The sequence below is a fragment of the Pseudomonas sp. TE4620 genome (assembly GCF_056279045.1).
The window spans coordinates 169,817-224,450 of sequence record NZ_JBWBQO010000001.1 but is presented as its reverse complement, the minus strand read 5'-3'; the positions used below and the strand labels follow the sequence as shown (position 1 = coordinate 224,450).

Genomic DNA, 54,634 nt, shown 5'->3' with positions numbered 1-54,634 from the left:
AGCAGCTCGGTCGGCACTTTGGTGTCCAGCGACATCATCACGCTCAGGGCAGTGATGGTGAAGATCGAGAACACGAACAGCTTGCGTGCCCACAGGCGGTCATCGACAGCCTTGTAGCCGGTCCAGGCCATGTACAGCCAGTACATGCCCATGGCCGCGGCTACGGCCATGTAGCTCATGCCGGCGTAGCCACCCAGGGTCAGCATCAGGGTCGCTACCAGGAACGCCACGATGTACCAGAGGATGTGCTTCTTGGCCACCAGGATCCCGCGCTTGACCGGCAGCACCGGAATCGATGCGGCCAGGTAGTCGTTGAAGCGGAAAATCGCAATGGCGTAGGAATGCGGCATTTGCCACAGGCTGAACATCACCAGCAGGGTCAGTGCAGCCAGGTCGAAGCTATTGCTTACCGCGCAATAGCCGATCACCGGAGGCATGGCACCGGACAGGCTGCCCACCAGGGTGCCGTGCACCGATTTGCGCTTGAGGTACAGGCTGTAGAACCCGACGTAGATGACAAAGCCGATCAGGCCGAACAACGCTGCCAGAGCATTGGCCTGCACATACAGCAGGCCAAGGCCGGCCACCCCGAGAAGGGTGGCGTAGGCCAGCGCGACTTTCAGCGAGATCTGGCCCTGGACCATCGCCCGGTTCTTGGTGCGCTCCATCTTGATGTCGATGTCACGGTCGATGCAGTTGTTGAACACGCAACCAGACGCCACCACCAACGAAGTGCCAATCACCGTGGCCAGGAACAGCATGAAGTCGACATGCCCTTGCGCGGCAAGGAAGAAACCGCCTGCCACAGAAAGCACGTTACCGAAAATGATCCCCGGTTTGGTGATTTGGATAAAGTGCTTAACGGACATGTCGTCTTACCTCACTTCGCCATCATGCTGGTGTGGATGCTGAACATGATCCACAGCGACAGGCCGACCAACAGTGCAATGACCATCACGGTAAACATGAAGGTCGACACGTTGGAGCGCTGCTCGGCGGAACGGTCCATGTGCAGGAAGTACACCAGGTGAACCACGACCTGGATGACCGCCAGGGCCACCACGACCATGATCGTGATGTCCTTCGGCATGCTCGGGAACATCACCAGGCCGAACGGAATCGCTGTCAGGATGACCGACAGGATGAAACCGATCACATAGGACTTGACGCTACCGTGGTTGCCCTCGGCGTGGCTGTTATGTGCGTTAGCCATTTACAGAACCCCCAGCAGATACACGACGGTGAACACGCAGATCCAGACCACGTCCAGGAAGTGCCAGAACAGGCTCAGGCAGCTCATGCGGGTCTTGGCGGTGCCAGTGATACCGTGCTTGTTGATCTGGTACATCATCACCGCCATCCAGATCAGACCTGCGGTTACGTGCAGACCGTGGGTACCGACCAGCGCGAAGAACGCCGACAGGAAGCCACTGCGCTGCGGGCCGAAGCCCTCGGCGATCAGGTGATGGAACTCATAGACTTCCATCGCGATGAAGCCGGCACCGAACAGGAAGGTGACAGCCAGCCAGCCCAGCACGCCGCCCTTGTTGCCTTTGAACATCTGCAACATGGCGAAGCCGAAGGTGATACTCGAGAACAGCAGCAGTGCGGTTTCGACCGCGACAAAGTCCAGCTGGAAAATGTCGTGACCCGACGGGCCGCCGGCAAAACTGCCGGACAGCACCGCGTAGGTGGCGAAGAGCGACGCAAACAGGATGCAGTCGGTCATCAGGTACAGCCAGAAACCGAATACGGTCATCTGGCCCGAGTCGTGGTGGTGGTCGTCATGCCCATGGTCGTGACCATGAGCATGAGTATCAGCGTTAATTACATGACTGGACATTGATTAAACCCGTTCAAACGATTCGACACGTGCGCCAACCGGGGTACCGGTAGCCAGGCCCAGGGACTTCATGCGCTCACCTTCGATGCGCGCCACTTCCTCGGCTGGAACCATGTAACCCTGGTCGTCACGAGCAGCGTGGGCGACGAAGACCGCGATGGTACCGATCAGGCTTGCGCCGACCAGCCACCAGATGTGCCAGATGAAGGCGAAACCGAACACGGTCAGCAAGGCACCCATGAACACACCGGTAGAGGTGTTGTTCGGCATGTGGATCGCTTCGTACTTGGCTGGAACCTTGTAGGCAACACCGGCTTCCTTGGCTTCGTGCCAGGCATCCAGGCCGACTTTCTCAGGCATGGTGGCGAAGTTGTAGAACGGTGGTGGCGACGAAGTCGACCATTCCAGGGTACGGCCGCCCCATGGGTCGCCGGTCACGTCCATGTTGTCCTTGCGGTCGCGGATCGACACGTACAGCTGGATCAGCTGGCAAGCGATACCGAACAGGATCAGCACGGCGCCGACAACGGCTACGTACAGGTAGGGTTCCCACAGTGGGTTGTCGGAGTGGTTCAGACGACGGGTCATACCCATGAAGCCCAGTGCGTACAGCGGCATGAAGGCCACGTAGAAACCGGAGATCCAGAACCAGAAGGCAGCTTTGCCCCACTTCTCGTTCAGGGTGAAACCGAAGGCTTTCGGGAACCAGAAGGCGAAGCCGGCGATGTAGCCGAATACCGCACCACCGATGATCACGTTGTGGAAGTGAGCGATTACGAACAGGCTGTTGTGCAGAACGAAGTCAGCACCTGGAACAGCCAGCAGTACGCCGGTCATACCACCGATCGAGAAGGTCACCATGAAGCCCAGGGTCCACATGATCGGCGCGGTGAAACGCAGACGGCCCTGGTAGATCGTGAACAGCCAGTTGAACAGCTTCACCCCGGTTGGGATCGAGATCAGCATGGTCGCCAGACCGAAGAAGGTGTTGACGCTGGCGCCCGAACCCATGGTGAAGAAGTGGTGGAGCCATACCGCAAAGCCCAGCACCGCGATCGCGCCCGAAGCGTAGATCATCGACTTGTGGCCGAACAGGCGTTTGCCGGCGAAGGTCGAGGTGACTTCCGAGAACACGCCGAAGGCCGGCAGGATCAGGATGTAAACCTCAGGGTGACCCCAGGCCCAGAACAGGTTGACGTACATCATCGGGTTCCCACCAAGCTCGTTGGTGAAAATGTGGAAGTCCAGATAACGGTCAACGGTCAGCAGAGCCAGTGCAGCGGTCAGGATCGGGAACGAAGCGACGATCAGCACGTTGGCCCAGGTGCAGGTCCAGGTGAAGATCGGCATGTCCATCAGCTTCATGCCAGGCGCGCGCATTTTCAGCACGGTGGCGAGGAAGTTGACACCCGTTAGCGTCGTACCCAGGCCCGATAGCTGTAGCGCCCAGATGTAGTAGTCGACACCCACGCCAGGACTGTACTGGATACCCGCCAACGGTGGATAAGCGACCCAGCCGGTCTTGGCGAACTCACCAACACCCAGCGAGACGTTGACCAGCACGACGCCGGACACCAGCAGCCAGAAGCTCAGGGAGTTGAGGAACGGGAAGGCAACGTCACGCGCACCGATCTGCAGAGGCAGGGCCAGGTTCATCAGGCCGGTGAAGAATGGCATTGCCATGAAGATGATCATGATCACACCGTGAGCGGTGAAGATCTGGTCATAGTGTTCGGGCGGCAGGTAGCCCTCGGATCCGCCGGTGGCCATGGCCAGCTGCGTGCGCATCATGATGGCGTCGGCAAAGCCGCGCAGCAGCATGATCATCGCGACGATGATGTACATCACCCCGATCTTCTTGTGGTCGACCGAAGTCAGCCACTCGGACCACAGGTAGGTCCACTTCTTGAAATAGGTGATAGCACCAACGAGCGCGAGACCGCCGAGCGCGATCATGGCAAGCGTCACCATGACTATCGGCTCGTGATACGGAATCGCATCCAGACTTAGTTTACCGAACATCTCTTACTCCTCTGCCCCAGCAGCTGAATGCATACTCACGTCCATCCCTTCGGTACCGGCCGCTTCTTTGCTCTGCTCTTGTTCGTGGACCGGCCGGCCGCGGTTCATGCCTTCGTACTTGTCGACGATGGACTGGAACTGCTCAGGCGAGGCCACGCTGTACAGCGCGACTGGATTGTTTTCGCTTGTTTTGGCCAATGCTGCGTATTCAGCGGCATCCAGCTTTTTAGGCGATTGCTTGACTTCGTTCACCCATGCTTCGAAATCGGCCTGGGAGGTGGCGGTTGCCTTGAACTTCATACCGGTGAAACCAGCACCGCTGTAGTTGGCGGAGATACCGTCGAACTCACCGTTCTCGTTGGCGATCAGGTGCAGTTTGGTGGTCATGCCAGCCATTGCGTAGATCTGCCCGCCCAGGCCCGGGATGAAGAAGGAGTTCATCACCGAATCCGAGGTCACGCGGAAGTTGACCGGAGTGTTGGCCGGGAAGACGATCTTGTTGACCGTGGCAATGCCTTGTTCCGGGTAGATGAACAGCCATTTCCAGTCCAGGGCGACCACGTCGATCTGCACCGGCTTCACGTCGGAAACCAGCGGACGATACGGGTCCAGCTCATGGGTGGTCTTGTAGGTCACGTAACCCAGGGCAATGATGATCAGCACCGGGATGGTCCAGACCGCCACTTCGATCTTGGTCGAGTGCGACCAGTCCGGGGTGTAGGTGGCTGCCTTGTTGGAAGCGCGGTACTTCCAGGCAAACGCCAGGGTCATGAAAATGACAGGAATCACCACCAGCAACATCAAGCCGGTAGCGATCAGGATAAGGTTCTTTTGCTCAATGCCGACCTGGCCCTTCGGGTCGAGCAGGGTCCAGTTGCACCCACTGAGTAAAAGCATGCCTAAAAAGGGCAGAATGCCAAACAGTCTGGGGTAACGCTTTTTACTCATCTCACGACCTCTAGAGCAGCTTGCTTCAATGCAATTTGTGTTTTGGTCGCCAACACTTCGTCCTGCCAAGCGTCAGCATTTATGGGATCGAATACGGTCATACCTTGAGGCCAGCTGCGGCGGCTCGGCATAAACCGGGTATTGCGGTGTTTATTATTTTGACTTCAGTAGGCAACAGGCCTGTGTTCAGACCAATTCCATTTGGTGCGGGAAATCACGGAGGGGGGTCAGCCCGGCATCGCCGCAGGCGATGCTCGTCAGAGTCAGCGAAAAGAGCCCTGGAGCTCCTTTAATCCTGCGACTCGCAAGCGGTGCCGAACGGAAATTGGGGGCGATTGTAGATAGGTAACCTATCGTTGACTATGACTTATTGAGCAACAGTCCTTTACCAATTGTGTAACAATCGCGCCCGAAAAATCAGTTTCGCGACAGTTTGTCGCACCCCTTTCAATACCCCTGGAACGCCCGTTCTACAAGGGTTAGAACTTGATCAGGATCAAGTTTGGTGCGACAAACTTTGCAAAGTTGATTGCACAACAGGCTTGCGTCAATACATGACTTTTGTCTAAGCCTGACGGCGGTTGCGGTAGATGCCCAGGGGTACCAGAACGGCGGTCAGTATAAAGGCTACCAGTGCCCATTGCGCCAGGGACAGGCCCATGACCGGCGGGTACGGCGTGGAACAGAAGCCATCGACCTGGAACACCAGCGGCAGCACCGAGGCCAGCGGCAGGCCGTCGACGATCGGTTGCAAGGTGTCGATGCCGCAGCTGACCGCCGGATTGGCGAGGATGTACACGTGGTTACCGGCAGCGGCGATGCCACCGATGGCGCTGAGCACCACCAGGCCTTCGAGCAGGGTCAGGCTGCGCTTGCCGGGCATGGCTGCGCCAATGAAGGCAAACACGGCGATCAGCAGCAACGCATAGCGCTGCAGGATGCAAAGCGGGCATGGCGCCTCGCCGAGCACGATCTGCATGTACAGCGCACCGCCGATCAGCGCCAGGCAGATCACCCCCAGCAGTACCAGAAAGCGCCGTTCCCGATTCAGGCGCGATGTTTGCTCGTTCATTGCTGTTCCTTCGTAGACTGGATGGCTCGACTGCCGATGCGCAATTCTACACGCTGAAGCAGACCATAGAGAGCGGCAAAAGTGCCGTCCCAGGCCCTGGTGAAGAATGGGCAACAGCAGAATACTGATTTGCCACTATCTTAGTCCTGTGGATTACCCTATCATTAACACTGTACAAATAAACAGTATCGAATACATCGATTACCAAAGGCATGTGAGGTGATGAATGGCCGTCGAAGTGGTATACCGCAGCAGCCGCGACCTGGAGCGCTTGTTCATGGATAAAGCCGAAGCAGACCGTCACGACAAGATGCTGGAGCTGGCCGAGCTGCTGGCCGAGGTCCTGAAAAAAGCCGTGCCGTCGCTGAGCGAACAGCAGGTCGAGGATGCCGGTATCTATATGGCGAAAAACCGTGACGTGTTCGCCAAGGCCTTCAAGAGCCAGCCCGACGCCCTGTCCGAGCTGCTCGCCGAGGGCGCCGCCGAGTAGGCGCCGTTCAGTTGTAGATCATCTGCTCGGCGAGCATCTGCGCCACTCGCGCCGGCGAGCGTTTTTCCGCCTGGGCGTGGGCGAACACTTCGGTCAGGCGCGAGGGAATGCGCGCCAGGTGCGCGGTAATGGTGCCCAGGTCCTCGCCACGGTGCTTGAGCGCCACATAGATCAACCCGCCGGCGTTGATCACGTAATCGGGCGCATACAAAATGCCGCGGCTTTCCAGCTGGTCGGCCACCTGCAGGGTGGTCAGCTGATTGTTCGCCGCCCCCGCCACCGCCGCACAGCGCAACTGCATCACGCTCTGGCCGGTGAGTATCGGCCCTACCCCGCACGGGGCAAAAATGTCGCAGGGCGTGCTGATCAACATTTCATTGGCCACCGGCCGGGCATTGAACTGCTCGATCGCCAGTTGCACCCGGCCCGGGTCATGGTCACTGACCAATAGCTCGGCGCCCGCGGCATGCAGCTGCTCGGCCAGGGCGTAGCCGACATTGCCCAAGCCCTGCACGGCGATGCGCAAGCCTTCGAGGTTGTCACTGCCCAGGCGCGCCATCGAGGTGGCGCGAATGCCGGCGAACACGCCCATGGCCGCATGGGGTGACGGATCACCGGCAGCGGTGGTGCTGGTGACGTGTTGGGTGGTCTGGGCGATGCAGTCCATGTCCAGGGTCGAGGTGCCGCTGTCCACGGCCGTGATGAAGCGCCCCTGCAGGGTTTCGACGAAGCGCCCGAACGCCTCGAACAAGGCCGCGCGGTTTTCCACATGGGGGTTGCGAATGATCACCGCCTTGCCGCCACCCAACGGCAACCCGGCCAGGGCGGCCTTGTAGCTCATGCCCTGGGCCAGGCGAATGGCGTCGACCATGGCGCTGTCGTCGTCCGGGTAAGCCAGGTAGCGACAGCCTCCCATGGCCGGGCCCAGGTGTTCGCTATGAATGGCGACCACTGCTTTGAGGCCGGTCGGCGGGTCGATGCACAGGTGCAGCGACTGCGTGCGAGTGCTTTGCATGAGAGCGAACATCGGCAGGCTCCTCGATGAGGTGCTGATCCCAGTATAGGTCGCGCTTTACACCCCGATGACAACACTCGGACCACTGGACGAAAGGCCGCGCCAGCGCTACAACAGAAGCTTGAGCGGAGGTTGTGATGAACCCACGTAGTGCCTGTCTGGCTTGCCTTGAACGTGACCCGGTCGCCTTGCTGGAGGCGGCGCTGTGGATCGCTGCCGAGCACGATGACAGCGTGGTGCCTGCGCGCGTCATGGCCGAGGTTCAGGCCCTGCAGCAGGAAGTCAGCACCGGGCTGCCGATGCTGCCGCTCAGCGAACTGGCCCAGCCGTTGTTACGCCGCCTCAACGCCCTGGGCTTCCAGCAGGACGAATACCACCCGCTGCGGCCCCAGGCGGCGCTGCTCGACAAAGTCATGCAACGCCGCCGCGGCCAGCCCCTGGCCTTGGCCCTGCTGAGCCTGGAACTGGCCCGCGGCCTGTCGATCCCTCTTGAGGGAGTGAACTTCCCCGGGCACTTTCTCTTGCGCGTGCCCGGTGCCGACCATCTGCTCGACCCCTGTGGCGGCCGACGCCTGTACCCGGCCGATTGCCGCGAGCTGCTTGGCCGTCAGTTCGGCCCGCAACTGGCCTTGAGCGCCGACCACCTGCTGACCGCCAGCCCGCTGCAGATGCTCCAGCGCCTGTCACGCAACCTGCGCCAGCTGCACGCCAGCCACGACGATCATCTCGAAGCCCTGAAGGACGCTGAACGGGTGTTGCAGCTAGGCCCTGGCACTGCCGCCGACTACATGGCCCGCGCCACCCTGTATCAGCACCTGGAGTGCCCCCAGGCCGAACGCTTCGACCTGGAGCACGCCTTGCTGCTCAGCGACGATCCAATCCAGCGCTTGCGCCTGACGGAACGCCTGAGCCATCTGCCACCAGCGTCGCAATCGGTGCACTGACATTCTGCTCCGGGCTGAGCAGCATGATTTATGGTGCGTCGGGCTGCCTCGACGGATGAGCCTGGGCAAACGCCGAATGCGCCTCGGCCAGGGCCGCGACCCGGCGAATGCGCGGGAAGCCACTGAGGTCGATATTGAAGCGCTCGGCGGCGTACAACTGCGGAACAAGGTAGACATCGGCCAGCCCCGGCTCGTCGCCAAAGCAGAAGCCCTGGTCACCGATCAACTGCTCGACCGCGGCAAGGCCCTGGCTGATCCAGTGGCCGATCCACTGGTTGACCTGGGCGTCGTCATGACCCAGGCCGCGCAGCTGATTGAGCACGCTGACGTTGTGCAGGGGGTGGATGTCGCAGCCGATCAGCGCCGCCACGCCACGCACCTGGGCCCGGCGCAGCGGGTCCTGGGGCAACAGCGCGGGTTGTGGATAAACTTCTTCCAGGTACTCGATGATCGCCGGCGACTGCACCAGCAGCTCACCGGAGTCGATCTTCAGCGCCGGCACTCGCCCTTGCGGGTTGAGGGCCAGGAACTGTGCTTCGCGCTGTTCGCCCTTGAGCAGGTTGACCGGCACCTGCTGGACCTCCAGCTGCTTGAGCGCCAGGGCAATGCGCACCCGGTAGGATGAGGTCGAGCGGTAGTAACCAAAGAGTTCCATGGCCCTGCCCTCTCAGTGCGCCGGCAGGATCTTGCCGCGGCACTCGCCGAAGCCGATCGAGGCCACGCCGTCGCGCTTGCAACGGGCACGCAGGATGATTTCGTCGCCGTCCTCGAGGAACTTGCGCACCTCGCCCGAGGCCAGTTCGACCGGTTCCTTGCCGCCCTGGGTGATTTCCAGCAGGCTGCCGAACTGGCCAGGCTGGGCACCGGACAGGGTGCCGGAGCCGAACAGGTCGCCCGGCTGCAACTGGCAACCGTTGACGCTGTGGTGGGCAACCATCTGCGCCACGGTCCAGTACATGCTCAAGGTGTTGCTCAGGGTCAGGCGATGGGCTGGCAGGTTCTGCTCGCGCATGCGCTCGGTCAGCAGCAGCACTTCCAGCTCGATATCAAAAGCGCCATTGGCCTGGTCGCGTTTGTCCAGCAGGTACGACAGCGGCTGCGGATCACCTTCCGGGCGCGCCGGCTGGGCGCAGCGGAACGGCTCCAGGGCTTCGGCAGTGACTACCCACGGCGAAACGGTGGAGATGAAGCTCTTGGACAGGAACGGCCCCAGCGGCTGGTATTCCCAGGCCTGGATGTCACGCGCCGACCAGTCGTTGAGCAGGCAGAAACCGGCGATGTGCTCGGCGGCTTCGGCCACCGGAATCGAATCGCCCATGTCGTTGCCCTGGCCGATCCAGATACCCAGTTCCAGCTCGTAGTCCAGACGCGCGCACGGGCCGAAGCTTGGTTCGCTCTGGCCAGCGGGCAGGGTCTGGCCTTTTGGCCGGCGCACGTCGGTGCCCGAGGGGCGAATGGTCGAGGCGCGGCCGTGGTAACCGATCGGCACATATTTATAGTTGGGCAGCAGCGGGTTGTCGGGGCGGAACAGCTTGCCAACGTTCTTGGCGTGCTCGATGCCGACATAGAAGTCGGTGTAGTCGCCGATGCGCGCCGGCAGGTGCAACTGGCATTCGCTGGCCGCATGCAGCAGCGGCTTGAGCGCGGCCTGGTGCTCGCTGTGCTCGCCGAGCAGCTCCAGCAGGCGCTCGCGCAGGGCCACCCGGGCGCCACGACCAAGGGCGAAGAAAGCGTTCAGCGCACCACCACGGGTGGCCTCGACTGCGGCGCGGGCCTGGCCGTCGAACAGGCCGGCGGCCAGCACTGCTTCGAGGTCGAGGATGGCATCACCGATGGCCACGCCACAGCGCGGCGCCTGGTCCTTGCGGCTGAAGATGCCCAGCGGCAGGTTCTGCAGCGGGAAGTCGCCGTGGCCGTTGGCGTGTTCTACCCAACTGCGGGCAAGGGCGGACTGATTCATGGGTTATCTCCGATTCGGGGTAAAGGTGCTCGGCAACGAGGCCCAGCAACTATCGTAGTCGGCCTGCAATTGCGGGCATTCGAGCGCATGACGGCTCGGGCGCAGCACCTGGCTGGTCTCGAACATGAAGGCCATGGTGTTGTCGATCTTGTTCGGTGCCAGCTCTACGGCGATAGCCTTGCTGCAGGTCTCGGCATCCGGGCCGTGGGCGCTCATGCAGCTGTGCAGCGAGGCACCGCCGGGCAGGAAGCCTTCGGCCTTGGCGTCGTACTCGCCCTTGATCAGGCCCATGAACTCGTTCATCAGGTTGCGATGGAACCACGGTGGACGGAAGGTGTTCTCGGCCACCATCCAGCGCGGCGGGAAGATCACGAAGTCGAGGTTGGCCATGCCCGGTACGCTGGTCGGCGAGGTCAGCACGGTGAAGATCGAAGGGTCCGGGTGGTCGAAGCTGACCGTGCCGATGGTGTTGAAGCGGCGCAGGTCATATTTGTACGGCACGTTGTTGCCGTGCCAGGCGACTACGTCCAGGGGCGAATGATTGAGCTGGCAGCCCCACAGTTCGCCGAGGAACTTCTGCACCAGCTGCACCGGGGCGTCGGTTTCTTCGTAATGGGCCACCGGCGCGAGGAAATCGCGCGGGTTGGCCAGGCCATTGCTGCCAATCGGCCCCAGGTCCGGGATGCGCAGCGGCGCACCGTGGTTCTCGGCCAGATAGCCACGGGCCTTGCCGTCGAGCAGTTCGACGCGAAACTTCAGGCCACGGGGCAACACGGCGATCTCCAGCGGCTCGACTTCCAGCACGCCCAGCTCGGTGACGATGCGCAGGCGACCTTGCTCAGGCACCAGCAGCAGTTCGCCATCAGCGTTGAAGAACACCCGCTCCATGGAGCGATTGGCGCAGTAGGTATAGATGCTGATGCCGGCCGGTTTCTCGCCTGCCGAGTTGGCCGCCATGGCCACCCAGCCGTCGATGAAGTCGGTGGCCTCGCTCGGCATCGGTTGCGGGCTCCAGCGCAGGCGGTTGGGCGTCACCGGGCCCAGCGGGCCACCGGCCAGTTGACGCTGCAGGCGCTCGAAGCGCGGGTGCAGGGCCGAAGGGCGAATGCGGTACAGCCAGGTGCGGCGCTGTTCGTTGCGGGCCATGGTGAAGGCAGTGCCGGAAAACAGTTCGGCATACAGGCCATACGGGGCTTTTTGCGGCGAGTTCTGCCCGACCGGCAGCGCGCCAGGCAAGGCTTCGCTGGCGAATTCGTTGCCGAAACCGCTCTGGTAGCCAAGGACGGGGGTGTTATCGAGGTTCATCGAGCCTCCGGGCCCAGTGCAGGCCGGTCAATGGCAGTTGGCTGCGGGCCTTGAAGGAATGGCAGCGCTTCTGCGTTATTTTTATCGTAATTACATTACGCATAACGTAATTTGATTGGTGAAGACCGTCAAGCTATAAAGACGCCCATCTAACTCCCCGGATCGACTCCCCCATGGCCAAAGCCAGCTCCCCCGCCGACAGCTCCGGCAAACAGAAGGTCCGCTCGGCCGAGGTCGGCACCGACATCCTCAAGGCTCTGGCCCAGTTATCGCCGTCCACCTCGCTGTCGCGCCTGGCCGAGCACGTCGACATGCCGGCGAGCAAGGTCCACCGCTACCTGCAGGCCTTGATCGCCAGCGGTTTTGCCGAGCAGAACCCGGCCACCAACCATTACGGCCTCGGTCGCGAAGCCCTGCGCGTGGGCCTGGCCGCGCTTGGCGGGATGGATGTATTGAAAGAGGCGGCGCTGCCGCTGTCGCAACTGCGCGACGAGCTCAACGAAAGCTGCTTCATCGCCGTGTGGGGCAACCAGGGCGCCACCGTGGTCAACATCGAGCCGGCGGTGCGCGCGGTTACCGTGGTCACCCAGATCGGTTCGGTGCTGCCCTTGCTGACGTCCTCCACTGGCCTGGTGTTCGGCGCTTACCTGCCAGAACGTGAAACCATCGAGCTGCGCGAGCAAGAGCTGGCCGCATCAGGTCACAGTGCCGACGAATACCAGGCATTGTTTGCGACCATCCGCCAACGCGGCCTGCATCATGTGCATGGCCTGCTGATGCCCGGTGTCGATGCGCTTTCCGCTCCTGTGTTCAACGCCGTGGGCAAGATTGCCGCAGTGCTGACCGTGGTCGGCCCGACCTCGATTTTCCACGCGGATGAACAGGGCCCCGCTGCGCAACAACTGCTGGCCACCGCCAGGACCATCAGTTGGCGCATGGGGCATGAAGCCTGAGCCAGTCTCGTCAGGCAGGAACCGTTCGCTCCAGGTGTTTGAGGAACAAGGTGAGTTCATCGTCCAACGCCTCACCGACGCTGGAGACTGTTTCCGAACCCGCCTTGCCAAAGTCGGCGACCAGCTTTTTCAGCAGCTCGGTGGTCGGCGAGCCGGGACCCTTGGACAGCTTCGATAACGCTCTGGCGAAGCGCCCTGCCACGCCGGAAATCGACACGACCCCCACAGCCGTGACAACAAACCACTTCAAGGCTGAAGCCCGATCGCCATCCTCGTAGGCCAGCGCACCTTGCACGAACGAGCGCAGGGTCAGCACCACGTTCAGCGCCAGGGTGGCCGGTGGAAAGGGAATCGAAAGAATCGCCGCAACGCCGATGGCGACCTCGAAGAGGATGCCCCAGATTCGTTCGGCCACACTGGTGGTGTCGGCGTCCACATCGGCAATGATCCGCTCGACCATCACGTCGAATTCATAGGCAAGATCGGTCACGCGCTTATAGTCGCTGATCGCCTCGAAGACCATTGCCTGACCATCAGCTGCTCGTTCAACACTGTCGATCAGGCTGCCGATGGCCGGCTGATCATCGATGCTCACGCGCAGGTAGAAATAGTCCTGCAGCGCTTCCCATTGAAGCGCCAACGCTTGCGGCGTACGGAAGATCAGGTCATCCGGCGCATCGGGGGTGTAGACAAGATCTTCGACAACGCTTTGCGATACGTTCCTGAACAGGTACACACCCTCGACCCTTCGGCCCCTCAGGGCCAGCTGGAACAGACCGTTCTTGCCAGAGGTCCGCTCACCGCCAACGACCGCGGGCTCCAGATCAACCAGCTTGTCGACAGCAATGCCCAGCCACCCGCTCTGCTCGGACGTCAGGCGCCCCGCCATGCTTTCACTCAGCCAGGCGCGGCGGACCTGCAAACGCAGCAGCTCGCGGTGAAGCAGGCGACGGCGCTTGTACTGTGGCTCAACGGGGTCGAGCAGGCGCCGGCGAATCATCTGGATGTAGCGCTCACCCAGCCTGGCAGATCGAATGTAGCCATCGACAGAGGGACGATCGAGTCGCGACAGGTCCTGGCCGATGGTGGAGGTGATTCTGGCAAAGTCGGCGAAGTTGAAACTGCTGTCGTAACCTTCAATGACCGTGCGGGTGAGCGTCTTTATGCCACCGTCCTCAAGCTCCACCAGTAGGGTATCAGGGTCTATATCAGACGCAGGTAGAAGCTTCTTGATCCAGTCCTGCACCTGGCGATGGGCGTATTTGGCAAAGGGCTCGATGGTGTTGAGCTGTTGGTAGGCGTCCTGGATCGCACCCAGTTGAGCATCAACATGGCTCAGTTGCTGGCGTTGAACTCGGGATGCATCGATGAACCACTGAGGCGTGGCCAATTGCTGTTGGTCAAGTAACGCCGAGACCTTCCTGAAAGCAACTTGCGACAACACCCTCGGCCAGCTCGCATCGGGCCAGCGCTCCAGTGCCACTGTTTGTCGGGACCAGGTGCCCGGCAATTTTTGCGTCTGCTTGAGAAACCGACTGAAGCTCATCCTGGCGTTGACTGGCACTTGGCCAAGCAGATAGGTTTGCCCCTGGTCGGTCAGGGCCCACCGGGCAATTTCCAGGCTGAGCTGCCCAACATTGCTGAACACCCGCAGATCCGCTTCCGGCGCGCCAGGGGCATAGAGCAGGAAACGATGATCGTCCTGCGAGCCAAAACTAAGGTAGAGCATATCCTTGAACGCCAACTGCAAGGGCTCAAGGATCACCGCACCCGCGTCGATCCCAAGCGCAGCCAGGGCGCCGGTATGGTTGCGAGCAGCTTCCAGAGCGTCGCAAGCCTCCCGGTCGAACCCTTGGTAGCGCGCGGCCAGGGCGCTCAAGGCCAACCGTGCATTGACCACGTCGCTCATCAGTTGAGGGCCAGAGCCTTCAAGGTAGGAAGACTGCAGCGCTTGCGGATAACTCTGGCGCACCTCAAGTTCATCAATCATTCGTTGAATGACATCCGGTGTCAGCCGCGCCGCCAACGTGTCATCGATGACGTGGGCCTGAAACTCACTGCCGGGGTAACCACCGGACAACACCCACTGCACCAGCGTCATCTCGCGCTCACCCTGTATCGTTTCACCCTCGACGTCCAGTGCATGCCTGACTCGAACGCGCAGTAGCCCGGCATCTGTCTCGACACCCAAGGCCTGCAACAGGTAAGCGGCGATCTGCGCAGCGGCATAGTCCTCAACGCTGGCCCTACCTTGCAGGTGTTCATCGACCCGTTGCTGGCACAAAGCAACAGCGCCTTCGCGCAACTCGAAGGCGGTACGTTGTTCACCCTCAAGAACACGTAACCATTCAGGCAATTGAGCGTGGCGGTGCTGCCTGAGCCGGGTTGCGAGACGTTGTTGCAGCAGAGCGTGGGCAGGAACCCCGCGCAGGGCTTGGCGGACATCGTCTACCTGTTGTCGAAACGGACTATCGCTCAGCGATACCAGGCTCAATAGCGGCGTGTGGCCTTGCGCAAGTAGCTGTTTTATTCCGTGCGGCAACGGCTGCACCAAGGGATCCTTGGCAGCCGGTGCGCACAGGCGCAGCGTCATCCTGTCGATGAATCGCCGCGCATCCCCCTGCTCTTGCAACCCCTCCTGCAGGCTGTAAAACCAGAGTTTGCTGGTGGATGACGGGGCGAACGACTCGCTGATGACAAACGCCAACGGCAACATCGCCGTCTCTCCCTGAATATCGAGGGTCAGAATGCGAACGTGCTCATCGGGATCGAAAATCTGCTCCTCCAGCGCTGCCATTTCCGGCTGCTGCCAGGGATGGCGCAAAGCAAAGTAGCGCAGATCGAAAAAAAACAATTTCGACAGGTGCACAAACAGGCTCAGCGGCTTAGTACTCGGCTTGCGTGCCCTCTCCCAGAAACTGATCAGCGCCGCGTCCTGCAGCGTTGCCACCGACTCAAGCTGGCGCTGGATTTCAAAAGTGCTGCTGGTCATTTCCAGCAGCAGTGTCTCCAGAGTACTGTCGTCGTAGCTCAACGCGGGTGTGTCAAGCGAACGGGTCGATTCCATATGCTGATGTCCGTTGGTGGTTGATAGTCATAACGCGACTAATTGACTTGCCCACCTTCAGGGAAATTTCAGCGAAACCCGTCCCGGTTGCTATCTCTGGAAAGTGCCCAGGCTCCCGTTTTTTCAAACCCAATGAATTGCCCTACAGCTAACTAAAGCAACAGCCCATTTCCATATAAGAATAAGAGGACAGTGTGCACAGTTGCTTACACTCGCTTACTGACTTTCGTGAAACAGCGGGTTACTGTCTTGGGGGCTGACTGTTACCTGAGTTGTAACAGTGAATGTCAGAAATACCTATTTTTCCGATTCTGACAGGCGCCTATTCTGGTTACACCAAGACGGTGCTGACGCCAAATGAAAGCGTCAGCCCATTCCATCAACCGGCGTGCACACCCCGCCTGATGGCGTCTTCTCCAGGTTCACCGACGTTGATTTTGAAGCTCCTTGATCTGCGTCTTACTTGGCCGCTGCACTGCAGCGGCCTTTTTTATGCCCGCGATTTAGTCGTCGTCGGCGTCATCAAAGTGGAATCGGTGCAACAATCGGTGAGCGATGGGCGCCAGGATCAGGCCGATGCTGGCGACGAACACCAGGCCGACATACAGGCCGTAACCTGCGAAAAACAGCTTGCCGCCAATAGACTCGGGAAGGATCACCGGCCCTACCCCGCCCAGCAGCAAGGTGGCGTTGAACACGGCATCGTGCCAGGGCACTTGCGGCTCGAAGTACAGATGGCCAACCACGCCAAACAGGATCGAGCCGATCAGCAACAGGCAGGCCGCGATCCCGTGCCACATCAGGCGATAGCCGAACTGTCGGGTAGAGATGACAGCGTCCGTTCTGGATTCGTACATCCTCTGTGCTCCTGCAACCAAGGTGGCCGTCCAGCATAGGCAACTTCAGCCGGCGACCACAACCTTGGGCCAGGTTCAGCCCTGTGGATACTTCTGCAGGTTGGCCATCATCTGTTGCAGGGCTTCGAGGCTGTCCTTGGGATGTACGGCGTTGTCAAAGCTGCCGATCTGCTGCCAGTTGGCAGCGATGTCTTCAGGCGAAAAACCCTCGCGCGGGTCGAAGCCAACACCCAGGCTACGCTCCCAGCGCACCTTGCCGACCCAGCCGCCGCCAACTTCATACAAGCCGCCGCTGTCCTGGCAGGCGTCACTGCCCAGGTACACCACCAGCGGGCTGACCAGCTCGGGCTTGAGTTGTTCGAACACCTGTGGCGGAATCAGCCCTTCGGTCATGCGCGTGCCACCCGTGGGGGCGATGGCGTTGACCAGGACGCCATGCTTGCGCCCTTCGATGGCCAGGGTGCGGGTCAGGCCATACAGGCCGAGCTTGGCCGCGCCATAGTTGGCCTGGCCGAAGTTGCCATAGATGCCCGAGGTCGAGGCGGTGAAGATCACCCGCCCCCAGTTCTGCTCGCGCAAGTGCGGCCAGGCGGCGCGGGTGACTTTGTAGGCCCCTTCGAGGTGTACCTGGTAGACCTGCTCCCAGTCGCTGTCGTCCATTTTGTGGAAGGTCTTGTCGCGCAGGATGCCGGCATTGTTGATGACGATATCGACGCGGCCGAAGCTGTCCAGGGCCTGTTCGACAATGCGCTGGCCATCGGTGACCGAGTCATGGTTGGCCACGGCCATGCCGCCCGCTTCACAAATCTGCGCCACCACCCGGTCGGCAGCCGAGGCGCTGGCGCCTTCACCGTGGGTCGAGCCGCCCAGGTCGTTGACCACCACTCGCGCGCCATGGCGGGCAAACAGCAGGGCATGGGCGCGACCCAGGCCACCGCCAGCGCCGGTGACAATCACCACTTTATCGTCCAAGCGAATCGTCATGCTCAGTTCTCCAGCAGAACAAGGGAGGGATGCCCGAGTGTCGACCAGCCGCGGCTGGCACACAATCAAGCGGGCAGGCGCTGAATGGCAGGCGATAAGGCCAGGCGATGATTGCGCACGCCGGGCCGCTCAGGACCAGGCGACTTTCTGCGGCACACTCACCAAGGGTTGTTCACGAAACGCCAGGTAATGGCGCAGCACCTGTACCGGTGCTTCGGTATGGGGGTAATGACCGATGCCCTGGAGCATCACCGTATCGGCATTGGGCACCAGCTCCTGGTAACGCTCGAGCATATGCGCTCCGGACACCGGATCGACCGCGCCGTTGATCAGCCGCAGCGGCACCCCTTCGGCCTGCATCGCGCCAACCCAGCGCTCGCGGTGGGCGACCCGCTCGGGCAGGTAGGCAATGAGCTTGTGCAGGATGCGCGTGCCACGGTTGGAAGCAATCAGGCTCCAGTAATCGTCCAGCGCACTCTCGCTGGGATGGGTGCAGGGGCCGTAGATCTGGGTAACGTGGCGCACCAGGTCATCGCGCCCGAACGAGCGCCCGACCAGCCAGCCCAGGCGGCTGAGCAGCAGTTTCTGGATCATCAGCGGCCGATGACGCTCGGGGAACAGACCGCCATTGAGGAACACGCAACTGGCGATCTGCACCCGGCCCTCATGGTGGCGGGCGAGCAACTCCTGGGCGACGCTGCCGCCATAGTCATGGCCGAGCACATGCACCGGCTGCTCGACCTGCAGGTGCGCCAGCAGCGCCTGTTGCAGGTCGGCCTGTTCCAGCAGGCTGTAGTCATGATGCAACGGTTTGGCCGAATCGCCAAAGCCGAGCATGTCACAGGCAATCACCCGGAAACGCTGGGCCAACGGCGCCCACAGGTAGTGCCAGTCCCAACTGGCGGTGGGAAAGCCATGAATGAGCAGTAGCGGTTCGCCCTGCCCTGCGCTCCAGTAACGAATGGTCTGGCCACGGAACGCGAAATTCAGGCCCCGGGTCCGCCAGACGCACAATGGAATCTCGGCCAAAGGCATCACAGTGGTCCCGGTAAGTGACAGGTAGTCGTGTTGGGCAAGGCATCGGCTACGATCATTGCAATCACCTCGGCACATACGTGTGCTCTATTGATCGTCAGTCTAGTCAGGCAGGCCCTGGCCGAGAGTTGCGTTGGCAGCCAGCTTATTGACCTTGGGAGTCAGGGCGCAAAATAGCGAGGTGAATCACAGCAGCAAGGTCAGCAACGGCGCGGCAAACAGATTGAGCAGGCCGGTGAGAACCATCACCAGGCCGGCCACCGAACCCTCTTCACCGCCCACTTCATGTGCGCGACTGACACCCGCCCCATGGGCGCCGACGCCGAACAGCGCGCCACGGGCCAACGGCGTGCGCAGCGGCAGGTACTTGAGCAGCACGCCACCAAACATCGCCCCGAGCACTCCGGTGAACATCACGAACACCGCGGTCAGCTCCGGCACGCCGCCCAGGTCCTTGGCCAGCGGCATGGCAAAGGGCGTGGTGATCGAGCGCGGCACCAGCGACAGGCTCACCGAGCTGTCCAGTGCCAACAGCTGCGCCAGGCCCCAGGAACTGCCAATCGAGGCCGCACTGCCGACCAGCATGCCGAGGGTCAGGGCCGGCCAGTGGCGGGCGAGCAAGGCGCGCTGTTGCCAGATCGGTACGGCAAAGGCCACCGTGACCGGGCCCAGCACCGACATCAGCCAGTGAGTGTTGCGCGCGTACTCGGCATAGGCGGTGTGCAGCGGCACGGCGATCGCCAGCAGCACGGCCGGCACCAGGATCAACGGTGACAGCAGGTAACGCCCGGTGCGCTGGTACAACCAGCGGCTGCCAAGATAGGCCAGCAGGGTCAGGGCCAGCCAGAACAGCGGCATCGGCTCAAGCGTCATGGCGCAACCTCCAGCGGCAGATCCACTCCACCGTCACCGCCGTCACCACCATCACCAACAGGGTACTCACGCCGATCACCAGCAAAATCCGCCAGCCCTCATCGCGCAGCAGGCTGCCGTAATCAAGCAGGCTCATCAGCGCCGGAATAAAGAACAGCAGCATCTCGGCCATCAACAACCCGGCACCGAGCTGCAACATGGCCGGCTTGAGCACACCCAAAGCAAACAGCAGCAGCAACAGCGCAAGGCCCATGACCCCGCCGGGAATCGGCCAGGCCAACCAGGCGGCCAGCAGGCCACCGACCTTATAAAGAGCAAGCAACACCGCAAGCTCGGCGAGCAGGCGGACAAATCGGTTTAACGCAGGGGGTTTCATCGCGGGGGTCCTCTCAGGCCTGTATTTTAAAAGCCTGCTCCCCACGCCAAAAGCGAATTGTTAGACTGCCAGCTATTCCAGATTGGAATTCAGGCTATGGAATTCAAACAGCTACGCAGTTTTCTTGAAGTGGTGCACCGTGGCGGCTTTACCCAGGCCGGGCAAACCCTGCACATCAGCCAGTCGGCGGTGAGCAAGCAGGTTGCGCAACTGGAGCAGGACCTGGGCGTGCCGCTGCTGGAGCGCCAGGGCTCGCAGTTGCACCTGACCGCTGCCGGCAAGATCGTGCTTGAACGCGGCGAGGCCATGCTGCGCCTGCGCCAGGAACTGCTCAGCGAGCTCGATGACCTGAGCCAGCTGGCCCGCGGCGAACTGCGCCTGGGCTTGCCACTGCTGGGCAGTGATGCGCTGTTCGCACGGTTGTTCGCCGAATACCGGCGGCGCTACCCGAACATCAGCATTCAACTGTTCGAAGGCGGCAGTCGCAGCGTCGAGCAGGCCGTACTGAGCGGTGAACTGGAACTGGGCGGCAGCCTCACCCCCAGCGACCCGGCCTTTGCCTACCAGCCATTTTGCAACGAGCCCCTCGATGCCCTGCTGCCCACCGAGCACCCTTTAGCCGCTGCCGGCCAGGTCAGCCTGGCGCAACTGGCCGACACGCCGTTCCTGCTTTATCAGCGCAGCTTCGTGCTCAATGACCGATTGCTCGGCGCTTGCCAGCAGTTGGGCTTCACCCCCAGGGAGGGTGGCCGTAGCGGCCAGGCCGACTTTCTCGCCGCGCTGGTGGCGGCCGGCCAGGGGGTGGTGCTGTTGCCCAGTGTGGTGGCCCGCGGCCTGGAACGATCGGGGGTAGTGCGCCTGGCACTGAGCGCGCCGACCGACCTGCGCTGGGACATCGCCTTCATCTGGCGCCAGGGCGCCTACCTGTCGCGCGCCGCCCAGGCCTGGCTGCAGCTGCTGCGCGAGCAGCCACAGCGGTAATGATCAGCCGCGCAGCTTGTTGGCCAGCTCGGCAAGCCACGGCTCGGCGTCGGTTTCCGGGGTAACGGTTTCGCTGGCATCCAGGCGCAGCATCGGCTGAACCTCTACCAGGCCCATCTCGGCGAACAGCTCGCGCAGTTGCTCGCCGCCACCGCAGAAGGTATCGCCATAGCTGGAATCGCCCAGGCCGATCACCGCGCCCTTGAGGCCGCGCCACTCGGCCGGCAGCGCATCGCGAATGGTACTGAACAGCGGCATGAGGTTGTCCGGCAGCTCGCCCATGCCGGTGGTCGAGGTCACGGCCAAAAATGCCTGCGGGGCAAAGCCCTGGATGTCCTGCAGGGTAGCCCGGTGGGCGTGCCAGGCCTCGAAACCCGCTTGTTTGAGCAACTTCTCGGCATGCCGAGCGACTTCTTCGGCGGTGCCATAGACCGAACCGGAAAGGATCACGACTTTCATAGAGGTTTCCGAAACTGAGTAAAAACGTAGGATACTAGCATCAGGCACTGGCAAAAGGCCTTAATCTGCCGCTGTACAGCGACGGTCAATCCACTAGAATCAGCCAGCATGCCCGATCTACAGCCCTTGCGGACCTAACAAGATGATCAATGCCACACTGCTGCAGCGCATGATTGACGCCTCTAACGACGGGATCGTGGTGGCCGAACAGGAAGGCGACGACGACACCATCCTGATCTACGTCAACCCGGCCTTCGAGCGCCTGACCGGCTATGACGCCAACGACATCCTCTATCGCGACTGCCGCTTCCTGCAGAACGACGATCGCGACCAGGGCGCCCGGGTATTGATCCGCCAGGCGATCAAGGATGGCCTGCCAAGCCGGGAAATCCTGCGCAACTACCGCAAGGACGGCAGCGCGTTCTGGAATGAACTGTCCATTACCCCGGTGCTCAATGAGGCTGACAAGCGCAAGTATTTCATCGGCATCCAGAAGGATGTCAGCCGCCAGGTCGAAGCCGAACAGCGGGTAGTCGAGCTTGAGCGCCAACTGGCCGACGCCCGCGCGCGCATCGCGGCGCTGGAAGCCGACCAACGGTCTTAACAAACACGCCGTTTGGTTGTCCATGACGGTGAAGAAACGCATTCACGATTGTCACTTCGAGTTCGACCATGCAAGCAGATGCCCTTCTGACCCAGGATGAGCTGGACTTCATCCGCTCCATGCAGCACGCGGCCCAGCCCATCCCGGCTGAACCGGCGTCGCGCCTGATGGTCAATGGCGGCAGCGCAATCAAAAACCTGCTGACCCGACTGATCGCCGACGAGCAGGTAACCCTGCAGGCCCAGTTCAATAACCAGCAGATGACCTTTCCGCTGCAGTTGGTTGAAGACGAGTTCCATGCCCTGCACCTGCAACTGGGTGCACCGAACATCTATGAAGAAGGCGCCGTGGTTCGCCCCTGGCGCCTGACCCTGGAGCAACCGGTGGCACTGGAAGACGAGCTGGGCCTGAGTACCGGCTTGTGGGTGCGGGAAATCTCGTTCAAGGGTGTGTTGCTGGAAGTGCGCGAGCTGCCCGAACCACCAAAACACTTCGACCTCTGGTTCAGCCCCGACGGCGATGCCCCGATTGCCTTGCACGGCACCCTGCAGCGGCGCACCGGCGAACGCCTGGCCGCCTATAACCTGGGCCAGAGCTTGCCGGCTGAAATCGAGCGGCTACGCGAATACATTCTCCAGGCACACCGCCGCGCCCATCCGGAGCTGCACCCTCAAGAATCCAGGTGACCGGCCAGGTACTGCTGCAGCCGCCGGCGCATCAAGCGTCCTTCGCTGCCCAAACACGCGACTTGCGAGCCGATCAGGCTGTCCTGAGCCAGGTCCGCCGCCTCTCCCGCCAGCAACAACGGACACTCCAGTGCCAGCGCCAGGCGCGCCAGGCGCTTGGGTAAATCACTGGCCGGCGGATGATTGGAAAACAGCACCAGAGCATGCGGGGTCATGCGCTCGCAGACCAGGCCAAGCTCTTCCAGCGGCTGACCGAGGCCGAGCACGCTGATGGCGATTTCGCTGGTGCCGAGCAACAGCGCCGCCACTAGCAACTCAAGTTCCCGGCACTGGCCGGGGATCGCCGCCAGCAGCACGCGCACTTCCTGCTGCTCACGCGCCAGCTGCAAACGTTGCAACACCCGCCCGCGCAGGAAGCTGTCGAGAAACAGCCATTCACTGGCCTGGCCGAAAGCTTCGTGGGTACTGCGCAGCTCCTGCCAGACCGGCATAAGGATGTCCTGGAACACCACCAGCTGTGGATAACTGCTGAACACCTGGCCGTACACCCGCTCCAGGCGGCGCTCGTCGAATGCCCTCACGGCCTGGCGCAGCTGGGTTTGCCATTGGTTGAAATCGGCCTGGGATTCGTCGCTACGCGGTGACTGGCTTTCGCTCTTCAGATTCTGGCTTTTGGCCAAAATGCGCCCGACCTTGCTGACGGCAACCCCGCGCTCGATCCAGCCGAGGATGCTACGTACCTCGTCGATGTCCGCTTGCGAGTACAAACGGTGCCCACTTTCGGTGCGCGTGGGCTGAATCAGCCCATAACGGCGCTCCCAGGCACGCAGGGTGACCGGATTGATACCGGTCAGGCGGGATACTTCGCGGATCGGGAACAGTTCTTCGTGGTCAAACTCACGGGAATTCAATGAAGGCTGGTCTGGTTCGATCATTGCCGGGAAACCGCGGGTTTATGGGCCAATTGTCATTCTACTCCGCCAATCACCAGCACCACCATTGGCATTTCTAACAGGTGGGCGAGTACCAGCACTGACGAGTCAGCTTATTTAAGGAATAATCCGCGCCCGATTCTTGCATCGATTCTTGCACAGAAGCGAATACCGCCCAGCACCCCGGGCGGCGTTCAAGGGGCAGGCCTACCCGCCACGCCCAGTTGCCAGGAGATATACCATGTCTACCCCACCCGTAACCCTGATGGTTACCCGCCGCGTCGCCGATGGTCGCTACCAGGACCTGATGGCCTGGCTGCACGAAGGCGAACAGCTGGCCACCGACTTTCCCGGCTACCTGGGCTCGGGCGTGCTCGCGCCGCCGCCGCAAGGCGACGAATTCCAGATTATCTTCCGCTTTGCCAACGAGCAGACCATGCATGCCTGGGAGCATTCGGCCTCGCGCAAGGCCTGGCTGGCCCGTGGCAATGGCCTGTTCGCCGAGCCATCGGAACAGCGGGTCAGCGGCCTGGAAGGCTGGTTCGGCAATAACCCGGTGCAGCGCCCGCCGCGCTGGAAGCAGGCGGTGGCGATCTGGCTGGCGTTCTTTCCGGTGTCACTGCTGTTCAACCTGATCTTCGGCCACTGGCTGGGCGCGCTGGAGCTGGTGCCGCGCATCCTTCTCAGTACCCTGGGGCTGACGCCGTTGATGGTGTATTTCTTTATTCCATTGTCGACCCGCCTGCTGGCCAACTGGCTGAACGCTAGCCCCGCCCGCCCGGGGCCGCAGGGCGCGCGCAATCCCGCTTAGTTCGGGTATGCTGGGGGTTATCCAAGCGAACCAGTAAAAGTTGACCGCCCCCACCATGAACAGCCCAATTCTTGTCACCGGAGCCAGCCAGCGAGTCGGGCTGGCGCTGGCCCTGAACCTGGCGCAGGCCGGCCATACCGTGGTCAGCGCCAGCCGCAGCAAAAGCCCCGAGGCCGCGCACCCGAACATCATCCAGTTCCAGGCCGACCTGTGCCAGGAAGCCGACCGCCTGGCCCTGATCGAGCACCTGCAAAGCAATTACGACGGCTTGCGGGCGATCGTGCACAACGCCTCGTTGTGGCTCGACGATGACCTGGCCAACCTCAACACCATGTTCAAGCTGCACGTCGAGGCGCCCTACCACCTGAACCTGGCCCTCGGCGCGCAACTGGCCAAAGTCGACAAAGCCGACATCATCCATATCTGCGACGAGACCTCCTCGCGCGGCAGCGGCAGCCATATCGGCTATGCCGCCACCAAGGCCGCGCTGCAGAACATGGTGCTGTCGTTCGCTGCCAAGTACGCGCCGAGCATTCGCGTCAACGCGATCCTCCCGGGCTTGCTGATCCTCAAGGAAAACAGCGACGAGGCCTACCGCCAGCAGACCCTGAGAAAGGCCCTGCTGGAGTTCGAGCCCGGCGCCCAGCCGCTGATCGATGCCGTGCGTTTTCTGCTCGACAGCCAGTACAGCACCGGCAGCAACCTGGTCATCAACGGTGGCCGCCACCTGAAAAACCGCATCGCGGTAGACTGAACTACCGCTGTCACGAGAACGTCCATGAACGATCAACAGAAACTCGAACTTGAAGCCGCCGCCTTCCGCCGCCTGGTTGCCCATCTGGACAGCCGCAAGGACGTGCAGAACATCGACCTGATGAACCTCGCCGGCTTCTGCCGCAACTGCCTGTCCAAATGGTACAAGGCCGCCGCCGACGAAAAGCAGATCGAGCTGAGCATGGATGAGGCCCGCGAAGTGGTCTACGGCATGCCTTACGCCGAATGGAAATCCCTTTACCAGCAAGAAGCCAGCGCCGAACAACAAGCGGCGTTCGCCAAAGGAAAACCCAATGACTGACCTGAGTACCCTGCGCGCCAGCCTGAAATCCGGCGAACATGCCTTCGCCGACACCCTGGCCTTCATCGCTGCCAACTATAGCTACCAGCCACAAGCCTTCAACAACGGCGGCGTCGACAACGCAGCCGGGCAAAACGAAGGTTCGTGCAAGACCCTGGGCCTGGCCCTGCTTGAAGGCCTGAGCGATGACGAAGCCCTGCTGGCGTTCGGCGAGCACTACCGCTCGGTGCTGGCAACCCCGCAAGGCAGCGACCACAGCAACATTCGCGCGTTGATCGAGCATGGCCTGGCGGGCGTCAAGTTCGCCGCCCAGCCGCTCAAGCGCCTGGGCTGATCAAGCGCCCTGGCGTGCCTTCGGCCAGTTGCCCGTGCTGCAACCAGTGCAGGGCAATTGGCCACAGCCGGTCCTGGAAGCGGCTGTGGAAAAAGGCGAAATGACCGATCCGGCTTTCATCGATATCCCCCGGGGCGATGCGCAGATGGCTGCGCTCACTGGCCTCGAAGTACGCCAGTAAGCGCTCGATCGCCGCCACCGTGCCAAACGGGTCGTCACTCAGGCTGATGGCCAGGGTTTGCGCCCTGACCCGGGCGAAGGGCAATTCACCCAGCGCCCGGCCACTGGGGCGCTGCTCATACGCCGCCGTGCGCGTACTCCAGTCGCGCACCACCCCGGCCGGGGTGTCTTCCAGCCAGCCCAGGCGCTTGCCGGGAAAGTAACCGAACACGCGGGTCAGCAACGGCATCAGCACGTGCCATTTGCCGAACAGTTGCCAGCGGCTGTCGGCGGCATAGTCGCGCCAGTAGGCAAACTGCGCGCCCACTGTGACCAGCCGGCGCAATTGCCCCGCCGAAGGCGCCAGCCCCGCCGCGCAACCGCCAAAACTGTGGCCGACCACATCGATGGGCTGGCCGCGGAACTCGCGCTGGGCACGTTGCAGGATGGCTTCGAAATCCAGCACGCCCCAGTCGCTCCAGGATGCCTGGAAATGGCGCATGGACGCCGGACGCGACTCACCGATGCCACGATAGTCATAGGTGATGACATCCAGGCCATGGCCGAACAGGTACTGGGCAAAACGGGCGTAGTAGCTGCAGCGCACTGACGTGGCGGCATTGATGATCACCAGCGGGCGCGTGGCGTCCGGCACCTGCTGGCGCCAACAGAAACCGCCGAGGGCATAGCCATCGGCGGTGATCTCACGAAAGGCCTCGCCGCAGTTGCTGGCAACGGGCAAAGCCGGGAATGCTTCGAGACTGCTCATCGACCTCTGTCATGCCGAAGCCGCTACCCGCGGTGCAGGGACCTTGCGCAAACCGCTCAGTCGCGAGCCATCGTAGCGGGTTTCACGGAACAGGCGCCAGCGTCCGAACAGGCCATACACGTGCATCACCCGCCCCTGCTCGTGATAGCCCATGCGCAGATGCAGCTTGAGCGCCGGAATGTTGTGGGTTTCGCAGACGTCCACCACCTTGTGGCAGCCCTTTTCCCGCATGGCTTCCCACAAATTGACCTGGGCATCCACCGACAGCCGGGTGCCAAAGAAGGCACGGGTCATCTCGCCGCCGAACTCAAAGAACTCGCCGGGCTTCACCGGGAAGGTGCAGCCGTAGTAATGACGGTCGTGATAATCGCGCATGCTGGCAAAAATAAACGCCACGGCGTCGCCCTGCTCGTCCAGGTACATGTGCCCGGTGTGACCTTCGGCGGCCAGTTCGCGCATGGTCTGCACGCGGTCGCCAAAATAGCGGGCGAAGGCATCGGCGTTGTCCGTGGTGATTTGCACCAGGCGCACCGCAGGATGCTCACGCAGGTTGTGCGGCGGTACCGGGCTGATCAGGTCGCGCTCCATCCACAGCAACTCCCAATGGAAGAAGATGTAGCGCTCACACAGGGTTTTGAGGACCTTTTGCAGACCCTTTTGCCTGATCCGCTCTTTTAGTTTTTGCAGTCCACTCATGGTGCCTCCTGTCGAAACCTTGACGGTTTAAAGGGCATTTGAATGAGTGGTATAGATCAGTGCCGAGGAGGGGGTAGCAAAAGGCCACTGACATACTTGTTTCAAATTGTGTTTCGAGTTTGAAACTGTTGCCGCACCTGAGGAAAAACAGGTGCGACAACAAAGAGTTAGCAACGCCTAATTACAGCTCGACGCAGTCGAACCGTACGTCGGTCGCCACATCGGCGTCATAGTCAACATCCTGACGCTCGAAACCGAACAGGTTGAGGAACTGCTTCTTGTAACCGGCGTAGTCGGTCATTTCGAACAGGTTCTCGGTGGTCACCTGCGGCCACAGGGCCTTGCAGGCATCCTGTACGTCGTCACGCAGTTCCCAGTCGTCCAGGCGCAGGCGGCCTTTCTCGTCCAGCTGCGCCGGGGCACCGTCCGCACGGTACATACGGTCACGGAACATGCGATCCAGTTGATCCTGGGTCCCTTCGTGAACGCCCTTTTCCTGCATGATCTTGAAGACCATCGACAGGTACAGCGGCATTACCGGAATGGCCGAGCTGGCCTGGGTAACCACCGACTTGAGCACCGCCACGTTGGCGCTGCCACCGACCTTTTTGCTCAGGCGCAGGGCAGTTTCGTCCAGGTCCTGCTTGGCCTTGCCCAGGGCACCGTGCCAGTAGATCGGCCAGGTGATCTCGGTGCCGATGTAGCTGAAGGCCACGGTGCGCGCTTGCGGCGCCAGAACACCGGCGGCGTTCAGGGCGTCGATCCACAGCTCCCAGTCCTGGCCGCCCATGACGGTGACGGTGTCGGCAATTTCCTGTTCGGTAGCCGGCTCGATGGACGCCTCAATGATGGTGTCCTTGTTGGTGTCGATGGCGGTCGACTTGTACGGCTGGCCGATTGGCTTGAGCGCCGAGCGAACCAGCTCGCCGGCGCGCTCACCGGCCGAGGCAGGCAGTTTGCGCACTGGCGAGGCCAGCGAGTAGATCACCAGGTCGACCTGGCCGCCCATTTCGTTCTTGATCAGCTCGATGACCTTGGCCCGCGCTTCGTCAGAGAAGGCATCGCCATTGATCGACTTGCTGTACAGGCCTTCGGCCTTGGCGAACTTGTCGAAGGCGGCAGCGTTGTACCAGCCCGCGGTGCCGGCCTTGGTTTCAGTGCCCGGTTTTTCGAAGAACACGCCCAGGGTGTCGGCCTTGAAACCGAACGCTGCGGTGATGCGCGCTGCCAGGCCGTAGCCGCTGGATGCACCGATCACCAGTACTTTTTTCGGACCATCCTCGCGCACGCCCAGCTTGCGGGTGGCTTCGATCTGATCACGTACGTTCAGCTCGCAACCGGTCGGGTGCGTAGTGGTGCAGATAAAACCGCGGACTTTGGGATGGATGATGGCCAATGTCTGTACCTCGTCAGTGAATTTGCTGAGGGAGCCGAATCGCGTGGACTCGAGGTTCCGTTTGCTGTGAGGGTGAGACTACACCCGCAGCGTTGCCGACACATCCGGCTCCCTGGAATCCTGCAGGGCGCTACTTTGTCACAGCGCGGAAAACTTCAGCAACCGCTGATCTCAGACCCGGAACGCACCGATCAGACGCTTGAGTTCCAGCACCTGGGTCGACAGCTGGCGGCTGGCGTCCTCGGTCTGGTGCGCGCCCTGGGTGGTGTTTTCCGCCGCCCGGTTGATCTCGACGATGTTCTGGTCGATGTCATGGGCCACCGCCGTCTGCTGCTCCACTGCGGCGGCGATCTGCTGGTTCTGGTCGACGATACTGCCGATGGCGCCAAGGATGTTCTCCAGCGCCTGCTGCACCTGTTGCGACTCGCCGACGGTGCCCGAGGCCATCTGATGGCTGCTGTCCATGGCCTTGACGGCAGCCCCTACCCCGCCTTGCAGGCGCGAGATCATCTGCTCGATCTCCTCGGTGGAGTGCTGGGTGCGCTTGGCCAGGGTCCGCACTTCATCGGCGACCACGGCAAAGCCACGACCCTGCTCACCCGCCCGGGCCGCTTCGATAGCAGCGTTGAGGGCCAGCAGGTTGGTCTGCTCGGCGATGCTCTTGATCACCTCCAGCACCCGGCTGATAGCCTTGCTGTCGCTGGCCAGCTGGTTGATCACCGCCACCGACTGGTCGATTTCGCCGGCCAGGCGGGCGATATTGCCCTGCTGAGTTTGCACCAGGCCGCGGCCGCTGACAGTTTCGCGGTTGACGCCGTGGGCGCTGCTGACTGCCGCCGCGGCGCTGCGCGCTACCTCCTGGGCGGTGGCCGACATCTGGTTCATGGCCGTGGCCACCTGTTCGATCTGCCCACGCTGGCCGCTGACCGCCTGGTTGCTGCGCGCCGACACCGCGTGCACCTGCTCGGCCTGGCGCTCGACCTCGGCGACGGTGTGGCCGACCTGTTCGATCAGGTCATGAATGCGCCGCACGGTGCCGTTGAATACCTGGCCCAACTCGCCCAGTTCATCGCGGCTGCTGGCCTGGAAGTTCACCGTCATGTCACCGGCAGCGACCTTGTCCATCACCGCGCCGAGGCTTTTGAGGGTGTTGCGGGTCGAGGCGTAGAAGCCGCTGTAGAGGTAGACAATCAGCAGGAACACCGCGGCCAGCGCGCAGACCTGCAGGATCATGTGCGAGCGGTGTTCCGCCAGGCGTTGCTCGAGCTGGTGGCCGAGGAACTCGCCGACGGCGCTGTTGAGCGTGTAGGTCTGCTCGATCAAACCGCTGAACTGCTTGTAGAACCCCGGCCAGGGCGCGTCGAGGGTGTCGGCGACCACGACCTGCTCCTCGATCAGTTCACTGGCCTGCTTGAGCGACGCCTGGCTGCTGCTGGCCAGGCTGCCCAGCCGCGCTTGCGCGCCGGGCTCGGTAGCCAGCGCTTCATCCAGGCGGATGGCGTAGTCGGCGCCGAGTTTTTCCAGTTTCTGCAGCAGGTCATCGAAGCGTGCGCTGGACGCCGAATTGACAAAGCCCTGGCCCAGCGAATACGAGCCGATCGCCCGTCCCTCGCCGAGGGTCTGGGTCACCTGCGCAGTGACCGTGGTCATCAGTTCACTGAGCTGGCGAATCGCCGAGTCACTGTCCTGGCTGAGCCCGGACTGGCTGGCAACCACTTTACTGAGCACCTGGGCCTGGCCCAGCAGCTTGTCGAAAAACGCCACCTTGCTGGACAGCGAAGACTCGCCCTGGGCCGCCTTGAGGGTCTCGAGCATCTCGCTGCGCTTGTCATCAAAAGCCTTGACCTGTGCTTCATCGCCGCTCATTGCCGCCAAGGCGGACAGGCGCCGCTGCACCTGTTGCTCGACGCCGGCTATCTGCGTCTCGAGATCCGCGGCCTTGCCCGATTGGCCGAGCACGGCATTGATCTGCACCAGGTTGCCGAGGGCTTCCACCTCGCCGCGCAGGGCCAGGCTGCTGGCCAGCAACTCCAGGCTCTGCAGCTCGGTGCGGGTGGCGTGGAACTGCGCATAGGAATCGCGGACCAGGTAATAGTTGGTCACCAGCATGGGCAGGAAAAACAGAATACTGATCAGGCTGAACTTCATCCCGAAGCTCAGTCGGTTCATCAACGCGATGGCCGGATACAACAGGCTGTTCACAGGTGGCGCCCTCCGATTCTTATTGTTCTGCGCACAGTGGCACAAGGCCACTGAGTGTATTCAGCAGCACCTGTATAGCGCATATCGGATCGGGGGTTTGTAACTTAAGGTTAACCGGCTGCGGAGCGACCAACGGCCGCTCCGTCACGACTCTTAGCCAAGCACGGTCCACAGGGCGAAACAGGCGTACCAGAGCACTGCCGAGCGCAGCAGCAACTCCCACAGGTTATCCAGCCCGAGCAGACCATCGGGGCCTGCCGACGTGCTGGCCGGCAAATCACCGGCTACACGGCCAACTGTGCTGATCAAGCCGGCGGCACTGATGTGCCAGTTGAGCAGTTCGTGCAGCATCACCCGGCTGACCGCGACGAAGTTGCCAACCAGGGCAAAACTCACGCCCAGCACGCGCACCGGCGCCCAGTCAAAGGCGTGGCGCAGTTGCAAGGCATGCTCGCGCAACGCAGGGGTGCGCCCATGTTCGGCGGTCAGCGCCAATAGCCGATAGGCCAGGGCAGCCGCCGGGCCGAGCAGGAAGTACCAGAAAATCACCGCGAAAAAGCTCTGGTAGGCCTGCCACAACAGGTTGCCCTGCACCCGCTCCAGCAGTGCCTGGGCATCGTCGGCGGTCAGGCCCAGGTCGCGCTCGGCGACATGCACTGCCGCTTGCTCGTCACCACGGCGCCAGGCATCGCGAAACGGTCCTTGCGCGGCCTTGATGTCGCCACGACCGAGGCTGTAGATCAGCACCAGCAGGTGCACCGGCAAGGCCAGCAAACCGTAGGCCACCGGCTCCAGCACGTGCAGCAGCAAGGCCAGCAGGCCCACCGGCAGCAACACCAGGATGCCCAACACCCACCAGGGGTGGCGTCTGCCGTCACGCTCCAGGCGCGCAAGCTCGGTGACGAAAAAACCGTCGCGTTGCAGGCGCTGGCGCAGGGCCGAGAACTTCTCGAACCACAGCACCAGCAACAGCACCAGAAAACTCATGGGTGTTCCTCCTTGTCCTTGAGGCCGGCGCGGTAGCGCGGCCAGTCAAATGCATCACCAGGGTCGGTCTTGCGTCCCGGGGCAATGTCGCTGTGGCCCTGAATCCGTTCAGTGCCAATGGCTGGCCAGGCAGCCTGGATCTGCCGGGTCAATGTTTGTAGCGCCTGATACTGGGCATCGGTGAAAGGCAATTCATCAGTGCCTTCAAGCTCGATACCGATGGAAAAGTCGTTGCATGCCTCACGCCCGTCGAAACAGGACACTCCGGCATGCCAGGCGCGGTCCAGACAAGAGACAAACTGAGTGACCTTGCCGTCACGTTCGATGAGAAAGTGCGCCGACACGCGCAGGTGCTGGATACCTTCGAAATACGGGTGTTCGCTGGCATCCAGGCGGTTCTGGAAAAATTCCTGGACCTTGCCGGTACCGAACTGCGCTGGCGGCAAGCTGATGTTGTGGATAACCAGCAGGGAGATGACTTCGCCCTCGGCGCGGGCATTGCAGTTGGGCGAGGGACAGTGGCAAACGCCGGCGAACCAGCCAGTAGCGCGGTCCAGTTGCATAGAAAATCCTGAGACACGGGGGCACTGGCTCAGTATGCCCCGTGGTGACGCGGGATGCATCGTTAAAACGCGCAGGAAACTAGCGTGCCTGCGCCTGGCGTAACTGGCTGAGCACAGAGTCCAGGGCCCGGTCGAACAGCAGGGTGTCGTCCAGCTGGCGCACATGCCCGCGGCGCAAGGCCACGGCCAGGGCCATGCGCGACCATTCGCGGACCTTGAGGCCGGTACGGTTGACGAAGATGAAACGGTCGGTGCTGTCGATCTGGGCAATCAGCTTGCAGCGCTGCACCTCGTCTTCATCGAGCAGCTCGACCCAGGCACCGATGCGCAGGCGCTCGACCTGCAGCAATGCCGGGTCGTCATCGGCCAGGCGTACCTGGGCTGCTTGCGGCTCGCCGGCCTCAGGCGCGCGCAGGACGATTTCATCAAGCACCAGCACCCGCTCGCTGACGTCGTTGGGCACCACCCGCCCACCGACCACCGGCGTATCGAACATTTGCACATGGAGAATTTCAAGCTGGGCAAAGAATTCGCTGGTGGCAAACGGATCGAACGCGGCGCTGGCCAGGCCATCGCGCAAGGCCTTGAGCAGGCCCGGCACCAGCTCCAGCAGGCGCAGGCGCGCTACGTCTTCAGTGTGCGGTTGCACGCTCCAGATCAGCTCATCCATGGTCTCCAGGGCTTCGAGCCACTGGCTGGAGGTGTCGCCATGCTTGAGGCAGGCCAGCAACAGCACCTGGCTCCAGGCCTCTTCAAGCAAGCGCACAACCACCCGCGGCAGCGAGCGGCCGAGCAGGCGCCGGTTGAGCTCCTGCTGCACCCGCTGACGGGCCAAGGCGGTACGTGCGCGGCCTTCTTCAGCGTCGCGGGTGCGTTGTTCGAGCAGCTCATTGCGACGTCGCTCATCACTGCTGAAGGCGAGAAATTCGGCGAGCAGTTCGGAAAATATCGCCGGGTCGTCGACAAAGTCGCTGAGCAGGCGCTGGACGATTTTTTCTACCCGCAGGTACAGGCTGTCGCGCTGGCAATCATCGCTGGCGCCCCAGCCCATGGCCGCCGTGGCGATTTCGTTGAGCAGGCGCCGGGCCGGATGGCTGCTGCGGCTGAAAAAACTCTTGTCGAGGACCGCGACCTTGAGCATCGGGATTTGCATGCGGCCGATCAGGGCGCGCAGTGAACGCGGCAGGTTGCGATCGGCGAGGATGAACTCGAAGAGCATGGCGATCAGGTTGATGACATCTTCGTCGACCACCTCGATCTTGCGGTAGGTGCCGCTCTTTACGCTGACCCGGGTCAGCAACTGTTCAAGCTGCTGGTGCAGGTCGAAGTCATCGGTCTGCGCTGTCGGCGGCACGTAATGCTGCAGGTGCGAAAGCAGGCGCAACAGGTCACGGGTGCTGATCGCCTGGACCTGCTCACAGGCCTCCAGGCGCGGGGCAACTCGCCCGCGCACCGGCGACAGCAGCGCCTGCAACGAGGCAAATACCGCCTGGCCGTTGGCATCCAGCGGATCACTGGGCGATTGCTGGTCGGTTGTGCTGGCCGCAGCCTCGCGCTCAGCCGGCGGGCGGTCCTGGGCGCGGCGTCGCGGCACGGCCTTGAGTTCGGGCAACACGCCGGTGGCAATCAGCAACTGGTTGGCCTCGCCGTACAACTGGTCGGCATCGTGCAGCACATAGCGCTCAAACAATTTGAGGATGATCAGCTTGACCTTGATGCCCACGCCCAGGCTGCGCCCGGCGCGCAAAAAATAATCGCACAGCATCGCCGGGCCCAGCGGGTTGCGCGGATCGTCCAGGGCCTGGCCGACCAGGGCGCTGAAGCGCAAGGTCAACTGGTTGAGGGCGATTCCGTCGCGGGCCAGCACCCGCGCGACCATGGCATCCAGGGCCACGGTACGTTCCAGCTCGTCATTGGCCACCAGCGCCAGGCGGTCGTAGCCATGGCTGTGCAGGGCCGGCAGGGCATCGGGCTGGCCGATCTGCACGAACGCTTCATAGAAATGGTCGAGGTAACCGCGCTCGATGTTCTTGCGCTTGAGGCGCAGGTCGCGCATGGCTTCGAAAAGGATGTTCTGTTCAACGTTGCTCGCGGCCTTGTCGGCCATCTCGAACAGGGTGTCGTCGGCGTTGTCGAACAACGCCTGCAGGCCCTGGCGCAGTTGCAGCGCGGCCTTGTCACGTACCTGCAGAAGCACCACCGGCAGACGAGCGAGGGGCGCTGTGTGCGCCTGATCGGTGATGGCCTTGATCGGCACCACCTTCCCGTCGTTGTGCATCCTGGTCTCCTTGCAGGTTCGATTTTGAGCTTTTTAGCGGTCGTCAAAGCTATGACGCCAAATACAAGGCGCATTATCGAGTAAAAACCTCCTGCTCGCCAGTGCGCACATGCCGCTGCTGATAGACCGGTGCATGGACAAAAAGCTCAGTTGGCCTGACCAAAGGTCAAGCTTTGGCCGCCACTACAGTGTTTGCTGCAAGCGCGGGCTGCCCTGCCCTATAATCGCCAGCACTTAGCTTGTGGAGCCCGCCATGCCGAATTTACGCCTCGCCGACCTGACCGCCGAAATCGAAGCCAACGTGCGCCGTGCGTTGCTTGAAGACATCGGCAGTGGCGACATCACCGCCCAGTTGATCCCGGCCGAGCGCCTGGCCAAGGCCACCATCATTACCCGCGATGACTGCGTGATTGCCGGCACGGCCTGGGTCGACGCGGTGTTCCGCCAACTCGACCCACGGGTTGCGGTGCACTGGCAGGTCGCTGATGGCGAGCGCGCCAGCGCCAACCAGGTACTGTTCCACCTCGAAGGCCCGGCCCGATCCTTGCTCAGTGGCGAGCGCTCGGCGCTTAACTTCCTGCAGATGCTCTCAGGCGTCGCCAGCCACGCGCAGTTCCTCGCCGACAAGGTCGCCGACACCCAGGTCAAACTGCTCGACACCCGCAAGACCCTGCCCGGCCTGCGCCTGGCGCAAAAGTACGCGGTCACCTGCGGCGGCTGCCATAACCACCGCATCGGCCTCTACGACGCCTTCCTGATCAAGGAAAACCACATCGCCGCCAGCGGTGGCATCGCCCAGGCGATCAGCGCCGCGCACCGCATTGCCCCGGGCAAGCCGGTAGAAATCGAGGTCGAAAGCCTGGATGAGCTCAAAGAAGCGCTGGAAGCGGGCGCCGACATCATCATGCTCGATGAACTGAGCCTGGACGACATGCGCGAAGCGGTGCGCCTGAATGCCGGCAAGGCCAAGCTGGAAGCCAGCGGCGGGGTGACGGAAAGCACCTTGCGGGTGATCGCTGAAACGGGTGTCGACTACATCTCCATCGGAGCGATGACCAAGGATGTAAAAGCGGTGGACCTGTCCATGCGCCTGAGCCTCTGAGGCAGAATGCAGAGACAAAAAAACCGGCCATCAGGCCGGTTTTTTTGTTCACCATCAAACCTGTCAGAGCGCTGCGTTCTGCAGCCCATCCAGGTAACGCTCGACATCCAGCGCGGCCATGCAGCCGGCACCGGCCGAGGTGATGGCCTGGCGGTACACGTGGTCAGCCACGTCACCGGCAGCGAACACACCTTCAACGTTGGTCGCGGTGGCGTTGCCGTCACGGCCACCGTTGACTACCAGGTAGCCGTCTTTCAAGGTCAATTGGCCTTCGAACAGCGAGGTGTTCGGGGTGTGACCGATGGCGATGAACACGCCGTCGACCTTGATTTCGTCGAAGCTGCCGTCGTTGTTCTTCAGGCGCGCACCGGTGACGCCCATGTCGTCGCCCAGCACTTCGTCCAGGGTGGCATTGAGTTTCAGCTCGATCTTGCCTTCGGCCACGCGGGCGTTGAGCTTGTCGATGAGGATCTTCTCGGCACGGAAGGTCTCGCGGCGGTGAACCAGGGTGACCTTGCTGGCGATGTTGGCCAGGTACAGGGCTTCCTCGACGGCGGTGTTGCCACCACCGACCACGGCGACCGGCTTGTTGCGGTAGAAGAAACCGTCGCAGGTCGCGCAGGCGGAAACGCCTTTGCCCATGAACGCTTCTTCCGATGGCAGGCCCAGGTAGCGAGCGCTGGCGCCGGTGGCGATGATCAGTGCGTCGCAGGTGTAGGTGGCGCTGTCGCCCTTGAGGGTGTACGGCTTGCTGGCCAGGTCAACGGCGTTGATGTGGTCGAACACCACTTCGGTTTCGAAACGCTCGGCGTGTTCCTGCATGCGTTGCATCAGCGCCGGGCCGGTCAGGCCGTGGGCGTCGCCCGGCCAGTTGTCGACTTCGGTGGTGGTGGTCAGCTGGCCGCCAGCTTGCATGCCGGTGATCAGCAGCGGCTTGAGGTTGGCGCGCGCGGCATAGACGGCGGCGCTGTAACCGGCAGGGCCGGAACCGAGGATGATCACTCGCGAATGGCGTACTTCAGACATGTCACACTCCTGTCGAGCTGGCACTTGCTGGCCAGCATCGTTTTGCCGGGATTGCCGGCTGGAATAAAAAAGAACCTGCGAAGCACTTGGGGAAGGCTTTGGGTCGCAGGTCCTGAAAAGCGTTAAGCCACAGCCTTACAGGCTGGCAGCGTTTTCGGCCAGGTAGTCGGCAACGCCCTTGGCGTCGGCCTTCATGCCTTTCTGGCCCTTGCGCCAGCCGGCCGGGCAGACCTCACCGTGCTGTTCGGTGAACTGCAGGGCTTCGACCAGGCGGATCATCTCGTCGACTTCACGGCCCAGCGGCAGGTTGTTGACCACCTGGTGCTGGACAACGCCTTGCTGGTCGATCAGGAACGAGGCACGCAGGGCCACGCCGTCATCGTGCTCGATACCGTAGGCACGGGTGATCTCGTGCTTGACGTCGGCGACCATGGTGAACTCGACCGCGCCGATACCGCCCTTCTCCACCGGCGTGCTGCGCCAGGCGTGGTGGGTGAACTGCGAGTCGATGGAAACACCGACCACTTCCACACCCAGCTCGCGGAACTTGTCCATGCGGTTGTTGTGAGCAATGATTTCCGACGGGCAGACAAAGGTGAAGTCCAGCGGCCAGAAGAACAGCACGACGTACTTGCCGCGCAGGGAAGAAAGCTTGAAGCTGTCGACGATCGAACCGTCGCCCAACACTGCCGCCGCGTCGAAATCAGGGGCTTGCTTGTTGACCAGAATGCTCATGGAAACTCCTTGAAAGTCAGAATTCGAAGGCGTTGAAAAGATGTGCGCACTTTAGCGAGGTGGCAGAGATTAAGGAAATATCCTTAGACAATCCACCTTATAGGCCGGCTCTATTCATCAGCAAAGGCGCGCGCGGTTTATCTATGAGCCCTGGCCGAAGATGCTGCCGAGGTTTTGTTACAGCCCGTTTCTCGCTCTGCGCCGCGCTTTCGCCCGTCGCGCAAACTCGGTAAGGTCAGCGCGTTTGCCTTTACCCGGAGCCTTCCCTTATATGCAAGCCCCTGTCCTCTCTGGCCCACAGTACCTGCGTGAAGGGCTGAAACTGGTCCTGAGCCCGAGCCTGCGCCTGTTCGTGTTGCTGCCGCTGGCAGTCAACCTGCTGCTGTTCGTTGGCCTGATCTACCTGGCCGGCCACCAGTTCAGCCTCTGGGTCGACTCGCTGATGCCCAGCCTGCCGAGCTGGCTGAGCTTTCTCAACTACGTGCTGTGGCCGCTGTTCGTGGTGCTGGTGGGGCTGATGGTGTTCTTCACCTTCACCATGCTGGCCAACATCATTGCCGCGCCGTTCAATGGTTTCCTGGCGGAAAAGGTCGAAGTGGTGGTGCGCGGTACCGATGACTTTCCGGCCTTCAGCTGGGCCGAACTCACCGCCATGGTGCCCCGTACCCTGGGCCGCGAAGCGCGCAAGCTGGGCTACTTCCTGCCACGGGCGATCGGTCTGTTCATCCTCTCGCTGATCCCGGTGGTGAACATCATCGCCGCGCCGCTGTGGCTGCTGTTCGGGATCTGGATGATGGCCATCCAGTACATCGACTACCCGGCCGACAACCACAAGATGAGCTGGCAGGACATGCTCGCCTGGCTGCGCGAAAAGCGCTGGCAGAGCCTGGGTTTTGGTGGCTCGGTGTACCTGGTGCTGCTGGTGCCGTTTCTCAACATCCTGATGATGCCGGCAGCAGTGGCTGGCGCCACGCTGTTCTGGGTCCGCGAGCGTACCTGAAGCAGCGCCGCGTAGCCGCCCGGCTACGCGGCATAACCATCAGCTCGACAGCTGGTTGGAAAACTGCCCTACCGCGTTGACCACCTTCTGTGCACCGTCCTGAATCTCGACGATCACCGTGCCGGTCTGCCCGGCCAGTGACAGGCCCTGCTCGGCCTGGCGCTTGCTGCTGTCGATGATGTCCACCGCTGCCTTGGCCAGTTGTTCGTTCTGCTGCACCACCCGGGCGATTTCCTCGGTGGCGGTGCTGGTGCGCGAGGCCAGTTGCCGGACCTCGTCGGCGACCACGGCAAAGCCGCGGCCCTGCTCACCGGCACGTGCGGCCTCGATGGCGGCGTTGAGGGCCAGCAGGTTGGTCTGCCCGGCAATGTCGCTGATGGTCTTGATGATCGAGCCGATCACCTGCGACTGCTTGTCCAGCGCCTCGATGCCTTCGGCAGCCTCCTGCATGTAAGTTTCCAGGCCGCGCATGACGTCAACGGTCTGGGTCACCACTTCGGTGGCCTTGCGCGCACAGGCGTCGGTTTCCAGCGAGGTGGTGTAGGCAATGTCGGCGGCCTGGGCCACGGCCGTTTCCTGGTTGACCTGATCGGTGATCACGGTGGCGAACTTGACCACTTTGTAGAGCACGTCGTGGGCATCGATGATCGGGTTGTAAGACGCCTCCAGCCACACCACGCGGCCATGGGCATCAATGCGCTTGAAGCGTTCGGCGACGAACTCACCACGGCGCAGCTTGTCCCAGAACGCGTGATAGCCCACCGAGTTGTACTCTTCCGGCTCGCAGAACAGACGGTGATGCTTGCCCACCACCTGGTCGAGCTTGTAGCCCATGGTCTGCAGGAAGCGCTCGTTGGCGGCCAGCACCTCACCGTTGAGGTTGAACTCGATCACCGCCGTGGAGCGCATCAGCGCCTTGATCAGGCTCTCGTGCTCGCGGGAGGTTTCAATGGTGCGGGTCAGGTCGCTGGAGTGCAGGGTGAAATACTTGATGCGCCCTTCGCTGTTTTTCACCGGCTGCAGGATCGAGCGCAGCCAGGCCTCTTCGCCATTGCCCCGCAGCAGGCGGAAAGCACCATTGAGATGCTCGCTACGGGCAATGGCGTGCTTCATGCGCTGGTAAAAGTCGAGTTGCTTGACGTGCGCCGGGACGATTTCCTCGATGTTGCGGCCAATCAGTTGATGGCTGCTGTAGAGCATCTCTTTTTCGAAATTGCTGTTGACCGATTCGATGCGCCCCTGCGGATCGAGCTGCAGCACCAGCATCTCACTGTCGAGGCTGCACTTTACTTGCTCCACTGATTGCAGTTCTTCGCGCAGCCGGAGGATTTCTTGCTTGAGTTTGCTGTTGAACATGACGCTCTCCCGGAGCGAAATCAGTCATTCGAATGCTTCTGCATCGGCTGGCGGACCTGCAATCTTGAGTCACTTGCTGGGAAATATTTGCGCACCTGTAATCGCCAGTAATCAGGCGTCATCGATCTGTCATTTTGCGGTCATAGAGCGGCAATCGGCACGGTCGAAACTGGCTTCATGAGCACACCGCCCCTGCATGTCACCCTGATCAGCGAAACCTTCCCACCCGAGATCAACGGCGTGGCCAACACCCTTGGCCGCCTCAGCGATGGCTTGCGATCGCGCGGCCATCGGGTCGAGTTGGTGCGCCCGCGGCAAGCGGCCGAACTGCCCTCGGCCAGCGACGACAACCTGCTGCTGTGCCGCGGCTGGCCGTTGCCGGGGTACCCGGGTTTGCAATGGGGCCAGGTGTCGATGCACAAGCTGCTGCGCCGCTGGCGCCGGCAGCGCCCGGACGTACTGTACATCGCCACCGAAGGCCCGCTGGGCCTGAGCGCCCTGCGCGCGGCGCGGCGCCTGGGGATCGCCGTGGTCAGCGGTTTTCACACCAATTTCCAGCAGTACTCCAGCGAATACGGCCTGGGCCTGCTGGCGCGCCTGCTGACCCACTACCTACGCTGGTTCCACCGGCGCACCCACAGCACCCTGGTGCCCAGCCCAAGCCAGCGCCTGGAGCTGGAACGGCGCGGCTTCGACAACCTCAGCCTGATGGCCCGGGGAGTCGATAGCCAGTTGTTCAACCCGGCGCGGCGCAGCCAGGCGCTGCGTGAGCAATGGGGGGTGGGCGCCGATGATATTGCCCTGTTGCATGTCGGACGCCTGGCCGCCGAGAAGAACCTAGGTTTGCTGCAACCTTGCCTGGACGCCCTGCAACAGCAGTATCCGCAACGGCGCATCAAATTGATCGTGGTCGGTGACGGGCCGCAACGCAGCGTGCTCGAACAACGCCTGCCGGGCGCAATATTCTGCGGCGCCCAGCGCGGCGAAAGCCTGGCTGAACACTATGCATCAGGGGATATTTTTGTGTTTCCCAGCCTGACCGAAACCTTCGGCAACGTCGTGCTAGAAGCCTTGGCCTCAGGCCTGGGTGTGGTTGCCTACGATCAAGCCGCGGCAGCCCAGCACATTCGCCACGGGCATAGCGGTGCGCTGGCCATGCCGGGGGATGCAGCAGCCTTTATCGATGCCGCCTGCTGGTTGCTGGAAGAGCCGGAAACTCTGCGCCGGGTGCGCCTCAATGCCCGCCAGCACGCCAGCCGCCAAGGCTGGCCGGCGATTGTCGAACAGTTCGAAGCGCACCTGCAGGCAGCCTGTCGCCAGGACCAGGGCAGCATTGCGCGCCCAGGCCCGGCGACGCTTGCGATCAAACCAGGGTCGTCAACGCCTCACGGCTGAACGGCAGGATGTCTTGCTCGCGGCCATCGCGCACCTTGGCGGCCCACTCCGGGTCGACCAGCAGCGCCCGGCCCACCGCCACCAGGTCGAACTCATCGTTGTTCAGGCGCTTGAGCAGGTTCTCTAGGCTGGCCGGTTGCGCCACCTTGTCGGTCGCCACCATGAACTGCAGGAACTCGCCATCCAGGCCAACGCTGCCGACGGTGATGGTCGGCTTGCCGGTGAGCTGGCGGGTCCAGCCGGCCAGGTTGAGGTCCGAGCCTTCGAACTCCGGCTCCCAGAAGCGCCGGGTCGAGCAGTGGAAGATATCCACACCGGCGTCTACCAATGGCTGCAGGAAGGCGCCGAGGGCCTCGGCGCTCTGTACCAGGCGGGCGCTGTAGTCCTGCTGCTTCCACTGCGAAAAGCGGAAAATGATCGGGAATTCCGGGCCCACCGCCGCACGCACCGCCTGGATCAGTTCGATGGCAAAACGCGAACGGCCAGCCAGGTCGCCGCCGTACTCATCCGTGCGCTGGTTGCTGGCCTCCCAGAAGAACTGGTCGATCAGGTAGCCGTGGGCACCGTGGATCTCGACGCCATCCATGCCGATGGTCTGGGCATCGCGAGCGGCCTGGGCGAACGCCTCGATCACTTCGCGGATATCGGCCTTGCTCATGCCGTGCACCACGACCTGGCAATCCTTGAGCTTTTCGCTCGGGCCATAACCCGGCACGCTGGCGTCCGGCTCGGTGCCCAGGCGGCGCACGCTGCCCACGTGCCAGAGCTGCGGCACGATGCGCCCGCCTTCGGCGTGCACGGCATCGACGACATTCTTCCAGCCAGCCAGGGCGCCGTCGCCGTAAAAACGCGGCACATTCGGGTAGCCGTTGGCAGCCTGGTGACCGACGGTGGTGCCTTCGGTGATGATCAGCCCAACGCCGGCAGCGGCGCGGCGGCGGTAGTACTCGACCACTTGTGCGTGGGGCACGCCGCCGGGGCAGAAGGTGCGGGTCATCGGTGCCATGACCACGCGGCTTGGCAGCTCGAGGGCGCCCAATTGGAAGGGTTTGAACAGTGCGGTGGCGGACATGCGGCGCTCCTGGGAAGAGGGAATGCGCCTGAGGATAGGGTGAGCCGTTCGGGTGGCCCAGTACTATTGATCTGGGTGATTAAACAGCATCGCGGGGCTAGCCCCGCGATCAACCGATCAGGCCAAGGCCTTCTCGATCGCCTGCACCACCACCGGATCATCCGGCGCGGTACGCGGCGAGAAGCGCGCCAATACCCGGCCGTCCTTGCCAACCAGAAACTTCTCGAAATTCCAGGTGATATCGCCAGGGAACTCGGCACCTTCACCGGCCAGCAAACGGTACAACTGATGGCGGTCATGACCATTGACCTCCAGCTTGCTGCCCAACGGAAAGGTCACGCCGTAATTCAGGCTGCAGAACTTCTGGATTTCTTCTTCAGTGCCCGGCTCCTGCCCGGCAAACTGGTTGCACGGCAGGCCCAGTACGCTGAAGCCTTTGCCCTTGTACTGCTGATAGAGGTTTTCCAGCGCCGCGTACTGCGGGGTCAGGCCACACTTGGAGGCGACATTGACCACCAGCACCACCTGGCCCTTGAACGGCGCCAGAGGCAACTCCTGGCCATCCAGTGCCTGCAACTTCAGGTCGTGAAATGCACTCATGACGTACTCCCCTTTCCAGATCCCGGTTGTCGCTGCGGGCTGCACTCAATAAAACCAGCCCATTAAAAAGGCGCCCTGCCAAGCCGTCTTCCCCTGCTGGAGTGCGACGGACTTGCCCGGGCGCCTTCGCGACTCTCTGAGCTTAGCGCAGAAAATCAGTGGTGATGGCCACCTTCGCCATGGATGTGGCGATGAGCGATTTCTTCTTCGCTGGCATCACGAACATCGACGACCTTGACCTTGAAGTTCAGGCGCTGGCCAGCCAGTGGGTGGTTGCCATCAACGGTGACGTCGTCGCCGTCCAGGTCGCGAATGGTGACGATCTGCATCTGGCCATCCGGCGCCGAAGCGTGGAACTGCATGCCCACTTCCAGCTCGTCGACACCTTCGAACATGCTGCGGTTCAGGGTGCTGACCAGCTCGGCCAGGTATTCGCCGTAGGCGTCTTCCGGCTCGACGGCAACGTCCAGCTCGTCACCGGTGGTTTTGCCTTCCAGGGCTTTTTCCAGGCCCGGGATGATGTTGCCTGCGCCATGCAGGTAGACCAGCGGAGCGCCGCCGGCGGAGCTGTCGATGACCTCACCAGCGTCGTTGGTGAGGGTATAGTCGATGGAGACAGCCTTGTTGGCGGCGATCAGCATGGGGCGAGACCTTTTGCATAAGAATGTAGAACGAACAAGTGTAACCAAGGCATCGCCTGAAAGCGAACGCAACCCGGACAAACGGGTTGCCGGATACTTCAGCCAGGTGCTGGGTTTCCATCAGGACGAGGACGGCCACTGGGTGGTCGAGCTGTCGTGCGGACACACCCAGCACCTGCGCCATCAGCCGCCCTGGCAATCACGCAGCTGGGTGCTCGACCCCGAGCAACGCCAGCAACGCATCGGCCAGGCATTTGCCTGTGGCTGGTGCGCTCAGGGGGCCGATAGCGCTACCCTTGGCAATTGATTCTTTGCACAGCTCATTTCGAGAAGCTCGCATGCAGACATTTTTTATCGCGCCGACCGACTTTGGTGTCGGCCTGACTTCGATCAGCCTGGGCCTGGTGCGCACCCTGGAGCGCGCCGGCCTCAAGGTCGGCTTCTTCAAGCCGATCGCCCAGCCGCACCCGGGCGATACCGGCCCGGAGCGCTCCACCGAACTGGTTGCCCGCACCCATGGCCTGAAGCCGCCCCAGCCGCTGAGCCTGGCCCATGTCGAGCGCATGCTCGGCGATGGCCAGCTGGATGAACTGCTCGAGGAGATCATCACCCTGTACCAGCAGGCCTGCGTCGGCAAGGACGTGGTAGTGGTCGAAGGCATGGTCCCGACCCGCCACGCCAGCTACGCCGCGCGGGTCAACCTGCACCTGGCCAAGAGCCTGGATGCCGAGGTGATCCTGGTCTCGGCGCCGGAAAACGAAGTGCTCACCGAGCTGTCCGGGCGCGTCGAGCTGCAGGCCCAGTTGTTCGGCGGCCCGCGCGACCCGAAAGTGCTTGGGGTGATCCTCAACAAGGTGCGCACCGACGAAGACATGAACGCCTTCGCCGCGCGCCTGACCGAGCATTCGCCGCTGCTGCGTGGCGGCGACTTCCGCCTGCTCGGCTGCATCCCGTTCCAGGCCGGCCTCAACGACCCGCGCACCCGCGACGTCGCCGAGCTGCTCGGTGCCCAGGTGCTCAACGCCGGTGACTACGAAACCCGGCGCATGAACAAGATCATCATCTGTGCCCGGACCGTGGCCAACACCGTGCCGCTGCTCAAGCCCGGCACCCTGGTGGTGACCCCGGGTGATCGCGACGACATCATCCTCGCCGTGAGCCTGGCGGCGATCAACGGCGTACCGCTGGCCGGCCTGCTGCTGACCAGCGACAGCAAGCCCGACCCGCGCATCCTCGAACTGTGCCAGGGCGCGCTGCTGGCCGGCTTGCCGATCCTCTCGGTGAGCACCGGCTCCTACGACACCGCCAACCAGCTCAATGGCCTGAACAAGGAAATCCCGGTGGATGACCGTGAGCGCGCCGAGCTGATCACCGATTTCGTCGCCAGCTACCTGGACGCCGACTGGCTGCACCAGCGCTGCGGCACCCCGCGCGAACTGCGCCTGTCACCAGCGGTGTTTCGCTACCAGTTGATCCAGCGCGCCCAGCAGGCCAACAAACGCATCGTCCTGCCCGAAGGCGCAGAACCGATGACCGTGCAGGCCGCCGCCATCTGCCAGGCTCGCGGCATCGCCCGCTGCGTGTTACTGGCCAAGCCCGACGACGTCCAGGTCGTGGCCCGCGCCCAGGGCATCACCTTGCCCGAGGGCCTGGAGATTCTTGACCCGGACCTGATCCGCGAGCGCTACGTCGAGCCAATGGTCAGCCTGCGCAAGAGCAAAAGCCTCAATGCACCGATGGCCGAGCAACAACTGGAAGACCCGGTGGTGATCGGCACCATGATGCTCGCCCTGGACGAGGTCGACGGCCTGGTCTCGGGCCTGGTGCACTCCACCGCCAACACCATCCGCCCGGCCCTGCAACTGATCAAGACCGCCCCCGGCTGCAGCCTGGTGTCATCGGTGTTCTTCATGCTTTTTCCCGAGCAGGTGCTGGTGTACGGCGACTGCGTGATGAACCCGCACCCGACGGCCAATGAACTGGCGGAAATCGCCCTGCAGAGCGCCGATTCCGCCGCAGCCTTCGGCATTGCCCCGCGGGTGGCGATGATCAGCTACTCCAGCGGTGATTCGGCCACTGGCGAAGAGGTCGAGAAGGTCCGCGAAGCCACCCTGCTGGCCCAGGAAACCCAGCGCGGCCTGCTGATCGACGGCCCGTTGCAATACGATGCCGCCGCCAACCTGGAGATCGCCCGGCAACTGGCGCCCAACAGCCAGGTGGCTGGCCGCGCCACGGTATTCGTGTTCCCCGACCTGAACACCGGCAACACCACCCACAAGGCCGTCCAGCGCAGCGCCGATTGCGTCAGCCTGGGGCCGATGCTGCAAGGCCTGCGCAAGCCGGTCAACGACCTGCCGCGCGGCGCCCAGGTCGACGACATCGTCTACACCATCGCCCTGACCGCCATTCAGGCCAACCGCTCACTGGATAGTTGAACATGCTCGGATTGCTACCCGCGCCACTGCGCGGGGTTATCGCCTCGCTGCTGCTGGGGCTCAACACCATCGTCTGCTGCACCCCGCTGTTCATCGTCAGCCTGTTCAAGCTGTTGCTGCCGTTCGCCGCGGCGCAGCGCCTCACCGATGAACTGATGCGCCACATTCACGAGGCCTGGATCAGCAACAACAATGCCTGGATCAACCTGCTGGGCAAGGCCCGCTGGCAGGTCGAGGGCCTGGCCGGGCTGGACTACCAGCACAGCTACCTGGTCACCAGTAACCACCAGAGCTGGGTCGATATCCTGGTGCTGCAATACGTGCTCAATCGGCGTATCCGCCCGCTGAAGTTCTTCCTCAAGCAGGTGCTGATCTGGGTGCCGGTGATTGGCCTGGCCTGGTGGGCGCTGGGCTTCCCGTTCATGAAGCGCTATTCCAAGGCGTACCTGGCCAAGCACCCGGAAAAGGCCGGCAAGGACCTGGAAACCACTCGCCGCACCTGCGCCAAATTCCGCGGCAAGCCGACGGCGATCTTCAACTTCGCCGAAGGCACGCGCTTCACCGCAGCCAAGCATCGCCAGCAGCAGTCACCGTTCAAGCACCTGCTCAAGCCCAAGGCCGGCGGCATTGCCTTTGTGCTTGATGCCATGGGCGAGCAATTGCAGTCGATCGTCAATGTCACCATTCATTATCCGAACGGTGCGCCAGGGTTCTGGGACTTGTTGTGCGGGCGGGTCAGGCACATTGTCGTGCACTTCGAGGAGCTGGCGATTCCGGCCGAGTTCCTGGGCAGGAACTACGACCAGGATGAAACCTACCGCCTGGCTTTCCAGCAATGGATCAACCAGCTGTGGAGCGACAAGGACGCCTTGCTGGAACGGCTGCGACAAAACGCCGACGGGTAATTTGCCAGACAGCATCTATGCTCACTTCCTACGATGATTTCACTAGCAATCACAAGGAACGTAAGCCTATGAAACCGCTGCGCCGCTTCGCCCATGCTGTTGCTGTCGTTTCGCTTCTGTCTGCAGCCAGTTTCACGGTGCAGGCAGAAGACATCCTGATCGACGCTGTCGCTACACAAGATATGGTGGATACCAAAGTCCTTGCCATCGACCAGACCAAGCGCATCGTTACAGTGGCTGGCCCTAAGAACTCCGAGGTGCCGATCCAGCTGAGCGAACAGGCCAAGGACCTGCATAACCTCAAGGTCGGCGACCTGGTCAACATCACCGTCAACCGCTCGGTTGCTACCGTGCTCGAAACCGACCTTAGCAAGGCCCCGGGCATCAGCAAGGACGCTGGCGTCATCCGTGCCACCAAGGACAACCCCAACCCGGGTGGTGAGGCATTCCGGCAGATCAAGGTCACCTCGAAGATCACCAAGATCGACCTGAAAACCCACGAAGTCACGCTGATGCCGCCTGAAGGCCCGCAAAGGGTCGTGAAAGTCGAAGACCCTGAACTTCAGGAGCGCATGAAGAATCTCGAGGTCGGCCAGTCTGTGGTCATCGTGTTTACCGATGTGCTGAAAGTCACCACCAAAAGCCCAAGCTGAGAAATTCGCAGGCACAAAAAAGGGGAGCCAGGCTCCCCTTCTTCACATCTTGCGACTTACTGATACTGCTGCCCGGGAATCGGCTTGAGGTTGACCTCTACCCGACGGTTCTGCGCGCGGCCGTTGGCGTCGGCGTTGCTGGCGATCGGCTGGTCCGGGCCCAGGCCGCGGGCGCTGACGCGGCTGCCATCGACGCCCTGGGAAGTCAGGTAGGTAACCACCGATTGTGCACGACGCTGGGACAGGTCCATGTTGTGCTGGCGGCTGCCGGTGCTGTCGGTGTAGCCGACCACTTCAATGGTGTTCTGGTTGAACTGCTTGAAGGAGTTTGCCAGGTTGTTCAGCGGCGAGTAGAAGCTCGGCGCGATGTTGGCCGAGTCGGTGGCAAAGGTGATGTTACCCGGCATGATCAGTTTGATCTGGTCGCCCTGGCGCTGCACCTCGACACCGGTGTTGGCCATGCTTGCACGCAATTCGGCTTCCTGTTTGTCGGCGTAGTAGCCATAACCTGCTGCGGCAGCACCGACGGCGGCAGCGCCGATCAGCGCACCCTTGCCGCGGTTGTTATGGTCGATGGCGGCGCCCGCGATGGCACCGGCCAGCGCACCCAGGCCGCCATACTTGGCGGTTTTGCTCATCCCTGTGGAACCCTGCTGCGCCTGACCCTGGCTGTCATACGGGTTGGGGCTGGCGCACCCGGACATCAGCGCGGCAGCGGTAGCGACGATAATCAAACGACGCATGGTGAACATGGACAAGCTCCTACTGTAATTCGAAAGTGCAGCGGATCTGATTCGGATCTATGCCAGCCTTGGATTGCAGCAAAGCAGAAAAATTCCCTGGAATCTCAGGCGCGCACAAACGGGTTCTGGCGCATCTCATCCCCCAGGCGGGTGTCCGGGCCATGGCCGGTGACCACCGTAGCCTCTTCATCCAGGCTGTACAGGCGCTGCTTGATGGAACGAACGATAGTCGCCTGATCGCCACCCCACAAATCGGTGCGACCAATCCCACGACGAAAAAGCGTATCGCCTGCAATCAACAGCTTGGCCTCGGCGAACCAGAAGCTCATCGAGCCCGGTGTGTGCCCCGGCGTGTGCAAGGCCACGCCACAGCCGCAGGCCAGCTCTTCGTCGTCGGCCAGCCAGCGGTCCGGCGGCGGAACCGGGGTGTAGGGCACGCCGAACATCTGGCACTGCATTTCCAGGTTGTCCCAGAGGAACTGGTCGTCCTTGTGCAGGTGCAAGGTGGCGCCGGTCATCTCCTTCAACTGCCCGGAGGCGAGGAAGTGATCCAGGTGCGCGTGGGTATGGATGATGCTCACCACCTTGAGGCCATGGGCATCAAGGCGGGCGAGGATCTGCTCAGGGTTGCCGCCCGGGTCGACGACGATGGCCTTTTTGCTGATCGGGTCGCCGATGATCGTGCAATTGCACTGCAGCGGGCCGACGGGGAAGGTTTCGCGGATTAGCTGGGGTTGAGCAACGTGCATGGGGTTACCGGAAAATAGTGGGGGCACTGAAGCGATGCCACTTCTTAACCTCATTTCTGCCTGTTGGCCAGCCCCGGCCATCGACCTGGCAGACGCACAGGTGCCTTGCAGTTCACCAGACATTGATCTTGCACAAAGCAATCTCTGAATAGCCACCTAGACTTGCCGGGGTCAACCTGCCTGCGCGCGTCAGCGCAAAGTGCAGCATTACAACAAAAAAAGGAAGAATCAGGATGTTCACTCCCTCACTCAAGGTACTGGTTTGTGCGCTGACCCTTTCGGCCGCTGGCTGGGCCCAGGCCGCTGACCCGATTACCATCAAGTTTTCCCATGTTGTTGCCGACTCAACGCCCAAGGGCCAGGGCGCAATCATGTTCAAGAAGCTGGTGGAAGAGCGCCTGCCAGGCAAGGTCAAGGTCGATGTCTACCCCAACTCGTCGCTGTTCGGTGATGGCAAGGAAATGGAGGCACTGCTGCTGGGCGATGTACAGATCATTGCGCCGTCGCTGGCCAAATTCGAGCAGTACACCAAGAAGGTTCAACTGTTTGACCTGCCCTTCCTGTTCAACGACATCCACGCCGTGGACCGCTTTCAGATGAGCCCCGCCGGCCAGGGCCTGCTCAAGTCCATGGAGGACAAGAACATCACCGGCCTGGCTTATTGGCACAACGGTATGAAGCAATTGTCGGCCAACAAGGCCTTGCACGTTCCCGCAGATGCCCGCGGTCTGAAATTCCGCGTGCAGGCTTCGGCAGTGCTGGAAGAGCAGTTCAAGGCGGTGCGTGCCAACCCGCGCAAAATGAGTTTTGCCGAGGTCTACCAGGGCTTGCAGACCGGTGTGGTCAATGGTGCGGAAAACCCCTACTCGAACATCTACAGCCAGAAAATGCACGAAGTGCAAAAGTACATCACCGAGTCCAATCATGGCGTGCTCGACTACATGCTGATCACCAACACCAAGTTCTGGAACGGCCTGCCAGCCGATGTGAAGCCAGAGCTTGAGAAAATCATCAGCGAAGTCACCCAGCACGTGAACAAAGAAGCCGAGGCGCTCAACCAGGGCGACAAGGAACGCATCATTGCGGCCAAGACCACCGAGATCATTACGCTCACGCCTGAGCAACGCGAGCAATGGCGAACGGCGATGAAGCCGGTGTGGAAAAAATTCGAAGGTGAAATCGGTGCCGAGCTGATCCAGGCAGCCGAGGCGGCCAACCAGGCGCAGTAAGCCCGCAGACAGTTGCCGCCGCCACGGCGGCAGCTGTGTCCGCTACACATCGGAGAATACGCATGAATGCCTTACGGCGTATCTGGGAGCATTTCGAGGAGGGCTTTATCGTCTTCCTCCTGGCCGCCATGACCTTGGTGACCTTCGTCTACGTCATCCTCAACAACCTCTACACCCTGTTCTACAGCCTTGCCGAGCGCTGGCCCGGTGCGGCCGACCTGTTCAACGGCATAGGCGACCATGTGATGGACGCCGCCCAGTCGATGACCTGGAGCAATGCCCTGACCAAGGCGCTGTTCGGCTGGCTGATTTTTTTCGGCCTGTCCTATGGCGTTCGCGTGGCCGGGCACATTGGTGTCGACGCCTTGGTAAAACTGGCCAGCAAGCCGGTTCAACGGCTACTCGGCATGCTTGCCTGTCTGTGCTGCCTCGGTTATGCCGGCTTGCTGAGCATCGCCAGTTTCGAGTGGATTCAAACCCTGTTCAATGCCGGTATTGGCGCCGAGGACCTGGGTCACTTCGGCATCATGCAGTGGCAAGTTGGCCTGATCGTACCGGTGGGCTTTGCCCTGGTGTTCATCCGTTTCACCGAAATCATGGTACGAATACTCCAGCACCGCCAGACCGGTTTGGGGTTGGCCGACGAAGCGGCGGATGCGCTGAAACTGGCCGAGCATGAGGACGACAAGCGATGACCATCCTCTTTCTCTTCGTCACCCTCTTCGCCCTGATGTTCATCGGCGTCCCCATTGCCATTTCCCTGGGGCTCTCCGGCTCGCTGACTATCATGCTGTTCAGCCAGGACTCGGTTCGCTCGCTGGCGATCAAGTTGTTCGAGACCTCGGAACACTACACCTTGCTGGCAATTCCGTTCTTTCTCCTGGCCGGGGCGTTCATGACCACCGGTGGCGTGGCTCGGCGCCTGATTGACTTTGCCAATACCTGTGTCGGACACATTCGCGGAGGTCTGGCGATTGCCGCCGTATTGGCCTGCGTACTGTTCGCCGCACTGTCAGGTTCTAGCCCGGCAACCGTGGCTGCAGTCGGCTCGATTGCGATTGCCGGGATGGTTCGGTCCGGTTATCCACAAGCCTTCGGCGCCGGCATCATCTGCAACGCCGGCACCCTGGGTATCCTCATCCCACCGTCGATCGTGATGGTGGTGTATGCCGCCGCCACCGAAACCTCGGTAGGCAAACTGTTCATGGCCGGCGTAGTACCAGGCTTGATGCTGGGCTTGATCCTGATGATCGCCATCTACATCGTGGCGGTGAAAAAGAACCTGCCAGCCCTGCCCCGTGCCACTTTCAGGGAATGGCTCAGTGCCGCCCGCAAGGCCGTCTGGGGTCTGTTGCTGATGGTGATCATCCTCGGCGGCATCTACAGCGGTATGTTCACCCCGACTGAGGCGGCGGCGGTCGCTGCGGTGTACTCGGCCTTCATCGCCTTGTTCGTGTACCGTGACATGTCGTTCAAGGAAGCGCCCAAGGTGCTGCTGGAGTCGGCAAAACTGAGCATCATGCTGATGTTCATCATTGCCAACGCGATGCTCTTCGCCCACGTCCTGACCACCGAACAGCTACCGCAACAAATCACCACCTGGGTAATCGAAGCCGGGCTGACGCCGGTGACGTTCTTGCTGGTGGTGAACATCGTGCTGCTGGTGGCCGGTGCCTTCATGGAGCCATCGGCGATCATCCTGATCCTGGCCCCGATCCTGTTCCCGATCGCTATGAAACTGGGCATCGACCCGATTCACCTGGGCATCATCATGGTGGTCAATCTGGAGATCGGCTTGATCACCCCGCCGGTCGGCCTGAACCTGTTCGTCACCTCGGCGGTAACCGGAATGCCGCTGACGGCAACCGTGCGCGCGGCAATGCCTTGGCTGACGTTATTGGTCGGCTTCCTGATTCTGGTCACCTATGTGCCCTGGATCTCGCTGGTGCTTCCTGATCTGCTTGGTATGTGAGCATCAGGGCTGTGACCGCCAAATGGCGGTCGCAGCTCATTGCCTCAGGTTTGCCCAGGCACTGTTGATCAAGGCAGGTAAAGCCTGAACAGTCCGCCGCCCAGGACCCCGCCGTTGGCAATCTCGATCCGCCCTTTGACCCCGTTGCGCTCATGCAGGCCGGCAATCCGTGCGGCAAAGTACAAACCCAGGCCGGTACTGCCGCTCTGGCCATCGATACCCTGCACATATTCCTGCTGGCGCTCGAGCATGCGCGCCGGGAAGCCCGGGCCGTCATCGTTGATGCTCAGCACCAGTTGCTCGCCCTCGTCATTGACGCTGATCAGCAAGGTGTGGCCAGCGTAGCGAATGGCGTTGTTGAGGATGTTGGCGACCACCGAACCGACCAGTTCACGGTCGAAAAAGCCCAGCGGGCTGGCGGTTTCGATGCGCCAGCTGGCGAGGATGTCGCGATGCTGCAGCAGGTTCTGCTGGGCCGCCAGCTGGGCTTCGATGAAGTCGTCGAGCTCGTGGTAGTCGGGGCACATGGGCAATTGGTTGACGCCCAGTTTGTACAGCCCCAGCAACTGCACCAGCATGCCGTTGAGGTGGCTGAACTCGTGCTCCATCACCCCCTGCTCGCTGCCGCTGCGCAGGGCCTCGGGCAGGCGCGCCAGCCACTGGCTGTGGGCCTGGGTCAAGGCGGCGAGGGAGTTTTTCATGTCGTGCACGGTGGAGGCGATCACCGTCGAGAAATCCAGCCCCTGATTGTCCTGGTTCATGCGCCGAAAGCCCGGATGTGCAGTTTGCGGTAGCGATCATAACGGTTATCGCTTTTCGGGATGCCGGTGACGCTGCCCAGGCACGCGCGGCATTCGTCCATGATCGCCGGTGGCGGTGTCTCGCCACCGATGCGCAACAGCGCCTGGGCGGTGTTGAGGGCGATACTGATGTTCTTCGGCTGCAGCGTCAGTGCCCGGCGGAACTGCGCCAGGGCTTCGCTGAGCTGGCCGGCCTGGTAGCTGCGCACGCCCTGGCGGTTGAGGTCGACCGCTTCGGTCACCGCGCCGAGCACGCTCGGGTCATCGGTCAGTTGCGCCACGCTCTGCATGACTTTAGGGTCGTCACCGTAGGTTTCCACGCAGCCCTTGAGAATCGCGGTACCGGCAGATTCCTGGCCGAGTTTCTGCAATTGCGTAGCCACCACCAGCGCCGCCTCGACCGAGAAAAACTGGTCCATCTTCTCTAGCCGGGCCATGGCCTGCTCGGTCAGCTTGGCGGCGGTTTCGGCGTCGCCGGCCTGCTGCAGGCTGGCGGCTTTCATCAGCCGCGCACGCACCTGCAGGCCCTGGTCTTCGACGTTCTCCTTGGCCACTTCGCTGAGCACCGTGTTGATCTCGACCCGGGTGCGCGCATCCAGGCCGTTGCCGGCGTTCTTGTTCATCAATGCCTGGACCAGCCCGAGGTTGCTTTCCGGGTCTTTGTAGCGCGAGCTCTGGCCCTGGTTGACCGCATGCCGGTAGGCCTTGGACGAAGTGTCGTAGTCATCGTTGCTCAGGGCCAGCTTGCCCAGCATCATCTGCCGGCGCACGGCCAAGGGCGAGAGGCGCACGGCCTCTTCCAGCACACCCTGGGCACGCTTGCTTTCGCCCTGGGCCACCAGCACTTCGGCCAGGCCGTCGTACAGGCCGGGCATCATCGGGAAGGCCTTGAGCGCCTGCTCGTACACACCCTGGGCCTGGGCCAGCTGGTTGCGCTTGTACAGCAGGCCGCCAAGGGCGGCATAGGCCCAGGGCGTGGCCCGGCTGGCGATGATGGTGGTGAGGAATTTTTCCAGCTCATCGAAGCGGTTCAGGTCGCGCAGAGCATCGGCGCGGTAGCGCAGGCACAGCGGGGCGAAGCGCGGGTCCTTCTTGCACAGCTCGGCGCAGGCCGCCAGCACCTCGGCCGGGCGGCCGCGGTCCAGGGCCTGGAGGATCGGCTTGAGCAGGGTCTTGCGCTGCACCAGTTTTTCCAGGCGCTGGGCCAGGCCGATGCGGTTGAACGGCTTGGTCAGGTAAGCGTCGGGCTCATGCTCCAGGGCACTGAGGACAATCGCCTGGCTGCTTTCGGCGGTGACCATGAGGAACACGCACTCATGGCTGATCAGCTTGTCGAGGATCAGGTCTTCGAGCACCTGCTGGCCATTCTTCTTGCCATCACCCAGGTGGAAATCCTGAAGAATGAAGTCATAGCGTTTTTGCGCACACATGCGCAGCGCCTGTTCGCCGCTGTCGGCGGTATCGACATCACGCACACCAAGCTCGCGCAGCATCGAGCGGGCCGAACTGCGAAAATCGGAGAAATCATCGACGATCAGAAAGCTT

The 54,634-nt window shown here is 62.1% G+C and carries 53 protein-coding genes and 4 pseudogenes (2 of these 57 cut by a window edge); 20 read left to right on the top strand and 37 right to left on the bottom strand.

All coding sequences use genetic code 11. The annotated features are described in order from the left end of the window. The 6 genes from cyoE to ACZ9A3_RS01045 all read right to left on the bottom strand — a co-directional run. Positions 1 to 869: the 5' portion of a heme o synthase gene (cyoE, locus tag ACZ9A3_RS01070; RefSeq protein WP_038997062.1), read on the bottom strand. The gene continues 19 nt to the left of window position 1, outside the view; only the first 869 of its 888 coding nucleotides appear in the window; the start codon lies at positions 867 to 869; its stop codon lies off the left edge, out of view. Between the two features lie 11 nt (positions 870 to 880). Further along, a complete protein-coding gene (gene cyoD, locus ACZ9A3_RS01065; protein ID WP_038997063.1) occupies positions 881 to 1,213 on the bottom strand; it encodes a cytochrome o ubiquinol oxidase subunit IV in 333 nt (110 codons plus the stop codon). Next, positions 1,214 to 1,843, bottom strand: coding sequence for a cytochrome o ubiquinol oxidase subunit III (locus ACZ9A3_RS01060; RefSeq protein ID WP_026001353.1), 630 nt, complete (start codon positions 1,841 to 1,843; stop codon positions 1,214 to 1,216). 3 nt (positions 1,844 to 1,846) lie between these two features. Beyond that, complete coding sequence (gene cyoB / locus ACZ9A3_RS01055) at positions 1,847 to 3,865, bottom strand: cytochrome o ubiquinol oxidase subunit I (protein WP_045196135.1); 2,019 nt, start codon at positions 3,863 to 3,865, stop codon at positions 1,847 to 1,849. 3 nt (positions 3,866 to 3,868) lie between these two features. Then, the gene (gene cyoA / locus ACZ9A3_RS01050; RefSeq protein WP_045196132.1) at positions 3,869 to 4,813 is read right to left on the bottom strand and encodes a ubiquinol oxidase subunit II; all 945 of its coding nucleotides are present in this window, start codon (positions 4,811 to 4,813) and stop codon (positions 3,869 to 3,871) included. A gap of 565 nt (positions 4,814 to 5,378) precedes the next feature. Beyond that, the gene (locus ACZ9A3_RS01045; RefSeq protein ID WP_045196130.1) at positions 5,379 to 5,885 is read right to left on the bottom strand and encodes a disulfide bond formation protein B; all 507 of its coding nucleotides are present in this window, start codon (positions 5,883 to 5,885) and stop codon (positions 5,379 to 5,381) included. Between the two features lie 226 nt (positions 5,886 to 6,111). Between ACZ9A3_RS01045 and ACZ9A3_RS01040 the strand changes: the two genes are divergently transcribed. Then, a complete protein-coding gene (locus tag ACZ9A3_RS01040) occupies positions 6,112 to 6,375 on the top strand; it encodes a YebG family protein (protein WP_045196128.1) in 264 nt (87 codons plus the stop codon). A 7-nt stretch (positions 6,376 to 6,382) separates the two neighbouring features. Here the strand turns inward: ACZ9A3_RS01040 and ACZ9A3_RS01035 are convergent, their stop codons facing one another. Next, positions 6,383 to 7,402 carry a Leu/Phe/Val dehydrogenase gene (locus tag ACZ9A3_RS01035; protein ID WP_045196126.1) on the bottom strand — a complete coding sequence of 340 codons (1,020 nt, stop codon included), beginning with the start codon at positions 7,400 to 7,402 and terminating at the stop codon, positions 6,383 to 6,385. Positions 7,403 to 7,527: 125 nt separating this feature from the next. On the opposite strand from ACZ9A3_RS01035, the gene ACZ9A3_RS01030 reads away from it, so the two are divergent. Next, positions 7,528 to 8,334 carry a SirB1 family protein gene (locus ACZ9A3_RS01030; protein WP_045196124.1) on the top strand — a complete coding sequence of 269 codons (807 nt, stop codon included), beginning with the start codon at positions 7,528 to 7,530 and terminating at the stop codon, positions 8,332 to 8,334. A 28-nt stretch (positions 8,335 to 8,362) separates the two neighbouring features. Here ACZ9A3_RS01030 and maiA read toward each other — a convergent pair whose 3' ends face one another. Genes maiA through hmgA form a run of 3 tightly spaced genes read right to left on the bottom strand, consistent with a single transcriptional unit; the run spans position 8,363 to position 11,599 of the window. Continuing rightward, positions 8,363 to 8,989: a maleylacetoacetate isomerase gene (maiA, locus tag ACZ9A3_RS01025; RefSeq protein ID WP_093388023.1), complete on the bottom strand. Its 627-nt coding sequence runs from the start codon at positions 8,987 to 8,989 to the stop codon at positions 8,363 to 8,365. A gap of 12 nt (positions 8,990 to 9,001) precedes the next feature. Continuing rightward, positions 9,002 to 10,294, bottom strand: coding sequence for a fumarylacetoacetase (fahA, locus tag ACZ9A3_RS01020; RefSeq protein WP_258596451.1), 1,293 nt, complete (start codon positions 10,292 to 10,294; stop codon positions 9,002 to 9,004). Positions 10,295 to 10,297: 3 nt separating this feature from the next. Continuing rightward, entirely contained in the window at positions 10,298 to 11,599 is a 1,302-nt protein-coding gene (hmgA, locus tag ACZ9A3_RS01015; protein WP_045196118.1) for a homogentisate 1,2-dioxygenase, read from the bottom strand. A gap of 173 nt (positions 11,600 to 11,772) precedes the next feature. Here hmgA and ACZ9A3_RS01010 point away from each other — a divergent pair, with 173 nt between their 5' ends. Then, positions 11,773 to 12,552, top strand: coding sequence for an IclR family transcriptional regulator (locus ACZ9A3_RS01010; protein WP_093388018.1), 780 nt, complete (start codon positions 11,773 to 11,775; stop codon positions 12,550 to 12,552). A gap of 10 nt (positions 12,553 to 12,562) precedes the next feature. On the opposite strand, the gene ACZ9A3_RS01005 is transcribed toward ACZ9A3_RS01010, so the two are convergent. The 6 genes from ACZ9A3_RS01005 to ACZ9A3_RS00980 form a co-directional block, all read right to left on the bottom strand. Next, positions 12,563 to 15,619, bottom strand: a complete 3,057-nt coding sequence (locus tag ACZ9A3_RS01005) for a hypothetical protein (protein WP_476252046.1) — start codon at positions 15,617 to 15,619, stop codon at positions 12,563 to 12,565. A 503-nt stretch (positions 15,620 to 16,122) separates the two neighbouring features. Further along, positions 16,123 to 16,476: a hypothetical protein gene (locus ACZ9A3_RS01000; RefSeq protein WP_045196112.1), complete on the bottom strand. Its 354-nt coding sequence runs from the start codon at positions 16,474 to 16,476 to the stop codon at positions 16,123 to 16,125. A gap of 75 nt (positions 16,477 to 16,551) precedes the next feature. Beyond that, positions 16,552 to 17,460: an SDR family oxidoreductase gene (locus ACZ9A3_RS00995; RefSeq protein ID WP_371128689.1), complete on the bottom strand. Its 909-nt coding sequence runs from the start codon at positions 17,458 to 17,460 to the stop codon at positions 16,552 to 16,554. A gap of 129 nt (positions 17,461 to 17,589) precedes the next feature. Further along, complete coding sequence (locus ACZ9A3_RS00990; protein WP_258716360.1) at positions 17,590 to 18,495, bottom strand: alpha/beta fold hydrolase; 906 nt, start codon at positions 18,493 to 18,495, stop codon at positions 17,590 to 17,592. 186 nt (positions 18,496 to 18,681) lie between these two features. Then, complete coding sequence (locus ACZ9A3_RS00985; protein WP_476252045.1) at positions 18,682 to 19,368, bottom strand: LrgB family protein; 687 nt, start codon at positions 19,366 to 19,368, stop codon at positions 18,682 to 18,684. Continuing rightward, positions 19,358 to 19,744, bottom strand: coding sequence for a CidA/LrgA family protein (locus ACZ9A3_RS00980; RefSeq protein WP_093388007.1), 387 nt, complete (start codon positions 19,742 to 19,744; stop codon positions 19,358 to 19,360). Before ACZ9A3_RS00980 ends, ACZ9A3_RS00985 begins: the two co-directional genes overlap by 11 nt. A 96-nt stretch (positions 19,745 to 19,840) precedes the next feature. On the opposite strand from ACZ9A3_RS00980, the gene ACZ9A3_RS00975 reads away from it, so the two are divergent. Continuing rightward, a complete protein-coding gene (locus ACZ9A3_RS00975) occupies positions 19,841 to 20,725 on the top strand; it encodes a LysR substrate-binding domain-containing protein (RefSeq protein WP_476252044.1) in 885 nt (294 codons plus the stop codon). Positions 20,726 to 20,728: 3 nt separating this feature from the next. On the opposite strand, the gene ACZ9A3_RS00970 is transcribed toward ACZ9A3_RS00975, so the two are convergent. Further along, positions 20,729 to 21,184 carry a flavodoxin gene (locus tag ACZ9A3_RS00970; RefSeq protein WP_045196103.1) on the bottom strand — a complete coding sequence of 152 codons (456 nt, stop codon included), beginning with the start codon at positions 21,182 to 21,184 and terminating at the stop codon, positions 20,729 to 20,731. Positions 21,185 to 21,326: 142 nt separating this feature from the next. Here ACZ9A3_RS00970 and ACZ9A3_RS00965 point away from each other — a divergent pair, with 142 nt between their 5' ends. Then, positions 21,327 to 21,788, top strand: coding sequence for a PAS domain-containing protein (locus tag ACZ9A3_RS00965; protein ID WP_045196101.1), 462 nt, complete (start codon positions 21,327 to 21,329; stop codon positions 21,786 to 21,788). A 68-nt stretch (positions 21,789 to 21,856) separates the two neighbouring features. After that, a complete protein-coding gene (locus ACZ9A3_RS00960; RefSeq protein WP_093387998.1) occupies positions 21,857 to 22,474 on the top strand; it encodes a hypothetical protein in 618 nt (205 codons plus the stop codon). Here the strand turns inward: ACZ9A3_RS00960 and ACZ9A3_RS00955 are convergent. After that, complete coding sequence (locus ACZ9A3_RS00955) at positions 22,459 to 23,409, bottom strand: MerR family transcriptional regulator (RefSeq protein ID WP_176794344.1); 951 nt, start codon at positions 23,407 to 23,409, stop codon at positions 22,459 to 22,461. The two genes, ACZ9A3_RS00960 and ACZ9A3_RS00955, sit on opposite strands and share 16 nt — an antisense overlap. A 238-nt stretch (positions 23,410 to 23,647) precedes the next feature. Here ACZ9A3_RS00955 and ACZ9A3_RS00950 point away from each other — a divergent pair, with 238 nt between their 5' ends. From ACZ9A3_RS00950 to ACZ9A3_RS00935, 4 genes are read left to right on the top strand one after another with little or no spacing between them, the layout of a single operon-like run. Next, positions 23,648 to 24,217: an antibiotic biosynthesis monooxygenase gene (locus ACZ9A3_RS00950; protein ID WP_045196096.1), complete on the top strand. Its 570-nt coding sequence runs from the start codon at positions 23,648 to 23,650 to the stop codon at positions 24,215 to 24,217. 55 nt (positions 24,218 to 24,272) lie between these two features. After that, positions 24,273 to 24,971 carry a dihydromonapterin reductase gene (folM, locus tag ACZ9A3_RS00945; protein ID WP_093387995.1) on the top strand — a complete coding sequence of 233 codons (699 nt, stop codon included), beginning with the start codon at positions 24,273 to 24,275 and terminating at the stop codon, positions 24,969 to 24,971. A gap of 24 nt (positions 24,972 to 24,995) precedes the next feature. Next, a complete protein-coding gene (locus ACZ9A3_RS00940; RefSeq protein WP_045196092.1) occupies positions 24,996 to 25,292 on the top strand; it encodes a DUF1244 domain-containing protein in 297 nt (98 codons plus the stop codon). Next, positions 25,285 to 25,626 (top strand): HopJ type III effector protein, encoded by a 342-nt coding sequence (locus ACZ9A3_RS00935; protein WP_045196090.1) that lies wholly within the window; start codon positions 25,285 to 25,287, stop codon positions 25,624 to 25,626. The genes ACZ9A3_RS00940 and ACZ9A3_RS00935 overlap by 8 nt, the downstream gene beginning before the upstream one ends. Here the strand turns inward: ACZ9A3_RS00935 and ACZ9A3_RS00930 are convergent. From ACZ9A3_RS00930 to ACZ9A3_RS00895, 8 genes and pseudogenes are all read right to left on the bottom strand, one after another. After that, entirely contained in the window at positions 25,610 to 26,554 is a 945-nt protein-coding gene (locus ACZ9A3_RS00930; protein WP_213602408.1) for an alpha/beta hydrolase family protein, read from the bottom strand. The genes ACZ9A3_RS00935 and ACZ9A3_RS00930 overlap by 17 nt on opposite strands. A 9-nt stretch (positions 26,555 to 26,563) precedes the next feature. After that, positions 26,564 to 27,250: a GNAT family N-acetyltransferase gene (locus ACZ9A3_RS00925; protein ID WP_045196087.1), complete on the bottom strand. Its 687-nt coding sequence runs from the start codon at positions 27,248 to 27,250 to the stop codon at positions 26,564 to 26,566. A 181-nt stretch (positions 27,251 to 27,431) separates the two neighbouring features. After that, positions 27,432 to 28,646: an enoyl-ACP reductase FabV gene (gene fabV / locus ACZ9A3_RS00920; protein WP_045196085.1), complete on the bottom strand. Its 1,215-nt coding sequence runs from the start codon at positions 28,644 to 28,646 to the stop codon at positions 27,432 to 27,434. Positions 28,647 to 28,817: 171 nt separating this feature from the next. Further along, a pseudogene (locus tag ACZ9A3_RS00915) lies at positions 28,818 to 29,390 on the bottom strand (methyl-accepting chemotaxis protein); the annotation flags it as partial. Positions 29,391 to 29,672: 282 nt separating this feature from the next. After that, positions 29,673 to 29,879: pseudogene (locus ACZ9A3_RS00910) on the bottom strand (HAMP domain-containing protein); the annotation flags it as partial. A gap of 1,122 nt (positions 29,880 to 31,001) precedes the next feature. Next, positions 31,002 to 31,835, bottom strand: coding sequence for a regulatory signaling modulator protein AmpE (gene ampE, locus ACZ9A3_RS00905; RefSeq protein WP_045196081.1), 834 nt, complete (start codon positions 31,833 to 31,835; stop codon positions 31,002 to 31,004). Further along, a complete protein-coding gene (ampD, locus tag ACZ9A3_RS00900; RefSeq protein ID WP_093387983.1) occupies positions 31,832 to 32,398 on the bottom strand; it encodes a 1,6-anhydro-N-acetylmuramyl-L-alanine amidase AmpD in 567 nt (188 codons plus the stop codon). The genes ampE and ampD overlap by 4 nt, the downstream gene beginning before the upstream one ends. 79 nt (positions 32,399 to 32,477) lie before the next feature. Next, a complete protein-coding gene (locus tag ACZ9A3_RS00895; RefSeq protein WP_476252043.1) occupies positions 32,478 to 34,676 on the bottom strand; it encodes a DUF1631 domain-containing protein in 2,199 nt (732 codons plus the stop codon). Positions 34,677 to 34,929: 253 nt separating this feature from the next. Between ACZ9A3_RS00895 and nadC the strand changes: the two genes are divergently transcribed. Then, the gene (gene nadC, locus ACZ9A3_RS00890) at positions 34,930 to 35,778 is read left to right on the top strand and encodes a carboxylating nicotinate-nucleotide diphosphorylase (RefSeq protein WP_045196075.1); all 849 of its coding nucleotides are present in this window, start codon (positions 34,930 to 34,932) and stop codon (positions 35,776 to 35,778) included. A 63-nt stretch (positions 35,779 to 35,841) separates the two neighbouring features. Here nadC and trxB read toward each other — a convergent pair whose 3' ends face one another. Both trxB and ACZ9A3_RS00880 read right to left on the bottom strand, forming a co-directional pair. Next, the gene (trxB, locus tag ACZ9A3_RS00885) at positions 35,842 to 36,804 is read right to left on the bottom strand and encodes a thioredoxin-disulfide reductase (protein WP_045196073.1); all 963 of its coding nucleotides are present in this window, start codon (positions 36,802 to 36,804) and stop codon (positions 35,842 to 35,844) included. A gap of 135 nt (positions 36,805 to 36,939) precedes the next feature. Continuing rightward, positions 36,940 to 37,539 (bottom strand): peroxiredoxin, encoded by a 600-nt coding sequence (locus ACZ9A3_RS00880; protein ID WP_038993853.1) that lies wholly within the window; start codon positions 37,537 to 37,539, stop codon positions 36,940 to 36,942. Between the two features lie 271 nt (positions 37,540 to 37,810). On the opposite strand from ACZ9A3_RS00880, the gene cysZ reads away from it, so the two are divergent. Then, positions 37,811 to 38,539, top strand: a complete 729-nt coding sequence (gene cysZ / locus ACZ9A3_RS00875) for a sulfate transporter CysZ (RefSeq protein WP_045196071.1) — start codon at positions 37,811 to 37,813, stop codon at positions 38,537 to 38,539. Positions 38,540 to 38,578: 39 nt separating this feature from the next. Here the strand turns inward: cysZ and ACZ9A3_RS00870 are convergent. Together ACZ9A3_RS00870 and ACZ9A3_RS00865 are read right to left on the bottom strand one after the other, a co-directional pair. Next, positions 38,579 to 38,938: pseudogene (locus tag ACZ9A3_RS00870) on the bottom strand (methyl-accepting chemotaxis protein); the annotation flags it as partial. Between the two features lie 231 nt (positions 38,939 to 39,169). Beyond that, a pseudogene (locus ACZ9A3_RS00865) lies at positions 39,170 to 39,805 on the bottom strand (PAS domain-containing protein); the annotation flags it as partial. A 267-nt stretch (positions 39,806 to 40,072) separates the two neighbouring features. Between ACZ9A3_RS00865 and ACZ9A3_RS00860 the strand changes: the two are divergent. Beyond that, the gene (locus ACZ9A3_RS00860; protein WP_045196066.1) at positions 40,073 to 41,290 is read left to right on the top strand and encodes a glycosyltransferase family 4 protein; all 1,218 of its coding nucleotides are present in this window, start codon (positions 40,073 to 40,075) and stop codon (positions 41,288 to 41,290) included. On the opposite strand, the gene ACZ9A3_RS00855 is transcribed toward ACZ9A3_RS00860, so the two are convergent. From ACZ9A3_RS00855 to ACZ9A3_RS00845, 3 genes are all read right to left on the bottom strand, one after another. Further along, entirely contained in the window at positions 41,259 to 42,362 is a 1,104-nt protein-coding gene (locus tag ACZ9A3_RS00855; protein ID WP_476252042.1) for an NADH:flavin oxidoreductase, read from the bottom strand. The genes ACZ9A3_RS00860 and ACZ9A3_RS00855 overlap by 32 nt on opposite strands. 117 nt (positions 42,363 to 42,479) lie before the next feature. Next, a complete protein-coding gene (locus ACZ9A3_RS00850) occupies positions 42,480 to 42,962 on the bottom strand; it encodes a glutathione peroxidase (RefSeq protein ID WP_213602420.1) in 483 nt (160 codons plus the stop codon). A 155-nt stretch (positions 42,963 to 43,117) separates the two neighbouring features. Then, positions 43,118 to 43,603: an FKBP-type peptidyl-prolyl cis-trans isomerase gene (locus ACZ9A3_RS00845; protein ID WP_045196060.1), complete on the bottom strand. Its 486-nt coding sequence runs from the start codon at positions 43,601 to 43,603 to the stop codon at positions 43,118 to 43,120. Here ACZ9A3_RS00845 and ACZ9A3_RS00840 point away from each other — a divergent pair. From ACZ9A3_RS00840 to ACZ9A3_RS00825, 4 genes are all read left to right on the top strand, one after another. Beyond that, complete coding sequence (locus ACZ9A3_RS00840; protein ID WP_082075423.1) at positions 43,572 to 43,910, top strand: DUF3565 domain-containing protein; 339 nt, start codon at positions 43,572 to 43,574, stop codon at positions 43,908 to 43,910. The genes ACZ9A3_RS00845 and ACZ9A3_RS00840 overlap by 32 nt on opposite strands. 31 nt (positions 43,911 to 43,941) lie before the next feature. Further along, positions 43,942 to 46,038, top strand: coding sequence for a phosphate acetyltransferase (pta, locus tag ACZ9A3_RS00835; RefSeq protein WP_476252041.1), 2,097 nt, complete (start codon positions 43,942 to 43,944; stop codon positions 46,036 to 46,038). Between the two features lie 2 nt (positions 46,039 to 46,040). Beyond that, entirely contained in the window at positions 46,041 to 46,943 is a 903-nt protein-coding gene (locus ACZ9A3_RS00830) for an acyltransferase (protein WP_045196055.1), read from the top strand. 68 nt (positions 46,944 to 47,011) lie between these two features. Next, positions 47,012 to 47,596 carry a hypothetical protein gene (locus tag ACZ9A3_RS00825; protein ID WP_213602424.1) on the top strand — a complete coding sequence of 195 codons (585 nt, stop codon included), beginning with the start codon at positions 47,012 to 47,014 and terminating at the stop codon, positions 47,594 to 47,596. Between the two features lie 56 nt (positions 47,597 to 47,652). Here ACZ9A3_RS00825 and ACZ9A3_RS00820 read toward each other — a convergent pair whose 3' ends face one another. Both ACZ9A3_RS00820 and ACZ9A3_RS00815 read right to left on the bottom strand, forming a co-directional pair. After that, positions 47,653 to 48,348, bottom strand: coding sequence for a YiaD family glycine zipper/OmpA-like lipoprotein (locus ACZ9A3_RS00820; protein ID WP_045196051.1), 696 nt, complete (start codon positions 48,346 to 48,348; stop codon positions 47,653 to 47,655). Positions 48,349 to 48,443: 95 nt separating this feature from the next. Then, on the bottom strand, positions 48,444 to 49,088 hold the full coding sequence (locus tag ACZ9A3_RS00815; RefSeq protein WP_093387972.1) for an MBL fold metallo-hydrolase: 645 nt from the start codon (positions 49,086 to 49,088) through the stop codon (positions 48,444 to 48,446). A 233-nt stretch (positions 49,089 to 49,321) separates the two neighbouring features. Between ACZ9A3_RS00815 and dctP the strand changes: the two genes are divergently transcribed. The 3 genes from dctP (at position 49,322) to dctM (ending at position 52,289) form a co-directional block, all read left to right on the top strand. Continuing rightward, positions 49,322 to 50,317: a C4-dicarboxylate TRAP substrate-binding protein DctP gene (gene dctP, locus ACZ9A3_RS00810; RefSeq protein WP_213602426.1), complete on the top strand. Its 996-nt coding sequence runs from the start codon at positions 49,322 to 49,324 to the stop codon at positions 50,315 to 50,317. A gap of 62 nt (positions 50,318 to 50,379) precedes the next feature. Continuing rightward, on the top strand, positions 50,380 to 51,012 hold the full coding sequence (locus tag ACZ9A3_RS00805) for a TRAP transporter small permease (RefSeq protein WP_476252040.1): 633 nt from the start codon (positions 50,380 to 50,382) through the stop codon (positions 51,010 to 51,012). After that, positions 51,009 to 52,289, top strand: coding sequence for a C4-dicarboxylate TRAP transporter large permease protein DctM (gene dctM, locus ACZ9A3_RS00800; RefSeq protein WP_093387964.1), 1,281 nt, complete (start codon positions 51,009 to 51,011; stop codon positions 52,287 to 52,289). Before ACZ9A3_RS00805 ends, dctM begins: the two co-directional genes overlap by 4 nt. A gap of 68 nt (positions 52,290 to 52,357) precedes the next feature. Here dctM and ACZ9A3_RS00795 read toward each other — a convergent pair whose 3' ends face one another. Further along, positions 52,358 to 53,050 carry a sensor histidine kinase gene (locus tag ACZ9A3_RS00795; protein ID WP_045196047.1) on the bottom strand — a complete coding sequence of 231 codons (693 nt, stop codon included), beginning with the start codon at positions 53,048 to 53,050 and terminating at the stop codon, positions 52,358 to 52,360. Continuing rightward, positions 53,047 to 54,634: the 3' portion of a tetratricopeptide repeat-containing response regulator gene (locus tag ACZ9A3_RS00790; protein WP_093387961.1), read on the bottom strand. The gene runs 20 nt beyond the window's last position; only the last 1,588 of its 1,608 coding nucleotides appear in the window; its start codon lies off the right edge, out of view — the gene reads right to left on this strand; its stop codon occupies positions 53,047 to 53,049. The genes ACZ9A3_RS00795 and ACZ9A3_RS00790 overlap by 4 nt, the downstream gene beginning before the upstream one ends.

What these genes read in the sequence shown, in the direction of transcription:
- ACZ9A3_RS00830 (WP_045196055.1), top strand. Translation starts at nt 46,041, where the DNA reads ATGCTCGGATTGCTACCCGCGCCACTGCGCGGGGTTATCGCCTCGCTG.
- ACZ9A3_RS00985 (WP_476252045.1), bottom strand. Translation starts at nt 19,368, where the DNA reads ATGACGCTTGAGCCGATGCCGCTGTTCTGGCTGGCCCTGACCCTGCTG.
- ACZ9A3_RS00840 (WP_082075423.1), top strand. Translation starts at nt 43,572, where the DNA reads ATGGAGACAGCCTTGTTGGCGGCGATCAGCATGGGGCGAGACCTTTTG.
- ACZ9A3_RS00930 (WP_213602408.1), bottom strand. Translation starts at nt 26,554, where the DNA reads ATGAGCAGTCTCGAAGCATTCCCGGCTTTGCCCGTTGCCAGCAACTGC.
- cysZ (WP_045196071.1), top strand. Translation starts at nt 37,811, where the DNA reads ATGCAAGCCCCTGTCCTCTCTGGCCCACAGTACCTGCGTGAAGGGCTG.
- ACZ9A3_RS00805 (WP_476252040.1), top strand. Translation starts at nt 50,380, where the DNA reads ATGAATGCCTTACGGCGTATCTGGGAGCATTTCGAGGAGGGCTTTATC.
- ACZ9A3_RS01040 (WP_045196128.1), top strand. Translation starts at nt 6,112, where the DNA reads ATGGCCGTCGAAGTGGTATACCGCAGCAGCCGCGACCTGGAGCGCTTG.
- nadC (WP_045196075.1), top strand. Translation starts at nt 34,930, where the DNA reads ATGCCGAATTTACGCCTCGCCGACCTGACCGCCGAAATCGAAGCCAAC.
- ACZ9A3_RS00965 (WP_045196101.1), top strand. Translation starts at nt 21,327, where the DNA reads ATGATCAATGCCACACTGCTGCAGCGCATGATTGACGCCTCTAACGAC.
- pta (WP_476252041.1), top strand. Translation starts at nt 43,942, where the DNA reads ATGCAGACATTTTTTATCGCGCCGACCGACTTTGGTGTCGGCCTGACT.
- ACZ9A3_RS00995 (WP_371128689.1), bottom strand. Translation starts at nt 17,460, where the DNA reads ATGACGATTCGCTTGGACGATAAAGTGGTGATTGTCACCGGCGCTGGC.
- ACZ9A3_RS00990 (WP_258716360.1), bottom strand. Translation starts at nt 18,495, where the DNA reads ATGCCTTTGGCCGAGATTCCATTGTGCGTCTGGCGGACCCGGGGCCTG.
- ACZ9A3_RS00950 (WP_045196096.1), top strand. Translation starts at nt 23,648, where the DNA reads ATGTCTACCCCACCCGTAACCCTGATGGTTACCCGCCGCGTCGCCGAT.
- dctM (WP_093387964.1), top strand. Translation starts at nt 51,009, where the DNA reads ATGACCATCCTCTTTCTCTTCGTCACCCTCTTCGCCCTGATGTTCATC.
- ACZ9A3_RS01035 (WP_045196126.1), bottom strand. Translation starts at nt 7,402, where the DNA reads ATGTTCGCTCTCATGCAAAGCACTCGCACGCAGTCGCTGCACCTGTGC.
- cyoD (WP_038997063.1), bottom strand. Translation starts at nt 1,213, where the DNA reads ATGGCTAACGCACATAACAGCCACGCCGAGGGCAACCACGGTAGCGTC.
- cyoB (WP_045196135.1), bottom strand. Translation starts at nt 3,865, where the DNA reads ATGTTCGGTAAACTAAGTCTGGATGCGATTCCGTATCACGAGCCGATA.
- ACZ9A3_RS00860 (WP_045196066.1), top strand. Translation starts at nt 40,073, where the DNA reads ATGAGCACACCGCCCCTGCATGTCACCCTGATCAGCGAAACCTTCCCA.
- ACZ9A3_RS00925 (WP_045196087.1), bottom strand. Translation starts at nt 27,250, where the DNA reads ATGAGTGGACTGCAAAAACTAAAAGAGCGGATCAGGCAAAAGGGTCTG.
- ACZ9A3_RS01010 (WP_093388018.1), top strand. Translation starts at nt 11,773, where the DNA reads ATGGCCAAAGCCAGCTCCCCCGCCGACAGCTCCGGCAAACAGAAGGTC.
- ACZ9A3_RS01060 (WP_026001353.1), bottom strand. Translation starts at nt 1,843, where the DNA reads ATGTCCAGTCATGTAATTAACGCTGATACTCATGCTCATGGTCACGAC.
- ACZ9A3_RS01030 (WP_045196124.1), top strand. Translation starts at nt 7,528, where the DNA reads ATGAACCCACGTAGTGCCTGTCTGGCTTGCCTTGAACGTGACCCGGTC.
- ACZ9A3_RS01005 (WP_476252046.1), bottom strand. Translation starts at nt 15,619, where the DNA reads ATGGAATCGACCCGTTCGCTTGACACACCCGCGTTGAGCTACGACGAC.
- ACZ9A3_RS00980 (WP_093388007.1), bottom strand. Translation starts at nt 19,744, where the DNA reads ATGAAACCCCCTGCGTTAAACCGATTTGTCCGCCTGCTCGCCGAGCTT.
- ACZ9A3_RS00855 (WP_476252042.1), bottom strand. Translation starts at nt 42,362, where the DNA reads ATGTCCGCCACCGCACTGTTCAAACCCTTCCAATTGGGCGCCCTCGAG.
- ACZ9A3_RS00820 (WP_045196051.1), bottom strand. Translation starts at nt 48,348, where the DNA reads ATGTTCACCATGCGTCGTTTGATTATCGTCGCTACCGCTGCCGCGCTG.
- ACZ9A3_RS01045 (WP_045196130.1), bottom strand. Translation starts at nt 5,885, where the DNA reads ATGAACGAGCAAACATCGCGCCTGAATCGGGAACGGCGCTTTCTGGTA.
- ACZ9A3_RS00850 (WP_213602420.1), bottom strand. Translation starts at nt 42,962, where the DNA reads ATGAGTGCATTTCACGACCTGAAGTTGCAGGCACTGGATGGCCAGGAG.
- ACZ9A3_RS00880 (WP_038993853.1), bottom strand. Translation starts at nt 37,539, where the DNA reads ATGAGCATTCTGGTCAACAAGCAAGCCCCTGATTTCGACGCGGCGGCA.
- dctP (WP_213602426.1), top strand. Translation starts at nt 49,322, where the DNA reads ATGTTCACTCCCTCACTCAAGGTACTGGTTTGTGCGCTGACCCTTTCG.
- ACZ9A3_RS00960 (WP_093387998.1), top strand. Translation starts at nt 21,857, where the DNA reads ATGCAAGCAGATGCCCTTCTGACCCAGGATGAGCTGGACTTCATCCGC.
- ACZ9A3_RS00970 (WP_045196103.1), bottom strand. Translation starts at nt 21,184, where the DNA reads ATGAAAGTCGTGATCCTTTCCGGTTCGGTCTATGGCACCGCCGAAGAA.
- ampD (WP_093387983.1), bottom strand. Translation starts at nt 32,398, where the DNA reads ATGCAACTGGACCGCGCTACTGGCTGGTTCGCCGGCGTTTGCCACTGT.
- fahA (WP_258596451.1), bottom strand. Translation starts at nt 10,294, where the DNA reads ATGAATCAGTCCGCCCTTGCCCGCAGTTGGGTAGAACACGCCAACGGC.
- ACZ9A3_RS00975 (WP_476252044.1), top strand. Translation starts at nt 19,841, where the DNA reads ATGGAATTCAAACAGCTACGCAGTTTTCTTGAAGTGGTGCACCGTGGC.
- ACZ9A3_RS00845 (WP_045196060.1), bottom strand. Translation starts at nt 43,603, where the DNA reads ATGCTGATCGCCGCCAACAAGGCTGTCTCCATCGACTATACCCTCACC.
- cyoA (WP_045196132.1), bottom strand. Translation starts at nt 4,813, where the DNA reads ATGAGTAAAAAGCGTTACCCCAGACTGTTTGGCATTCTGCCCTTTTTA.
- ACZ9A3_RS00795 (WP_045196047.1), bottom strand. Translation starts at nt 53,050, where the DNA reads ATGAACCAGGACAATCAGGGGCTGGATTTCTCGACGGTGATCGCCTCC.
- trxB (WP_045196073.1), bottom strand. Translation starts at nt 36,804, where the DNA reads ATGTCTGAAGTACGCCATTCGCGAGTGATCATCCTCGGTTCCGGCCCT.
- ACZ9A3_RS00895 (WP_476252043.1), bottom strand. Translation starts at nt 34,676, where the DNA reads ATGCACAACGACGGGAAGGTGGTGCCGATCAAGGCCATCACCGATCAG.
- folM (WP_093387995.1), top strand. Translation starts at nt 24,273, where the DNA reads ATGAACAGCCCAATTCTTGTCACCGGAGCCAGCCAGCGAGTCGGGCTG.
- ACZ9A3_RS00935 (WP_045196090.1), top strand. Translation starts at nt 25,285, where the DNA reads ATGACTGACCTGAGTACCCTGCGCGCCAGCCTGAAATCCGGCGAACAT.
- ACZ9A3_RS00955 (WP_176794344.1), bottom strand. Translation starts at nt 23,409, where the DNA reads ATGATCGAACCAGACCAGCCTTCATTGAATTCCCGTGAGTTTGACCAC.
- hmgA (WP_045196118.1), bottom strand. Translation starts at nt 11,599, where the DNA reads ATGAACCTCGATAACACCCCCGTCCTTGGCTACCAGAGCGGTTTCGGC.
- ACZ9A3_RS01000 (WP_045196112.1), bottom strand. Translation starts at nt 16,476, where the DNA reads ATGTACGAATCCAGAACGGACGCTGTCATCTCTACCCGACAGTTCGGC.
- maiA (WP_093388023.1), bottom strand. Translation starts at nt 8,989, where the DNA reads ATGGAACTCTTTGGTTACTACCGCTCGACCTCATCCTACCGGGTGCGC.
- ACZ9A3_RS00825 (WP_213602424.1), top strand. Translation starts at nt 47,012, where the DNA reads ATGAAACCGCTGCGCCGCTTCGCCCATGCTGTTGCTGTCGTTTCGCTT.
- ACZ9A3_RS00940 (WP_045196092.1), top strand. Translation starts at nt 24,996, where the DNA reads ATGAACGATCAACAGAAACTCGAACTTGAAGCCGCCGCCTTCCGCCGC.
- ampE (WP_045196081.1), bottom strand. Translation starts at nt 31,835, where the DNA reads ATGAGTTTTCTGGTGCTGTTGCTGGTGCTGTGGTTCGAGAAGTTCTCG.
- ACZ9A3_RS00815 (WP_093387972.1), bottom strand. Translation starts at nt 49,088, where the DNA reads ATGCACGTTGCTCAACCCCAGCTAATCCGCGAAACCTTCCCCGTCGGC.